Here is a 57,671-nt window from a genome sequence, read left to right as displayed (position 1 = left end):
CAGAACACTAACTGGTGTACATTTCATTTTTGGATTTGGCGGTTCTACAATAAAATGGTCATCATACATCCAGGCGCTCATGCAATCGGGATGTATTCTTGTCTCTGCACATCCGGCGCCGCATTCCAAAATTTTGGAAGCATGCAAAGCAATGCCATGATTTATCCCTTCTTTGATTGGCACAGCAGCAAATATGGAAGTATCACTTGAACGGCCAGCCACAACAACTTGCGCCCCTTGATTTAACGCATTTATATATGGTTCCGGCCCCATTTGCCCTACAACTTTCGATAAGTGTAATATACTTTCCTCTGAAAGATCATGCGCATTATTTAAAGGCTTTATCTTTCCTTTCCGAAAAGCATTGATCAATTTCGGCTGACTTATTTCAGAATAAATGGCAGCCAGTGAAAATGAAAGATTCTCCTCTTTCGCGATTTCTTTCACAATGTCGACTGTCCAATCAACATGAACATTGCTTCCTGCTGTCCCGGCAGAGCCGATCAAGAGAGGGATATTATTTTTCAATGCACCTTTTATCATGATTGTAAGGTCTCGTTTGGTCGCTTCCCTTGATACCATCGGGGTTCCATGCCCTAAATAATGTGGTCCGGGATCGGTAGAACCTGCGTCGCACCCTATAACACTGGGATTATTTTTTAATGCCCTATCAAAGCTCGCTTCTGAAAAGCCTGTTCCCAGCATCCCCGTAGCAGCTAAAACATGAATATTTTTCACAATTGCCCTCCTTGAACCGCTTATTATATACCGATCATCCCACTAGGCCATTCCAAACTCATTATACGGCCCAGAAGTAAAATCACTGCAATAGTAAGCGCTGTAATAGGCACTGCCTTTATTAGCTTTAGTTTGGTTTCCAATAGTAAAAACAGCAGCAAAAAGACAGATGTCCCAATAAGAAAACCTATTAAAAGCATCATTAACAGATAGCCGACAAACCAAAGAATATACTTAATTACAGCACCAGTCTCTTTTTTACTTATCTCGTCTTTATCATCAACTTCTTTCTTTCTTACTTTCCTCAGTTGAGTAATCAAGTCAACAACAATTAGAACGATGGCAATCAGGGAGATATAAAAGGGGAAATAACTCGCTAATTCCTGAAAGTTTGCTGCTTCCCACGCCATCCAAATCAATACCAAAAACAATCCTGCTGAAAAAGCAATGGATAATGCGGATTTAGTCATCAGGACTTTTCCCCCTTTTGCATTTCGCGATTACTTATCCTTCTCATATAAACCCCTGCGGCTAACAAGAGAATAATAACGGCTCCTATAGCTAAAACCGATGGATGAAAAAGCCATTCGAAACCGTACCTCGACATAGAAAGGTGCAGATATCTTTCAGAGGGCAACGCTAGGACAAAACCAACAAGCAAAGGTGCCCGCGGCCAGTCAAGATGCTTCATTGCCCAGCCAAACAGTCCTAAAACAATAAAGAAGATTAAGTCCCCCCAGTGGCGGGTGCTTTGGTATGCTCCCATCATCATGATAATAATAAGAAAAGGAACAAGTTTATCAGCTTGAATCATACTAATTTTAGATATTTGCTTAGCAAGCAGGATACAAACAATACCGCCAAATATGTTAGCTAATGCCAGCGTCCAAACGATGGATACTGTGACAGGAAGGTCCCCCTCCAACATATTCGGTCCGGCTTGTACACCCAGAAGTATCAAACCGCCTAACAAAATTGCTGTGGTACCGCTTCCGGGAATTCCAAATAGCAATGTAGGGATCAAAGCTCCACCTTCTTTGGCGTTGTTTGCACCTTCCGGGGCGATAACACCGCGAATATCTCCTTTCCCGAAGTTTTCCGTGTTCTTTAGTGTCTGTTTAGCAGTACCATAACTGATCCAGTCAACGACACTTCCTCCCAGCCCGGGAATAAAACCTATTACTGCCCCCATAACACCGCTTCGGAAGATCAGCCATTTGTTTTTTATAGCATCCTTCACACCCTGTAATTGACTTCCTCCTAATTTCCCTGTACTTGAGATGCTTTGTTTTTTCACTAAAAGATCAATCATTTCAGGAAGGGCAAATAAGCCGAGCGCAAAAACAGCAAGGGGAAGACCATTCGTTAGATAAAGCCAGTCAAATGTATATCGATATTCGGCAACTCCAGGAGCCCCTCCTATCGTCCCAAGAAGCATACCGATAGCGCCAGCCAAAATACCGCGTACAGGTGAATTTCCAGCAAGTGTCCCTACCATACTCAAACCTAAAATAGATAACATAAACAATTCAGGGGAGCCAAAAGCCTGCATGAGCGGGCGGCCAATCGGAATTGCAAGAAAAAGTACGATCGCTCCAATAACTCCACCGATTATAGAAGAGAAAAAGGCAGCACCTAAAGCTCTGGCCGCTTCTCCTTTTTTAGCAAGCGGGTACCCATCCATAATGGTAGCCTGTGAACCTGAAGACCCTGGAACTCCCAACAACACAGATGGGAATGTATCTCCTGTATGGACAATAGCCGTCATCCCAATTAACAAAGCCATCCCAGTATAGGGATCCATTCCAAATATAAATGGTAGCAAGATCGACATCCCTACAGGTCCACCAAGGCCAGGAAGAAAACCGATGATAATACCAACTGAAATCCCGAAAAACATATACATGATTCTAAGGGGATCCAGCACAGTTACTAATGCTTCGATTGCGGTCGCTGCCACGTTTGATCAACTCCCTCAAAACGGTTTAGTTTCTATAAGTTTCCCTATAGAAACTAAACCCGTCTGAACTTCTATTATTCTCTTAAACCCTCGACATTATATTCTTCTCGCAAAAAGTCACTAACCCACTGCAGTGTTTCATCTTCAATACTAGCTAAAGCATCTACACTTGCTTCAAGGTCTTCACCAACCAATGGATCGTAATTACCTAATACTTCATCAGCGCCTTTCTTAAAGTCTTCGTCTGCTACTGCACTTTCTACCCCTTCTCTCAATGCCTGTACTGCTGATTCTGGGGCATCACCGTGAAGCCAGAGGGTTTTGTGCATCCCATTCGCCACTCCAACAAATGCTTTATAAGCTTCCCATGCTTCCCCGGAAGGTTCTTCACCATATACTTCCACATACACATCTTTCACGGTTGGAATATCAGGAAAAGCAGGGTCTGCAACAATTTCTCCCTCTGCATTTATAAATCCGTATGTGAATAGTGGCACAGCTTCTCCATCATCTACCAATGGCTGAACATTACTTTGGTAGGAAGTGCCACTTTGATAGTCCAAATTCGTTTCTCCTTGTTCAAAAGCTTGTCTGGATGCTCCTGCTCCCTCATATCCAAAAATAATTTCGACTTGGTCGTCGATACCTAACACTTCAAATGCCAATAACGTCATGACATCTATCCCAGTAGGACTTGTGGCTCCAAGTACCATTTCTTGAGGTGGATCAAGCAGTTCTGCACCATTAGTTACCCCACTATCGGGAGATGTGTATAACACAACCCCATTTGGCATCCCAACTATAGGCTGAAGCTCTCTCAAATCATAAGTTACCTCTGTCTGCCCAATCAAAAAGGGAATTTTAGTGGAAGCACTGGTTGCCAGGGCTGTCAGTCCATCCGGTTCTCTTAAATCAACATATTCGTTTGCTCCAATGACACTTCCGCCTCCTGGAACATTCTCCACCTGAATGCTGGGGTTCCCGTCAACATATTCATTTAAATAATCCTGGAAGTATCTGAATAGACTATCCGTTCCGCCGCCAGCACTGAATGGAATTAGAATTTCCAGCGTTTCACCTTCATAAAATGTATCCGCTCCTCCTCCCGCAGCCTCATCCGAATTCCCGCATGCTGCCAAAATACTCGCAAATATGATACCAATCAGCAACAGCAACGTTTTTCTCTTCATTTTCTAAACCCCTCCATTTAATAATTTTCCTCTTTAAAAAGGTAATTTCGTAAATCCCTACTCTTGGTCTTGGCAATAATTCTGTCCATTGCTCGCTCCCTTTATCTGATTTTGTTATGCGCTTTCATTTTCAGGCTAACTTACAAGCAGCAATTCTTATAACAAACATTAAAATTTTTCCAAGTATTTTCTAATAGCTTCAATGTCACCGGAAACAGTTTTCTCCCTTTCTTGGTCGTTGGTGAGCTTTTCTAAAGCTGATTTCATAATTGAAGCTTTATTATTTTTCGGGATTACGACTACTCCATCTGTATCCCCTGCAACCCAATCACCTGGATGAATGGAAACCCCTCCACAGGAGATAGGTGTATTCATTTCTCCCCAGCCGGATTTCCCACTGGCGGCTACCGTCGTTCCTTTACAAAAAACCGGATAATCCAATTCTTTAGTGCCTCTAATATCCCTAATCACGCCATCGGTCACAATCCCGGCTATTCCCAGTGTTTTGGCCATACCTATAATAAAATCACCTGCAATCGCTCTATACTCATCTCCTTTGGCATCTATTACAAGCACATCTCCTGGGTTAGCTTCTTTAATAGCTTTTAATACAACACGATTGTCACCAACAGGCATTTTTACTGTAAAGGCGGGGCCAAATAACAAATGATCCTCTTTTAATGGCTTAATAGCTGAATCCAAGTTATTTAAACCGTTCATGCTATCTGAAATACAGGTTGTTGGTATAAAATTTAAAGTATCCATTTACTCTCTCCCCTGATCATATGTTTGGATTGCTTATTTCCGTTTTGATAGTTGGCATGTTAACTGTATATTGAATAGATAATTCCTTCATCACTGCATATATCTCTTCACTAATTTTAACGGTGCCTTTTTCTAATCGGGATTTTCGGTTCCACTCGATTTCCCCCGGAAGAAATATTTCTTTATCCTCATCGATTTTCGGCAAAGACTTTATCATATCAAGTAAAACATCTACTCTACCTTTAAACTCCGCAACCTCCATAAACTTTTCAATTTTTAATGAGATAAACAAGTGACCGTTTCTTCTTTTGCCATCTGCTTCAACCGCAGCGTTTTGGTAACCAAATCCGGAACCAGTGAGAACTCCCGTCAACATCTCTATCATTAAGGTTATCCCATATCCTTTGTAACCGCCAATCGGTAATATAGCCCCTCCATCTAATGCTTCTTTTGGATCCGTTGTCTGCTGGCCGAATTTATTTAATGCCCACTCGATAGGAATACTTTCACCTCTTGCATTGGCAACTCGAATTTTCCCCCTGGCAACAACACTGTTTGCAATATCCATTGTAATTGGGTAAGCGTTATGAGTGGGAACAGATATAGACCAGGGATTATTACCGAGTAATGGTTTCACACTTCCAGTGGGAGCAATTCCTGGAGAAGCATTTGTAAAACTTATCCCAATTTGATTAGCGTTTGATGCCATCTCCGTGTAATAGGCCGCAGCTCCAAAGTGGGAACTATTCCTTACGCCCACAACACCAATCCCATATTCCTCACTTGTTTCTATTGCTTTTTGCATTGCATAATAACTTACCACAGCCCCTAAGCCATGTTCCCCATCCAGTAAATTTACGATTGGATCATTGGTTAAAAAGTTAATTTCCGGCCGGGGGTTTATATTTCCTCTTTCCATTTGTTTTAGATACGTTGGTAATCTAATAAACCCGTGAGTAAAAATTCCTTTTTCATCACAATCCAAAAAATTATTCATCAAGATAAAAGCGTGTTTATTAGGCACCCCGGCTTTTTCAAGTATTGATGTTCCCATCTCAATGTAATCCGTGTGGCTAATGATATATTCATTATTCAATTAAATCTCTCCTATTTCATGTATAATAATAATATAGACTTTTAAATGCACTATCAAATTAACAAAAATTGATTACGCTTACTTTATTGATTTCCAGATTAAATGATGTAATTCATTAAGTAAATTTCATATTTTTTTAAGTTAATAAAAATTTATTTATAACATACACGCACTAAATGATGGGGGCGTCCAAAAAATGAACGAAAAAGATTGGGATATATTATTAGCCGTTTACGAAGAGAGCAGTATTAGCCGTGCAGCTCAGAAACTATTTATTACACAGCCAGCCCTAACCTACCGTTTAAAACTCATAGAAAAGCAGCTAGGTATAAAGATGTACGTAAAAGGAAAAAAGCACATAAGCTTTACAAAAGAAAGCAGGCTTTTAGTGGAGTACGCACAAAAAATGAAAATTGAATACCAAAAATTAGTAGATGTATTGAAGGATACCAAAGATAAAATCAGTGGGGAATTAAGAATTGGTGTTTCAAGTAATTTTGCGGATTTTGAACTTCCTGACCTTTTGAAAGATTTCCATGATCTATATCCAAATGTTCAATTAAAAGTGCATACGGCGTGGAGTACAAATGTATATAAGAGCTTTCGGGAGGAAGAAGATCATATCGGTATTGTTAGAGGAAACTATCCCTGGGAAGGATCAAAAATCTTAATGAGCGAGGACGAAGTATGTATTGTTTCGGCAAACCCAATCGTTATAGATGAATTACCTGAACTTCCAAGCATCAGACATTTATCTGGGCCTGATACCAAATTAATAGTAGAAAAGTGGTGGAATGATCGTTTTAAAGAACCTCCGAATATTAGTATGGAAGTCGGCAATTTAGAAACATGTAAGAAATTGGTTATAAAAGGTTTAGGATATGGGATTTTACCGATGTATTGCCTAGAAGAATATGACCTCAAAGATGACTTATATATATACCCTTTAACCATGTCTAATGGAGAGCCTATATTGAGGAAGCTTTGGACTTTTTATAGAGAAGAAGATACAAAATTATCTGTGGTCAAAACCTTTATTGATTTTATTGAGGAGAGATATTCAGTGGATAAAGAGGCATGACTAAAATTGACGCCCCACATTTATTGCCTAAGCGATTTAAAATCCAGAATTGATGAAGTTGGAACAGAAAGAACAAAATCGCTAACTCGACTAAATCACGTCCCAAGTAAGAATTAATCACTTGGGATATTTCTCGCTCTAATCATAGTGCCATTGCAGTGGGGGCAATGAAGTTCCACTTCTCCCCCTTTACTTTTATCCACACTAAATTCACCGATGATATACTCCGGGACTTCATCGGTTCCATTACAGTCTAAACATTTGAATAAGACGATTTCCATATCTTCATCCAATCCAAATGGATCCTCCTCTTCCAACCGCTTATCTATTTCTATTGAGGATTTATCCTGCTTTCTTTGGTTTGCCAATTCCATATCTCCTCCTTCTTTCCCTTTCGATTTCTTCCATGTAATGATAGATCCATCCATAGTCAGCATGCCATATGCCTACAAGTTCCATCTCTATATGGCAACAGGGACATTCAAATGGATCTTTTTCAAATGCTTCTATCATCCGTTGACGGTACGTTTTCTTTTTTCGCTTCTTCTCAAGAAGCAATGAAATTTATTTGGTTCTCATTCTCATGAATGAATGTAAACTTAAGATTTGTTGGGCTTTACGATGGAATCTTCTACTGTACAATCCAAAGCTGCCCACCATACGAAAGTCTAAAAAAAGAGTACCGATATATTGGCTAATTCAAATAATCCAATTTTGCCACTTTCTTTGAATCAGTAAAAGTTCCTTCCTCGAAGCCTAAGAGTTATTTGTACTCCGTTTAAGCGATAGTATAAATCCTCTCTAAATTTTTTCTTTTTCACCATGTTTCCCAGGTCTTTATTTGTTGCTGTAATTACTTGAACATCTAATTCCTGTTCGGCTAAACTGCCGACTTTGTTTCAAGTAATGAAATTGGAATAGCGGCGCAATTAACAGGAACAAACGGATAGTCAGATCGGGGACTTTCATGATGGATAGCATAAGCAAATAACTCTTTTCCTGTCCCGCTCTCTCCTTGAATAAGGATGTTTAAATTTGAATGTGCTGCTTTCTTACTAAGTTTAACAGACTCTTTTAAACCGTTATCGCCCCCGATAATGTCATCAAATGTATAACTGGTTTTATAAATTTGTCCCACGGTTTTTTCTAATTTCCCGAGCTTTTCCGTCTTGTCTTGGTGCAGCGCTGGTGTTCTGGCTCATTCCCGGATCGACCATCACGTGATAAGGCTCATCAGGCAGCAGGGTCATCATCGGCCGTTCGATTCGATTGTGCAATTCATGGGGAGTCAACCCGTTATTCTCCCACAATCGGACGTTATTGGACAGATCCATCACAAGTTCCATCACTTCCTGTACCTGGTTCTCACTTTCAAATACAATGCCCTGCCTTTCAAATGGCTGGAAGATATCATCCAAGGAAAACCAAGTTCACATTCATCATGAATATCGTCACACAACATCTCCGCTTTGGACATATTCCCATTAAAAAAATGCCGTTGTACATATTTTTTCAATGCCCGATATTCCTTCGTCCGTTCAAAATACATCTCATCTTTGTATTTCAACAGCTCTTTTTGGTTCGGGATGTAGAATGGCTTGCCCTGGCGTTTTCCAATTCCTGTTCGAATTCATCAAATTCCATAATCGCTTCTTGTACAAAATAATCTCCATGTAATTCAACAAAGTTCAGCCACATGATTGTTTGCTTTGTCGTCTACATCCGCTGCTTCAACCTTTTCATCGTTTTGCATATTGTATATCTCAACAACTTTATCCTTGTGGACCAATCCATATAAGTTCGTAAGGGCAATTATAATCCATCGCCGTCGCCATAAAGCCGACCCTTTCGTTTGCTTCGTGTTACCACCATATTAACATGTTGATGGGGGTATAGGAATGAAGTTGAGCTGGGAATGTCATCGGAATGTATCTTTTAATAACTAACTTGCCCTTCACCACTCTATTTTCGGCAAAATCTTAGAGTTTTTGCGTAGTGAATCATCTAACGCAGGCATTTCCGAGTTTTGTTCAAATATTAAGAATCAAACGATAAAACAACGCCAAAAAAGACTACCCACTTAAATGGTGTAGGTAGTCTTTTTGACAACTCATTTAGTTGGTAAATCTTCGATGCTATCAATATCCATATATTCTGGTACAACAAAACCTTGTTGAGCGCCTTCCAAATTCGGACCGAGGTCGACGATCTCGTCTTTATATTCTTCATAATAGGAAGCTGCACCCACAGGGAGCCAGGCAATTAACATACCATCAACTTCACCATCGGAAAGTGCTTGAAATGCGATACCCATATCAACCATCGCCAATTCGACGTCGTAGCCCAATTCTTCAAGAACAAGCGCAACGACATTCGTTGATGCGGTTTCTGTTTCCCAATTAACATAAGCCAGCTCGATTGTCTCATCTTCAACTGGTTCGATATCTTCAATCCAAGAGTCAACATCATCCCGATTGTTTTCAATCCATTCCGCAGCTGCTTCGCGGGGATCCACATCGTCTTCTCTAGCTTTTGACATAACCTCATTCATGTCTTCTATTTCCCAGTGAAAGTTATCCAATAATTGGTAAGCAGAAGCATGTTCATCCTTAAGACCTTTTCTGACCATCGTATGTATGTTTTCAGATTCACCCAGTGTTTCTTTTGGATCATTTAAAAATTTCAAGTCATATTCTTTAAACGCCCAGTGTGGCTGCCAAAGGGTAACGACGATCGGTTCTTTATCTTCAATCGCACGTTTTAAGTCCGATAACATTGCTGCTTCTGAACTTGACGTTAGATCAACACCCAAGTCGTAGCCCTCAACTGCTTTTTGGGCGATATCCATTGTTCCCGATCCCGGCTCAATTCCCACAATTTCTTCAATTTCGGTTGCGTCATTACTTTCTTCTACGCTGGCTTCTTCTTGACAACCCACCAACATTAATACAATACCAATACTTATGAGCGTAACCCATTTCTTTGATAATGATATCATGGTGTTTGTTATCATCCTTTCCATAACTTATATTTTCTAAATTTCTTTGTATTAAATTTTTTGCCAGGATCGGTGCTCCAGGTTGCGTTTATTTAGATTAGGGCCTGAATAAATGGCTTGTATGCCCATTTCACGTATGTGGCGCTGTACCCTATTGCGATTCATGTTTAATCTTTTGGCAATCCTGCGTGAACCCCAAAATGGAAATTTGGTATAGATCTCATCAATCCGATGTTTAATGGCAACCTCTTCCGGTGACGGCTGAACAGGCTTGGAAGCAAAGAATAGATTTAGCCTGGATGTAATCAGCTCACATTGGAAATAAGGGCAACCATAAAGCTTTTTACAATAACCACTTGTTTATTCATTCCAACATACGTGGCATTTTTTTCAATGCTACACTTTCATTTGCCAAAGCCTCTGGATCTATGGCTTTTTGCTGCTGAATCATTCGTCTTACGGACAGAGCATTTTTCGGTTGATTGGAAATAAACGCGGCTTGGACGATATTCTGATCATCCAGAAAAAAATACGTAAACGCATTCGAGTGTATCGATCCCCGTATAACAGTGTTGGACCATACTTTGGCATGCCCGAAATATTGGAAACGGTTGCCGTATTGATTCGACCAAAAGTACGGTGTGTACTTATAGGGGGCCTATTTGGGATGAATCATGTTTTGGGCAACCGTCTTGGCATGGCTGACAGCATGATCCCAATGTTCTATATGAATGGGCATTCCGTTGTATGGCCATGACGTACAGTCCCCTGCCGCATAAATGTCAGGGACCGATGTCTCGCCGTATTCATTAACGACATAGCCCCTTTCTATCTGTAATTGGGGGTGCGAAACCTCCGTATTTGGCGTCACCCCCACGCCTATCATGACCGCTTGGCATGGAATTCGTCGTCCCTCGACGGTCACCGCTTCTTCCACGCTTGTCTCCCCGTTAAACTGACCGATAGAATCGTCTGTAATCACGTCGACACCGTGACGGCGATGCAAATCCAGAAAGTATTCCGATATTTGCCGGCCGAAGATATTTTCCATTGGGTAGGAGGACCTTTCCACAATCGTCACGTTGATTCCTAAATGTTTCAAAGAAGAAGCCAGTTCAGCCCCGATGAAACCGGCACCGATGATCACGGCATCCTCCACATTGTTCATATGTTGTTTCATGGCTATGGCATCTGCCATTCGTCGTAAGTAAAAAATGCCTTTAAGATCATCTCCGTTTATTGACAAGGTGCGTAATTTGGAACCGGTCGTGAGCATGAGTTTATCCCATTCATAGGAAGAACCATCTTTCGTATCGATGGTCTTATGGACGGGATCGATGCCTGTCACCTCAACACCGAGATTCAAGTCTATATCCAATTGTTCATAGATACTAGGATCTCGTAATAAAATACGTTCATCATCTTTCTCCCCGGTCATCCAATCTTTTGACAGAGGCGGGCGATCATAAGGTATTTGCTGATCGCGATCCATCAGCACAATCCGGCCTTGATAGCCTTCTTTTCGCAGGCTTTCAGCAGCATGAACGCCTGCAATCCCTGCTCCAGTAATGACTGTGGTCTCTACATCAGACACCTCATCCCCCCCTTTCATACCTAACCCATACGGCCCCGTCAGCTTCGATAGCCTCATAGACTTGCAACGGGGTATCTGCCGGTCCTTCCAGCACAGAACCGTCACGAATATCGAAACAGGCAAAATGCAGCGGACACGTTAAACAATTTCCATCCAGTTCTCCACCAACTAACTCAGAATGCTCATGCGTGCAAATTCCGTCAATCGCATAAACTTTCCCTTCTCCCCGGCCAACAACGATTATGTCTTTCCCTGCTTCACATTCAATGAGGTCACCTTCTTCAAGCTCTGAACTTGAACACGCATAAATATAAGCGTTGTCCGAAACGGGGTTCGATCCCTCTGTATGTTGCATGGTCATCACCCTTGTGTTTTATTCTTTATTAAATGAACATCTCTAAAACCAATGAATGGGAATTGGTTTTAGATTACGATAAACGTGCTTGGTTTCCTGATATTCCTCCAACCCTGTTTTGCCGAGCTCACGCCCGATTCCGGATTGCTTATAGCCGCCCCATGGTGCTTGCGGAAAGTACAGGTTCACGTCGTTGATCCAGACAGTGCCCATCCGCATTTTCGCAACACAGCGCTCAGCTTTAGCAATATCATTGGTAAAGACGCCGCCGGAAAGCCCGTAAATGGAATCGTTAGCCAGACGGACCGCTTCCTCTTCGGTCGAGAATTTTTCCACGGTAATAACCGGGCCGAAGCCTTCTTCCTGCACAACATTCATATCAGTCGTGCAATCAGTCAATACAGTCGGCAGGTAGAAAAATCCGTTTTGCAGTTCCGGATTGCCGGGCTTTTCACCGCCGACAGCGACAGTTGCACCTTCCTGCTTGCCGTTTTCGACATAGTTGACCACTTTATTTAAATGTTCTTTTGAAATGAGCGGTCCCATTTGGGTAGATTCGTCAAAACCGCTGCCAAGTTCGATGTTCTTTACGCGGTCGACAAGCGCAATGACAAAATCATCGTGGATGCTTTCTTCCACGATCAGGCGGGCTCCTGCAGAACAGATTTGTCCGGCATGGAAGAATACCGCGTTCATCGCCTGGTCAACAGCTGTTTCGAATTCAGCATCGGCAAAAACAATATTCGGATTTTTACCGCCAAGTTCGAGTGCCAGATTTTTCACATTGGAACTGGCTGCCTGCATGATTTTCTTGCCGGTTTCTATCCCACCAGTAAATGAAATCAGATCGACATCGTCATTAGTCGAAAGCTCTGCACCAACGGAATCGCCGGGTCCGAGCACCAGATTAACAACTCCTGCTGGAACACCGGCTTCTTCCATAAGTTCAAACACTTTAATCGACGTAAGCGGTGTGATCTCGCTTGGTTTCATCACAAGTGTGTTGCCTGCTGCCAGTGCCGGCGCCAATTTCCATGAAGCCTGCAGCAATGGATAGTTCCACGGCGTGATCTGGCCGCAGACGCCCACAGGTTCATGAACCACCTTGCTGGTTGAATTTGGAATAGGGGATTCGATAATCTCGCCGCCGTCTTTGTCAGCCATTTCAGCGAAGTAACGGAAAACGCCTGCGATATCATCCATATCCCCGCGGCTTTCTTCAACTGTTTTACCGGTGTCGAGTGATTCGAGCTCAGCCAATTCTTCACGGTCACGCTCAATCAATATCGCAATATCATGAACCTTTTTACCACGTTCATGAGCCGGCCAATGAGACCATTCGTCATGGTCAAAAGCCTTTCGAGCGGCTGCAATTGCAAATTTCGCATCCTTCTCGTTGCCTTCCGCAGCCGTTGCAATGACTTCTTGATTATAAGGATTTAGAATTTCTCGTGTTTCTCCTGAACAGGCTTCAACCCATTCGCCGTTAATAAACATCTTTTTCATACGTTCACCTCATACATCCTCAGGCAGATTCATTTGTATACAACCACATGGTCATCCTCAATCGTGACTTTGAAACTGCGTAATTGTTGTTGCGGATCGGCAAGCATGCAACCGTCATTTTTGATGTCATACTCAATTCCATGCCACGGACAACGAAGGATTTCGCCGTCTTTAATATATTCATATTTCCCGTGAACATCCGTACGTTTTGTATCACCGCATAAGGCACCTTCTGAAAGTGGTGCACCCTGGTGCAGACATCTATTAGCAAATGCGTAAAATTCACCGTCTTTTGTGCGACAAACAACAATCGGGATCATCCCCAGTGAATCACTCTTCATTTTGCCGGGATGGATATCTTCCTTTTCACACACAACTTTCCTCATGTTACAACACTCCCTTTCATTTGTGGCAATTTAGGGTAGGAAGCCCTCGCATTTTCTGAATAAATTTTTTCCTCCAGCGTTTCATCAAGTTTAGGAAGTGCCTGAAGTGGTGAATCATAATCCCAATGTGGATAATCCGTTGCAAAACAGACCATATCCTCCGATCCCATTTGATCCACATACTGCATAAATTCTTTTCGGCTTAATTCTTCAACGGGTTGTGTTGTAAAACGGACATGTTCCTGCATGATGCGACTAGGCATTCGTTTTACCCAAGGAATTTCGTGACGAAGTTCCTTATACTGCTGATCCATCTTTTTCATCAAATGTGGGGCATGCGTAAACCCACCCTCAATCATGACAAGGTGCAAGCCAGGGAATTTATCAAACACACCGTTAAACACCATGTTGGAGACTTCAATCATATGCGCCGTTGGCAACATCGTATGCCACTCGATGAAATAACGCGGCCAGCCCCCGAAATGTGTAGGCGGCTCATTGTGGTGCATACCAATTGATAAATTATGACGCTCGGCTGCTTCAAAAATAGGATGATAATACGGATCTCCCCACGTTTTTGTATCAATCGGAAGTAGTATTTGCACCATTTTAGGATGAGACCCAACCCGTTCAATCTCACGAACAGCTTTCTGTGGATCCTGTGCCGCAATATGTACGGAACCATATAAACGGTCATCCTTTTCAAGCCAATTTTCAATTTGCCAATTGTTATAAGCGGTTGCTAAAGCAGCTCCCATTTCATACCAACCGTGCATTGAGGAAGGAGATGGATCCAATGCTCCAGTTAAAATACCGTATTCATGCCCCTCCGCATCGAGTAATTGTTGTTGCATAAAACCCAGATCCGTTCCTGCAGCCCCACCGTCCGGGGTTACAGCATCTGCCCGATCGACACCAGCAACAGTTGGCTGCGTGTATGGCATATGTTTTTCCTGTATCCAGTAGTTATCTGTTATATATCGCCTCCACGGATTATCTAAATAAGGGACAAGTTGCGCATAAGTCGCCCTTTCGTGTATATCGGTGTCGATGATACGACGTTGTTTCTGTCCTTTTTTAGCAGATTTTCGAGACATTTAAAATCACTCCTTTATTGTTCTTAAGAATAATTAAACGAATTGTTATATCCATGCGCATGAACTAAATATAGTCTATAAAAGCTTCTGATTACTGACAAATCCGATTTCATGAACTGAGTGACCTCAGTGAAGCTCAGTGCGCTTCAGTGACGTTCAGTGAGCAAATAACTCCAAAATTGCATGTAAAAATAATGAAAATTGCTTTTCCTATTAAATTTGGACAGTTAAGATTAAAAGATTTACAGATGTACATCATTTCCCCGGAACCGGAGATCTGGATCTATTTACTTTCTTTTTCCATATGATAAGCTAAATACTGTGCAAATTATAAAAAACTATTTAATTGAATTGACTAAACGTTTACAATGGGGGACTTCACGTGAATATAGAGACCTTTAAAATGTTTTGCTTAGTTGTTGATATGGGCAGTGTCAGTCAAGCAGCAAAGTTGTCATTTGTTTCGCAGCCGGCTGTTACCAAACAAATTCAGCATTTGGAAACCGCATATGGCGCTCTGTTATTTGAGCGACAGGACGGCAGGTTGTCACTTACTGAAAACGGAGAAATTCTTTATCCTTACGCAAAATCGATTGTTAGTGAGTACAACAGATCGCAGGAGTCTATTCAAGAAAAACTTGACCATGCCAATACAACACTTACTGTAGGAGCTAGTTATACGATTGGAGAATATTTGCTGCCAAGTCTATTGGGAAAATTTAAAAAGAAAAACCCCGAGCTTAAATTATCTTTAAGCATTAACAACACCCCCAAAATATTAGATGAATTAGCAAATCATCTTTTGGACCTTGCATTAGTTGAGGGCGTTATTCAGAACGAAGATTTATTGGCAGAAAGTTTTGCAGACGATGAATTAGTTTTAATTCATCCACCTGATCATCCCTGGCGTAACCTTGAGGAGATTGCCATTGAAGAGATTACTTACGAAAGAATGCTCTGGAGAGAAACAACTTCCGGCACAAGATCAATGATCGAAAAAATTCTAAAAGACCATAACGTACTTGATAAAATTGACAACTACATGGAGCTGGGAACCACACAAGCAATTAAAAGTGCTGTTGAGGCGGGCCTTGGGGTAAGTATTGTTTCAAGATTAACGGTAGCTCAGGAACTTAAACAAGGAATACTTAAAGAAGTTTCTATACGTCATACAAACTTAAAACGCGATTTATGGCTAGTGCGTAAAAATCAGCGGTTTTACAAAAATAATGTGGTTTCATTTGTTAACTTTATCCGTCATTAGATATTCCTATTCGTTATAACCTATGACTTTATTTAAATATACACTTTTCATCTGTTTTGTTAAATTAAGATAGAAAAACAAAACATGGAGAGAGATAAATGACCGTAACGACATCAATTGCTTTACTGATTACAGGTATTTTGGCGGGATCTTATGGAACAGTGGTTGGAGCAGGCGGAGGGTTTATATTTGTCCCCGCCCTTTTAATATTTTTTAACATGAAACCTGCCATTGCCGCAGGATCAGGGTTGGTTATTGTACTTATTAACGCTTTATCAGCGGTAATAGGATATGCCAAACAAAACAGAATAAATTATAAAGCAGGAATACAAATTGGAATGGGGGCTATCCCCGGATCTTTAGCCGGGGTATGGGTACTCAAATTTCAATCATCTGAATCCACAGCATTCTTTTGGGTTTTTGCTACTGCACTTGTATCATTAGGAATATTTTTGTTCATAAAAAATTTTATATCTGAGAATAAAAACGAAATGGCGGCAACTTATGAACAAAATGTTGACCTTTCACTTTTAAATACCAAGTGGTTCCTGCCAATTGGATTCTTCTTAGGAATACTTTCAAGCTATTTAGGAATCGGCGGCGGCTGGTTGCTTGTGCCAATTTTAATTTACATTTTCCGCTTTCCGGCACATAGCGCTACCGCCACATCGATTTTTTCATTATGTCTTTATACATCAACAGGGGTTTTAATGCAAATCTTCTATGGTCATGTAAATTGGCTGACAGTGTTATGGGGTGGATTGGGTATTATAATAGGTGCTTATTTAGGTGTAAGTATATCCAAAAAAATCTCAGGTAAAGTTATCATCCAAATGCTTTCCATTTTATTAATTGTTATGGGAGTGCGTTTGTATTTTGGTTAATCTATAAATGCTGCCCGTTTGTTATTGGAATCAGAAATCTGACATCTAAAGACTACTATATCAGATATGGCAGATCCGCTTCACGGAACAACGAATAAATGATACGTTGAATTTATATGGCTTCAAAAATTTCAAAATTGCAACTGTAGATACAGAAGAACAATCATCAAGCTTCTTTTCACATTCCAATTTTCTTTTATGTAATTCAGTACTTTCTTCTCCCAAAGTGAAAATACCATTTAATTCGTCAGTATAGGAAAAGTTTTCCTCAACAAAATTTCGATTATAAACTAATACGCCCTGAGATGCTGCCTTCCAAGTAACTCTACAGTCTCCTGGATCATCTGAATTTCTCAAAAACTCTGAAATAGTAGTTTTACCAGAACCATTACTACCATAAATATAATTTATTTCTTTTAATTCGTTTAAATGCTCTGGTTTATCGCCAAACGTTGCAACATGCTGCATCGTGATGGTTTTTAACATAAAATTTCTCCTTTCATCAAATATCGGGGAAAAATTCGAACACCTTAATTATAGCCTACACAAAATATAACAGAAATTTATATCAATTATTAATATTATGATTATTTTGGTGAATTTTTGATACCTACAATCCTAAGTTTAGAGCGGTTTATAATAAATACGCTTACATTTCAAGGTATAATATATATTGCTTAATTTCTACTTGAAAATTTAATGCAACGCTAGTAAATCAATCCCGACTAAATAAATCGTATCTAAACGTTCTCCTCAACATCTTTCAAATCATCCGTCATGCAGTTGGCCACGATGACATCTGACAAGTTCTTAAACTCATCAAAGTCATTCACCACACGAGAGTTATAAAATGTTTCCTCTTTTTTTAGTGCTGGTTCGTATACAACCACCTCAATGCCCTTCACCTTAATTCCACTGTTGATGTGTCAAGTAGTTTTAATCCGGATCACTGTTGGTCGGTATGGAAATGATGACATAAACCGAATCGGCAAAGGCTTCCTTATGATCTGAAGTAGCGATCTGATTCAAGTTCCTATTGGCGAGGAAGTCTTCTATTTCATTGTCGACAATTGGTGACTTCTCATGATTGATCATATCGACTTTTTTCTGCATAATGTAGAATGCGACAATTTCGTTATGATGAGTCTCTACGTAAGTATAGACGCATTACTCTAACCGCTTCACCAAAAACCACCCATTCTTCAAATCCTCACGGTTATAATAAAACCGCTCATTATCCTCATACCTCAGCACTTTTCCACCCGCTGCTTCAACAATCGCCTGTCCGGCTCCGGTATCCCATTCCATGGTCGGGGCAAAGCGCGGGTAATAGTCGGCCTTTCCTTCTGCCACCAGACAAAATTTCAGTGAACTGCCGGCAGATACAACATCAACCTCTTGGTTCTTACGTATATCGTTAATAAATGCCTCAGTCTCTTCTGACATGTGGGAGCGACTCGCAACCACATGGACAACATCCCCCGATTCAACAATCGGTAACCGAACGCTTTGCTTGATCAACGCACCTTCTTCAGTCACCTTTATTCGTGATGCGTTTTCCAGTTTAAACGCTCCAAGCCCGTCGCGACCAAAATAAAACGTATCCAATGCCGGGGAATAAATGACACCCATGACCGGATAGCCGTCCTCGATCAACGCAATATTGACCGTGAATTCACCATTTTTCTTAATAAACTCTTTCGTACCGTCCAATGGATCTACCAGGAAAAATACCGTCCAATCTTTTCGATTCGCATATGGGATGTCACGCCCTTCTTCACTCAAAACAGGAATCGACTCATAAGCATCCTGAAGCCCACGCATAATTGTCTGATGTGAACGCTGATCAGCTTCCGTCAGCGGTGAATCATCCGACTTTGTCTCAACTGAAATATCCTGCTGATAAACATCCAAAATCTCACGACCGGCTTCCATTGAAATATCGAGCAGCGTCTTCAAACTCACGTCAGCCATTATTCCAAATATCCTTTCTTTTTCAAATATGTCACAATGGCTTCAACCGACTCCTCGAGACTCAGGTTATCCGTATCCACAGTGATCTCCGGATTGACAGGTGCTTCATACGGGGCATCAATTCCCGTAAAGCCTTTGATCTCACCGGCACGTGCTTTCTTATAAAGCCCTTTTGGATCGCGTGACTCACACGTTTCCACACTGGCATCGACAAATACCTCAATGAATTCGCCGTCTTCCACTAATTTACGCACTTCATCACGGTCTTCGCGATACGGTGAAATAAAAGCGGATAATGTAAATAATCCCGCATCCACCATCAGTTTGGACACTTCCCCGATACGGCGAATATTTTCTTGGCGGTCTTCCGGACTGAATCCCAAATTTTTATTCAACCCATGTCGGATATTGTCACCATCCAGACGATACGTGCACACGCCCATGCTATGCAGCTCTTTTTCCAATTCAACCGATATCGTGGATTTACCAGATCCCGACAAGCCGGTGAACCAAATAACAGCACTCTTATGGTTATTTAATTGCTGCCTGTGTTTTTTCGTTACTTTCGATTCATGCCATACGATGTTTTCTGATTTAGCCATCAACGATTCCTCCTAAAACCATACATAATAAATAATCAAAACAGATGTGATCATCACGAATAGACTAAGCGGAAGCCCTACTTTGACGTAATCGGTAAACTGGTACCCGCCGGGGCCATAAACAATCAAATTGGTCTGATAACCAATTGGCGTCATGAAGCTTGCCGAGGCGGCCATCGCAATCAACACCGCAAACCCTGTTGGATTAAGCGAAAGTGTCTGTGCCATTTCAATGCCAATCGGCAGCATGATAACAGCTGCTGCACTGTTGGTAATCAATTCGGTGAACACATTGGTCAGGATATACATGATAAACAGCATGGCCATTAATCCCAAAGGCTCGCCAACATCCAGCAAGCCTCCTGCAACCCATTCCGCAAGACCTGTCTTTCGCATGGCGACACCTATCCCCAGCGCACTGGCAATCAGCAATAATACATTAAAGTGAACATATTTCTTGGCTTCTTCCGGGGTCATCATTTTTGTAATCAGGAAAATCAATACAGCCACCGCCATGGCCTTGAACATGCTCAGCCATCCTAGTGTAACCATCATAATCATCACCAGCAGGACGGCAATGGAAAACCATCCTTTCGCGGGACTCTGATTCAGTGATGCTGGTGTGTCCAACGATGAGACGACAAAAAAGTCATTCGACTGCTGATATTTTTCAACAAAATCCGTCCCCGCCAACAGTAATAACGAATCCCCGGGTTTCAAAACAATATCCCCAACTTTACTATTAATACGTTCATTGTTCCGGTGCACCGCAATGACACCTGCATCGTACCGAGAGCGGAACTGAGATTGTTTTATTGACTTTGACAGTAGTAAGGATTGATCCGAGACGACGGCTTCCACCAAGTTGGTCGTCCCGTTTTTCAAATCATCCAGGTCGATGTTCGTGCCTGTTTCCAGCTGCAATCCCTTTATTTTTTGCAAATCCGCAATGGTGGAAATCAGACCGGTAAAGATCAAGCGGTCGCCCGCATGAATGAGCGTTGTTGATTTGACGGGTGAAATACGCTCATCACCACGCATGATCTCAATTAAATAAAGACCTTTTAAATCACGTAATCCGGCACGTTTAACACTTTCATCAATATGCGGGAAATGGGGCATTACCTGCATTTCAGCGATATATTCTTTGGAGTCTTCTTTAATGCGCTGGCTGAAGCCTTTGTTGTCCGGCAAAAGTTTCGTCCCGATCGTAAATAAATAAATCAATCCGATCAGGACAGCCGGTATACCAACAACAGCCGGTGTAAATAAGGAGAAGCCCTCTAAACCAAAGTCCAGCATCATGCCGTGAACGACAAGATTTGTAGACGTTCCCATTAACGTGATGGTTCCGCCCAAAATCGTGACATAGGACAATGGGATTAAAAATTTGGAAGGGGCAATTCCCCGTTCTTCACACCAATTTTTAATGATCGGCGTAAACGTCACGACGATGGGCGTATTATTTAAAAAAGCGGAAAACATCGACGTCGGTACAAAAAAGCGAAGCATCGAATCAGTTTGTGTTTTACTGTTCTGAAGCCATGTTTGCATCATCCGATCAATCAGACCGCTTTTCTGAACGGCCCCTGCCACGATGAACAATAAAGCAACCGTAAGCATTCCCTCATTGGAAAAACCGCTTAATGCCTCGTCAACCGTCAGGATACCGGACAGCAGCAATAGAACCAATGCTGAAAAAATAACCATGTCAGGCCGGGCCACTTCCAAAATCAGCCCGGCAAGCATGGCCACAATTAGTATCAGGACAAACAACATCTCAAACGTCATGGGATATCAGATCCCCTTTTAGTGCGTGTTCAAAAAGCGGTTAAATCGATCTTTTTGAACATCCTCTGTTAGTTTTGTTTCATTCCCTTGATGAGCACATCAGCAACTTCCGGACGTGAAAATTCTTTTGGCGGACGCTCACCATTGCGGAGCAGTTCACGTACCTTTGTACCGCTCAGGTGCACATGATTTTCTTGATCATGCGGACATGTTTTGGCGGAAGCCATATTTTCACAAACCGTGCAGTAGAAGGCATGTTCAAATTTGAAAATTTGGATGCCCAATTCCTCTTCATACTGTGCAATCAGCTTCTGTGCATCATACGTTCCATAGTAATCACCAACACCGGCATGGTCACGCCCTACAATGAAATGTGTGCAGCCATAGTTTTTACGGACAATCGCATGCAGAATGGCTTCTTTCGGTCCCGCATAACGCATCGCAGCCGGATAAATAACCAGACGGACACGATCATGCACATAGTAGTTTTTTAGAATCGTTTCATAGCTTTCCATTCGGACATCCGCCGGAATATCATCAGATTTCGTTTGGCCGACAAGCGGGTTCAGCAGCAAACCATCAACCGCCTCCAGCGCCGTCTTTTGGATATGTTCATGCGCACGATGGACCGGGTTGCGGGTCTGAAAGCCAACAATTGTATTCCAGCCCAGATCATCGAACATTTGACGTGTTTCAGCCGGATCCATGTAATACGCTTCAAACTGACTGTGATCCGGACGATTGAGCAGCGCAATCGATCCACCCAGATAGACATTCCCTTTTTCATAAATTTTCTTCACGCCGGGATGGGCCTCTTCTGTCGTGCCATAAACATTTTGCGCTTCCTTCTCTTTGTCATATGTATACTTTTCTTCTAATGTGATTGTTCCATAAATGATGCCATCTTCCCCTTTAAGGGCAATTTGTTCACCAATATTAAAGGTTTTAGCCTGTTCTTCGGTTACCGGCAGTGTAATCGGAATGCTCCAGATTGTGCCGTCAGCAAGCCGGGTATTGGTGACAACACTGTCATAATCAGCCTGCCCCATAAACCCTGTCAGCGGACTGAAACCGCCAATACCAATCAATTCTATATCAGAAACCACCCAGGAATTCACCGTTAATGATTGCAGCTTCTCGGCATTCCTGATGGCCTGTTCACGTTCCTGTCCAGTTAACTCTCGGCTGATTAATCTTCGGCCGTGTGGTTGATTTACCATACCTATAACCTCCTAAATACTATTCTGATAGCCTATTATATCACAAGGTTCGACCTCTTCTAACACTTTTCATCAGAATAAAAATAATTGTCAAAATCCTATCAGCACATTTGGTAGTGTGATTTGTAATATCGATATTAATCATTACTTCACCTTTAAAAAACAATAACCAAAAGTGAATGGAGTTTCAAAATGGACTTACTTCGGGTACTAACGTTTAACAATTATTGCAAAATTCGGATAAAACCATACAAAAACGAGACTCTAAGTTTTTCAGTTTAAAATGTGCTTAAGACAGATCTGAGAATCCACAGATTTTTGGTAACGAATTTAGTATCGACTAGTTTGCAATTTTATCATCTCCGACTCATTAACATGTGACCTGCTCACAGCTTGCCTTCCGATCGAATAATATTCCACACCTACTTCTTTCATATCATCTACACTATAAATATTTCTTCCATCATATATTAATGGTGTTCGCATTAGGTTTTTGTACATTTCAGGAGTTACAGCCTTCACTTCACCCCATTCAGTAAAAACGAAGCAAACATTTCCATCTTTTAGTGCCTGTTCTACATTAGATACATACGTAATACTTCCGTTGCCGTTTCTTCCTTCTGGATAGAATTTAGCAAAGTGCTCTGCCCCTACTGGATCGTAAGCATAGATGTCTGCACCTTGTTCCAGTAATAGAGGTACATTATCAAGTGATGGTGCTTCCCGTAAATCATCTGTTCCGGGTTTGAATGTCAGGCCTAATACGGCCACCTTCAGACCGCTAAATGTAATAAGCCGTTTGCTTGCCTTTTTATATAGGGCTGTTTTTTGATCTTTATTCACATCAATAGCTGCTTTGATCGTTTTTAGTTCGTATCCGTTTTGCCGGGCAATGTAATCCAGAGCTTTAGTATCCTTAGGGAAACATGAACCACCAAATCCGATACCGGCGTTCAGGAATTTACTGCCAATGCGTTCATCAAAACTCATACCTCGGGCGACATCCTGCACGTCTGCTCCAACTAATTCGCACAAATTGGCGATATCATTCATATAAGAAATTTTCAGTGCCAGGAAGTCATTTGATGCGTACTTAATCATTTCGGCTGATCGTCTATTAACTGATACAATAGGCAATTGGAAAGGTTCATAGATTTCCATTAAACGATCTTCTGCCCATTTACTTTCGGTACCGATAATAATTCTTGCTGCATGCATGGTGTCATGAACTGCGGATCCTTGTGAAAGGAATTCAGGGTTGGAAGCTACTTCAACCTTCACATCATGAATTAAAAAGTCTTGAATAAACTGCTGTACTTTATCATTTGTGCCCACTGGTACAGTTGACTTCACGACAACTAAGCAGTCCTTTTCAATCGTTTCTGCAACCTGTCTTGCAACGGTGGCAATATAGGAAAGATTGGCGGATCCATCAGCTTGTTCGGGAGTGCCTACTCCAAGAAAAATGGCATCTGCATCTTTATAGGCTGATTCGTAATCGGTAGTATAATCTAATCTTCCCGCAGCATAATTTTTCTGCATCAACTCGTCCAATCCCACTTCATAGATTGGTGATACACCGGACTTCATCAGCTTTACTTTTTCTTCGTCTATATCAACACACGTAACATGATGCCCCACTTCAGCAAATGTAACACCAGCAACCAAGCCGACATATCCTGTTCCAGCTACTGCAATTTTGTACATTCAAAATCCTCCTTTACAAGCTTTTAATTCCATAAACAAGCAACTCTGTAGATAAGAAACTAATTTACATTTTTAACACTATTGTCCAAAAATCGGTTATTTCACTTGATAATAATCAACATACCAATCGGCGAATTTCTGGAGTCCGTCTTCAATGGAAGTCTCCGGTTTAAATCCGACGGCCTGATAGAGTAAATCGGTTGATGCATAGGTTGCCGGGACATCACCAGGTTTGATTGGTTCATAGATTTTATTGAATTCCACGCCACGACCCAATGCATTACTTAACGCTCTTTCCAGCGCTCCGATGAAGCTCATCAGTTTCTCGGGCCTGTTGTTGCCAATGTTAAAGATACGATGCGGTGCGCCGTCTGCTGCCTCAGGTGGATTTCTCAGAAGTCGTTCCAGACCGATGGCAATGTCATCTATGTAGGTGAAATCACGATACAAATCATTCTCAAAATCGCCGTCATTGAAGATCTTGATCGGCTCGCCGGCGAAATATTTATCCGTGAAACCAAAATACGCCATATCCGGACGTCCCATTGGCCCATAAACGGTAAAGAAACGCAGGCCGGTTGCCGGAATGTTGTACAAATGACTGTAGGTATGCGCCATCAGTTCATTCGACTTCTTGGTTGATGCATACAGGGATACGGGATTATCGACAAAATCCTTCTCCTCAAAAGGCACTTTCTTGTTCGCGCCATACACCGAACTGGACGACGCATAGATTAAATGTTCAACTGGATAGTGGCGGCACGCTTCCAGGATATTGTAGAAACCAATAAGATTGCTTTGGATATAGACATCCGGGTTATCAATTGAATATCGGACACCGGCCTGTGCGGCCATATTCACAACAATATCCGGCTTATACTCAGCAAACAGCTCATTGACAATCATTTTGTCTGAGATATCGCCTTTTATAAAGGTGAATGAATCATATAACTGCAGCTGATCCAGGCGTGTTTGTTTCAGATAGACGTCATAATAATCATTGAGATTGTCCATCCCGATTACTGTGTAGCCTTGGTCTAGTAGTTTTTTGGATAGGTAGTAGCCTATGAAACCGGCAGTGCCAGTAACAAGGAGGTTGTTATTTGTGTTTAATATATTTTTGCTCATGCAACTTTCTCCTCTAATTTATTTTAGATTTAACTTATTTTAATAACTTACGCAAGTATAACCAACCTTTAAGTAAGTTACGATAGATATCCTAACGATCCACAAAATAACTAGATCGGATTATCATAAAAGCTATTATTTTAAAAAAATGTAATTATTCAATCACAATAAAACTATATAATTTTTAATTGATTTTTGGATATCGAATTATAAATATGTAATTGCGGAATTGTTAAAACCACAATATAAATGGAATTAATGTAAAGAACTTCAAGAATAGCTATGCTAATAAAGAATAGATAGTTGTAAAAAATTTTATTAAGCATTTTTTCCTCCCAACAGGATATTTACTTCCTAAAGTTCTCTTACTGGTCGACTAAGATATATATTATTTGGACACTTGCATAATAAACATTGTACATTATTCTCACCATCTAACCTTAGATCCATTTTTACTACTTTTTATGTTCCTCAATTTTCAGATAAAAGTTCTCCTTAGTTATTGTTTTCACTATGTGATTCAGCTCCCTTTAAAGAATTATTAATTCTTTTCTTTCTTCTATATCGATTAAGAAAAGATCTTGAAACTTTTTTACAGTATGAGAATAACCGATCTTTTCTTGAAGGTATGTAATAATATTTTTTTTGTCTATAACCCAAGTAGGATAAAAGGTCTTTTGATATATTTTCAAACATTGCAATTTCATCTTTCGAAAGATTTTGCTCCCATGAGTTAATCCGTTTTGTAGAAGGCTTACTTCCTATTAATCTGTGTTGAGTATTAGTGTAAGAAGGTAATTTAAACCCATTTCCGGACAGCATATTGTATTGAAAATCTATATTCAAAAAATTACATATTTTCTTTAACACTTTTTCAGGATTTGCCACTATATTTTCATAGTGAACTGTTAAAAGCTTGTCAGACCCAAAAAATTTTTCAGCAGCTAAACCAAATGAGACTTTTTCATTCCAAAAATGAGCCGCTTCTTCAATTGTATTTGGTCCCCAATCTAAAGGAATTACAGAGGCTGCAACAGCCCTTCCATCCCGAATAATATGAATAAATTTAGAATTTGGGAATTTTTGGTTCAACAGACATAAGTTCTGTATGTTATTCGGCGTGTGATCGACCCATATATTGAAATTCTTCTTATCAACTAAACTTGCATACTCACTTACAATATCATTTATAACCTCATCATAATTAAGCGCTTGACTATTTTTGAGTTTTACCCCCCAAATTTTGAATCTCCAGTGTTTAATAATATACTCTAGTTGTTTATCTCCATCTTCTAAGCCTCTTCTGAGAACATCAGTTTTAAATTGAGACTCAGGAGTGCACAAGCAACTTGAATGTCCGCCTAATAATGACCCTGAAAATGTTGTGCCACTTCTATCACAACCACCTATAAATACCTGCTGTTGCATATTAACATGCTCCTTATAAAGTTAATATTAAAAATTTATGGTTATCTATCTTTATTTAAAAACACTTGTCTTATATTTAATTCTATTTAATAATTTTGTTGAATTACTGTCTAATAATAACTGAGGAGTAAATGCAACTAACAATAAATAAAATAAAAATATTATTATTCCTGCTATGACTAATTCTAAAGATGTATTATTAGTTAACAAAACATTGCTCTCTTTTATGAATTTGAATAAACATAGTACAACTATAAATAATATAAACGGTTTATAATATTGCTTGAGAAGCCAAAACCATTTAGAATTCAGCAATTTCATAGCTAGATATGTCATTAGAAAATAATTAATACTTAATGCGATAGTTACAGTAACAGCGACTCCAGTTACTCCCCAAAAATGACCTAAGTATGCTCCAAAAATAACTAAAAAGGCATAAACAAACTGAATATTAGCCCTTTTATAAACTGCTCCTTTAGCTCTTACTAATGAGTCACTAATTTTGTAACTTATACGAAATAATAAGCCTATAGAAAGAATTTTCAATGGTAAAATAATTTCTAGCCATTGAACTCCTAATAAAGTTACAACAATGTTTTCCGTATAGATCAAAAATAGTATCATTATAGGAGAGATGAACACAGTTAATAATGATAATGCAGACAAAAACCACTTTGTTAACCTTTCGTTATCATCCTGAAATTTAGACATCACAGGGAATAATACTTTATCCATTACTTGACCAAATAAATTTGCAGGCATTACCATCAGTTGGTAAGCTCTTGAATAAAATCCTAATGCTTCTGAACCTAAAGTTCTACCAATCACCAAATTATCACCTTGTAAAGCCAGTTGATTAAACCCCTTTGCTAATATCATCCCTCCACCAAAGTACAATAGTTCCTTAGCTTCCTTTATATATATCTTGAAATGTTTATTATGTGGTTGACAAAAAATAAATAAGACAGTACTGGTAAGTTTTTGCGACAATTGTGCAAAAACCAATGACCAAACACCAAAACCAAAACTTGCAAGAATAATACCAATAAAACTATATGTAAAATAAGATCCCATATTTATTAGAGCTAAGGTCTTAAAGTTGAGATTTCTTTGTAATAAAAATTCTGCAACTACACCAAAACCTCTAATTATGAAAATTACTGAAATAACTTTCATTACTTGGTTCAAATCAACCATATTAAAGAAAGAAGCAATTATTGGCGAACAAAAGTATATAATTATTGAAAATACAAAATTGAATAATACAGCAATGGTAAAGCCTGTTCCGAGATGTTCAGTTTTAATCTGACTTCTCTGAACTATCGCTGGACCTACCCCTGCCATTGATAAAACTTCAACGAGTGTAATTACAATTATTGCAGCCCCTATTATTCCAAAATCAGTAGGTGTTAGAAGTCTAGCTAATACAACAGTAACAATAAATTGCATAATAAATTGTATTATCTTACCCAAAAACATCCAATTAAAACCTTGGACACTTATTTTCAAAAAACTTTTACTATTCACAACAATTACTGCCCTTCACATTAATCTTAAGTATTATTGCTTACACTTATTATAATTTTCTATCATCCATTTCAGTTATATAAAACAATATTTCGATTAGTTTTCAGAATTATGTTTATTTTAATTTCAGGGGTCTAACTTAGATATCAAACTAAATATTTGGTTTTTTGGATTTAACAACCAACTCATAAAAAACAATAGACACTAAGAGACAGAATAAAAAAAGCAAAATAACACGCTTTGATACTGTAGTAAACCACATTAAATCTGTTCTATGGATATAAAATGATAAATAAGCCATGAAAAGAGTGAGGCCAGCTTTTAATGTTGGATCAGCAATATAAATAAAATACGACCCAATAGATATAATTAGAATAAAAATTAATAATGAAGTAATTAGTAGTAACCATCCGCCACTACTCCACATTTGTGCCCAAAAGTTATGAGCCATACCGGCACGAGCATCTGGAAATAAAGCTGGCTGAAATAAATCATTAAAGGTTGTTGTTTCAGCACCTAATTGTGAGCTAAAAATGATAAATTGGTATATTACATCAGCCAGATGACTCATCTCAACTGTGAAATCTTGTCTTACTACTTCATTCAAAATATGTTGTGTTGTAAAAGGCTCAGATTCTGATATTGTTCTCACATAAAAATCCCAACTTGTCAAACTATCCATCACATATTCCAAATCAAAACGTTTTATTGCTTTATACAAATATTTATATACAAACACAAAAGTTCCACAAAACAAACCAATTAAACTGACTTTCCAATGTTTTAATAATAATCTAACTTTACCTTTACTAAATAAAGTAATAGTAATTATACTAATCATAACTGTTGCTAAAGATTCTCTTTGTCCGATAAATACGTCAAAACCAATCAAGAAAATACATATCACAAAAAGCTTCCACTTTTTTTGTGTGAATGATAAGACTGATCCTACAGATGCGCCAACATACCACACTTTATAAAATCTATTAATCTCTTCCATCATTGCATGTTTGTCTGGCGAAAATAGTGCACCACCTGTTGTTGACAGCGTAAGAAAAAAACCCAATACAGCAATAACTGTAGCTATAACTGCAGAATATTGGCTTCCTTCAATTTTATAAATCCTATTTCTGGCTTTATTCCTTAAACTTCTATCAAAAAAAAATGCACCAATCCATATAGTTGAAAGTAAGATTATCATAATTAAGTATACTTCATTATGTATATCAACTTGGTACCTTAAACTTGTATTATAAGTTCTAGGTGTTAAAGTATAATCGAAAAATCCAGGTAAAAAATATATACATGCACTTATATAGGCTACTGAAAAAAAATCAAAAGATCGTTTAGCAAGTAACATGTATAATAATCCACAGACTGCTATAATAACAAACAAAATATGCACAACTAATTACACCTCAGATTTTTTATAACATTTACAATATTTGATTTACATTGTCATGGCATTGTTAAATAATTCTTTATCATATCTTCACTTCCTCTGTCTTTGTATATTATATCTAAATTCTTAATAATAAACTCCACCGCAATATATAGTATAAAAAGCAGATCAAAAATTGACTATTATGATTATGTAATATAGACGTACATTCAAGATACATATTTATATCGGATAATTATATTAAAGGTCAAAAACCTTTTCAAATTCTTGGGCCCAATCAAACACAAACATTTCTTTTCTTTCTTCACACAATCCTTTACATATAATATAATTCTCCTTATCTAATAACCACTTTAACTTATTATATATTGATTCTTCACTTGCTGGACGAAATAATAATTCTTTATATTCAAGTTGTACTTTTATCCCACCTATATCACTTCCTATAACAGGAGTACCAATATTCAAAGATTCTAGTATCACGTTAGGAAAGGAATCAAAAATTGATGGTACTACGAGTAAATCAGAATTTCTTATATAAAAAGCTGGATCATTAACATGGCCATACATTTTTACGAAGCTTTTTAATTTATGCTTTTCAATATAGGTTTCAATCTCTTTTTGTTGTGGCCCATCTCCCAATACAATCAATTCCAGTTTTTTTCCTTCCATTATTAATTTATTAATAGCTTCAACTAAAAATAGAATTCCTTTTCGTTCGTTTAAACTACCTACAAATATTATTTTTTTTAATTCAGTACTATCGTTTGAATTAGCATAACTGTTATCAATCCAGCTCACATTTAAATTGTTTGGTATAATATTAATGTTATCATGTTTGACTAAATCATATATATGATTATAATCATCCATATTTTGAACAATTATTCCGTTCGCTCTGTTATAAAGGAATCGTTCATATTTTAAAACTAAGCTCATATATACTTTTAATAAAAAACTATTTTTACTTTTAATTTTTCCAATGCCTAGCCCTGATTTATATACTTTAATTTTTTTTGAAATATAAATATTTGATCTAATACCAATATATAGGGGTATTTTCAAAAGCTTTTTTAATATTATCGATGCTAAGATGTTAGTTTCACCAAATACCATAATAAAATCTGAATTTTTAGTATCAGTTTTTATTCTTTTGATATTAAATAATACCTGTTTTATCAATTCAAACCTTTTTGGAAGAATCCCCTTCGGCGTCCTAATTTTTATGTGATCAATATTTTTTAATCCCATATCAGATTCAGCTATAAATGTAATCTGATGTCCTTTATCAGAAAGCTGTCTTAATAATTCTATATACCTTTTAGAAGCACCATTAGTTATTTTATTCGAGCTAAAAATTGCTATTATATTCATTCTTGTTTAATCCAATCCCTTTTGTAATATTTTGAATCTCTTTTCTTTTTTTATCAAAAAACCAATATGGCAACTTCCTTCGAAACAATTTCATGTGAAGTGTATTTAATTTTTTGAAGATAACATATGGTATCGCACTAAAAACTTTGTTTAAAAGGTATATCGTCGCTATATCGAATTTGGTAAAGAGCTTATTAGATTCTAAGTTATTTTTAAAACTACTATTTTTTTTGAATTTAATGTTTTTCATATTAACTTCATAGGGTAAACAAACAAAATCGCATATTTCTTTTAATGTTTTATCTTGTTTATTTAACAAATCATTATAAGTAATACAGTAAATATTCTTTTTGTGTTTAACAAATTTGTTTATATGTTTGTAATAGCCGGTAATACGAAAGAGTTCTTTTAATATAAAAAAAAATTTATTTTTGCCATTGCCTTTTAATTTATAATATGAACTTAGAACATCACATGTATCACGTGTCACTGCTATAAATTTACAGTTTGTAAAATAAGAGGATATTTCTTGTAAATGTAATGAATGTGCAGGGGTTTTTTCTAACCAAAAATCTTTTTTTTCCTTCTCACAATAATTACTCATTAGCATATTAAAAATTTCTTCGTAACTTTGAAAATGTCTGCTGTATAACAATGAATCATCTAACCCCAGCAACTTGAAGTAATCACTATTTTTAAATGATTCTACAAACTCTACATAGTTATTAAAATCGTTCAGATCACCAAAATGGTATTTTACATGGGAAAAAAAAGCACTTTCATGAATACCTTCATAAGTTTCTTTATGGTTTATAACCGCAGCTACTTGACTATGGTTTGAAATAGTATTAGCAAGCCAAGATGTTCCAGAGCGTTGTGTTCCAATTATAAAAATAGGTTGCATAACCTCACCATCCAAAATTGATTTAATATTAGTTTACTCCATTTTCCATAGTGCTAAATTTTTGTCTAATAATAGTTCCAATTTCTCTATATCAACCTTATAATGATAATAGAGTTCCTTTTTTTCTTTTACACTTAAAGTCATTTTACTATTTTCTTTCCCAAAAAGTTTTTTTATATTTAAATTCTTCGCTATATTCACTACTAAATCCATATCATTATCCCTTAGTTTGGATCCCAATTTTTTAGCGATAGAATACGGTTTAGAGAACTTTACATTGTATGATTCATTAACTCTTTCTCCGACTTGTGATGTATCAAATTCACGTCCGTCTATTTTCAGAAATTCACCAATTCTGCCTAATGCCTCATCAGGATCGTCCATGACCTCTTCAAATATTAAAATGAGAAACTGTTCTTTATCAAAGTAGGAAAAATATCTTTCAAGTTGCTCAAAATAAAGCCCTCTTTTAAAAACATCTGATCTGTTATTTAAAAACATCTTGAAATCTCTTTTCTCATTCTTATCTCTAACTGCTAATAGATATTGAGAAAATGCTCTATCTACTGGATTTCTCAAAATAACTATAAACTTGCATTCGGGGATAAGATTATAAATTTTAAGTGGTATTTCTGGTTCGTATAAATAATTAGGGGTAATTTCCCCAATGTTTTTATAACCATCATAGAAAAACCCTTCATACCAATTAACACCTTTTTCATAATATCGATCAAAAAAATGTATCTCCTTTCGCTTACATGGCATATAGATATCTGGATGATTAATCAGATGGTTATAAAGCCAGGTACTTCCAGCTCGCTGAGCACCTAACCCTAAAAAATTAGGTAAAACCATATTCAGCCACCTCTTTATTATTCACCAATTTAAATTTCTTTGTAATAATCTTTCTAATTTCTTATTTGATTCTTTATAATACGCTTCTAAACTCTTTCTATCAGCACTATCCATTGTTTCATTTTTTACCTGTTTGGTGTTTAATGTTTTTATTTTGTCGGCTACACCAGTTGATTTAAATACATCAACCATCCATCCCATTTTCAGTTTAGTGCGAAAAAATACTGTAGAAAGTGCTATTAACCTATGTAACACAACACTCTTAGGTTTTTGAGAACTATTTTCTTTGTTAGTAAGGCCTTCAGGAACATAACTGCTTCTAACACCTAAAAAGTTATACAAATTACTAAGCACTTCTTGATTATTTTCATGGATATCCTCAAACAAAATTACTTTAATGTTCTCTTTTGGAAATAGGCTATAAAAAATACGTAACTGGTCATAATATAAACCTCTTTGTACAAACCTAGGGTCGTTTGTTTCTATTGCTTCTTTGAAAGTAAGTTGTGTGTGTGTTTTATGTTTCGCCATCCAATAATGTGAATATGCTCTATCAATTGGGTTTCTTAATATAGCTATAATTTTAACATCAGGAAGTAATTTTTTAATTCTGTATGGAGCCTTTGGATCACATAAGTACATCGGTGTTACTTCACCAATTGCCTTTTCACCTTTATAATGATGAAAAAAGTTTTTATACCAATTCAAACCTAACTTTTCATAATTATTAACTTCTTTTAGGTTTGAATCAAATTGGTTAAAAAAATGTATCTCTTTTGTTGCAGGTAAATATACGTTTGGGTGTTCACTTAAACGATTATATATCCAGGTAGTAGCTGATTTTTCAGCTCCTATTACTAAAAAATTTGGGGACACAATTATCACTTCTTTCTAAATCACTTGCTGTTTGATTAGACGCATCGATAAAACATAGAATTATAAACTTACTAACTTACAAAATTAAACCTCTTTAATAAAAGAATAAAATTAATAAAGTAAGCATTCCTATCATCCCCCATATTTTGAATAAAGCTTTAATTGTTGGATAAAATAGTATTTCAACACATATCTATTTGTATAAAAAATAAGTAAGTTGATAAGTTGCCCAAGACTATCTTTGTATAGAAGTTTAAACAACAAAATATAAAACAAATAACGCCCATAGTTAAATAACTGATTTAATAATTCCCCTTGGGTAATACCTACGTTTTTACATTTGAATGTGAATATACTCTTTTTTCAATTGACTCACCATTGATTCAATTGAAAACTTTCTAGAACGTCGCAAACCATAATTAATATGTTCATTGTATTTATCATCGTCCAATAGAATAGTTTTTATTTTCTTAGCTAACTTTTCTGAATCACCTGGTGGAAAAGTCATATCTTGTCGTCCTACTACATCACGTAATCCTGTTAAATCACTTACTAAAACCGGTAAACTAGAAGCCATTGCCTCCGCTGCAACTAATCCAAATCCTTCCCAATGTGATGAAAGCACGAAAATATCTGCGGTTTTTAAAATTTGAGGAATATCTTCTCTAAAACCCAAAAATACTACACTTTTGTTCACGCCCTCTAGACTTGCTAAAGTTCTAGCATCCTCAATTTTTTCCCCATCACCAACTAACAAAACTTTATAAGAACTGTCTAAATAATTTAAGCTCTTAATCAACGTTTCATGATCTTTCTGGTGGCTAAATCTTGCTACCATAACGATAAATTTATCGTTTTCTTTTACATCAGAGAACAAATCTGATTTACTATATGGCTTAGCATCGGTGTAATCCTGTAAATTAATACCATTAGGAACTACTACCGTTTTCCTGGATGAAACCGAAACCCATTGGTGAAGGTTCTGCTCAGTAGCTTCACTGATACAAAATATACGTTTATATTGTCTGTAAATAAAAGTTTCAATAAATTTAAGATAAAATTTATTACGACGGCGATTATGAGTACTGTGCTCAGTATACACTAGCTTTAAATTACTTTTAATAAATAAGCTTGCAAAGGCTACCCAATATAAAGCAGGAAATAAATGGACATGAACAATATCATAGCCACCAGACATGATTTCTCTTAATTCTTTGATGTGACCGGGAAAATAGAGGGATTTATATGTTGAAATATATACTTGAACCCCTGCAGATTTCACATTATCTAGGTAATGGTTATTTTGTTGACTTAAAAGAAATACATCTACGTCTATTCCTTGAGCTTTTTGATTAATGAGCGTATCATGTAACATTTTTTCCGCTCCACCACCAGTAAATGCATTTATTACATGCAAGACTTTCATGACAATCTCTATCCTTTACTTGTAAATTACTTTTATATCGATTTTTCACACTTTTTTCTGTATTTCCTTCATATAAGCATCAACAACCATTTGACGATCAAATTCTTTTTCTACCTTTTTGCGTCCAACCCGACCCATTTGTTCTTTTTTTTCATGAGAAAGGTTTAAAAACATTTCAATTTTGTCTATAAGATCTTGAGTGTTTTCCTGTTCAACAATATATCCATTGACACCATCATCAACTATTTCCCTACACCCGCTGCGGTTAGTTGTAATAATCGGACGACCGCTTGCGGCGCTTTCCAATAAGACATTGGACATCCCCTCTGGATAATATGTGGGGTGAATTGTGCAATGAGAAATTTTGTGAAACTCCCCCACATCATTTTGCATACCGTGATACTGAATAATTCCCTCATCCTGTAATCTATTAAGTGCATCTTCATAATCATCTTCACAGAATCCTAACACATGGAATCTTGTGTTTGGATATTTTTCCCTTATGTATTTTGCTGCTTCAAGGTATTGGTCTATCCCTTTTTCCTTCATAATTCTGGATATAAAAACAAATTCAATTAAATCATTTGAAGGATAATCCAATAATTGGTAGAAATTTGTATTCACACCAGAACCTGGTATAATACGATGATTTCCTATTTTTATATTTTTTGTTTTAAAGAATTTATAGTTCTCTTCATTTTGAAAGAAAATACACCCGGCTTTTTTATAAGCTACTCGATAAAGCTTAATCAACATCTTTTGGAGCATACTTTCCTTTTCTACAGCTTTACCCAGTCCTGTAATGTTTGGAAAAAAGGGTACTTTGAGTATTCGGCTAATTATTCCACCATAAACGTTTGGTTTTATAGTATAGGATAAAACGACATCAGGTTGAATCCTTTTTATAATCCTATAATAATTAAAAATTAATTTAGAATCTGTAACAGGGTTCATACCACGTCTATCAAGAGGTAAATCTATAAATTCACAGCCCATCTCTTTTAAAAATTCTACTTTCTCACCATAGGGCAGAACTACATATACTTTATAGTTTTCATTTATCAACCTCTGGATTATCTCTTTACGAAAGTTATAAGTATACGCATGATGATTTGATAGTATAATAACTCGTTTCATATTATTCCTCCGTCAATTTTATTGATCTTTGGAAATCAATAAAATTCAAAGCTTCTATCTCTTTATAGTCCTGAAGTGGTTCTGCGTATACCAAATCTCCGAAAACCTTCTGTACTGTACCAATATTCATTGCGTTAATTTTACGATTAAATAAACTTGTTAACTTCAGACGTTTACCGTGCTCTTTAGAAATCAGTTTTACCATTTCACTCGTTCTGACGTATTCCTGATTTTGGGGGCAAAATATGTTACTTTTAGTCTTATCAATTAAATTTCTTATAAACTCACATAAATTATCAATATATATCATACTACGCTTATTATTTATATCCGGAAAAACAGGCGTTTTTAGAGCTAAACTTCTTAATCTTTGATAATTACCTTTGCACCCTTTTCCGTAAATCATCGGAGGACGGACAATAGCTACTTTAAAGCTATCAGTTGTTAATGCCTCAATATCTTTTTCAGCCTGGAGTTTTGATTTCCCATAATGACTCGTTGGAGTTAAAGGCGTATTTTCGTCAATAACTCCCTCATTTAACCCATATACACTCATTGAGCTTAGGAATATAAACTGACCAACGTTTTCACCCCTGGCCTTGTGAGCAATTTGAAACGTCAAATCCCGGTTTATTTTGTAATAAAGGTGCTCGTTCTGCTTGGTTTCTTTTTTATGAGCAATCCCCGCAACATGCACCACCACATCATATCTCGAAAAATCCTTATCTCGCCAGGAGCCATCTTTCAAACTAATCTTATCAACTGTATAGTGATCAGGTTTTTTATTAAGCCACTCCGCTAAACTGTTACCGACATAACTATTAACGCCTGTTATCAATATACGCTTCACTTTGATACAGTCTCCTTCTCACTTGCCGCTTCTTTTTCGTCTCCTGTCCCGCCTTCTACAACTCCATCACCTTTAATAACGCTGATGAAAGTTCCGAAGAAGCATTTCGCATCAAAGCCGAAACTGATGTTTTGCACGTATTCACCATCGAGACGAGCTTTGACATCAATCGGAAGCTCATCGCGGCCCTTAATTTGCGCCCATCCAGTCAAGCCAGGAAAAACATCATTAGCACCGTACTTTTCTCTTTCAGCAATTAAATCGTATTGATTCCATAATGCTGGTCTGGGACCGATAATACTCATGCTGCCACCAAGGATATTCAGAATCTGTGGCAGTTCATCAAGTGACGTCTTTCTCAAGAATTTGCCCATTCTAGTTATGTATTGCTCAGGATCTTTTAATAGATGAGTCGGTGTATCTTTTGGTGTATCGATTCGCATCGTACGAAATTTTAGTAGATTAAAGTACATTTTGTTGATGCCAACCCGTTTTTGTTTAAATAAGACCGGACCCCTGGAATCGAGCTTAATGCCAATCACAAGTATCAGGAACACAGGCGATAAGATTATCAACCCGATTAATGACAGTAAAACATCGACAAGGCGTTTCACTTTTAAATACATATCATAACGCTCCCAGATGCTTAGTTGTTTAGAATTTAATTGGATTACAAATGTTCATCCAATCAACTGCTAAATCACTAACAGATTAGTATCGGAAGGCAAGGTGCCAAAACTCAAAAAGCCGACACCGTCATATATTCATAGTTGCTCATTCTCTTTAATTTTTCACACCTTGCTTAGCAGCCAGCACATCAACCAGCTTTGCCACATCTTCCCCAATATCCTGATCTTTCAGCGCGTACTCCAACGTTGTTTTGATAAAACCGTACTTCTCACCAACGTCAAACCGTGTCCCTTCAAAGTCATACGCATAGACGTCCTGTTCCTGATTCAGCATTTGAATGGCGTCAGTCAACTGGATTTCACCGCCTGCACCGATTTCATGTTTATCAAGATGTTTGAAGATTTCTGGTGTCAGCACATAGCGGCCCATGATTGCCAAGTTTGACGGTGCCTCGCCTTGTGCAGGCTTTTCGACAAAGTGATCGACTTTATAACGTCTGCCTTCAATAGTACTTGGATCAACGATGCCGTAACGATGCGTTTCGTCATGTGGCACTTGCTGTACGCCGACAACCGAACGCTCCGTTTGTTCATACTGCTCGACCAATTGTTTTAAGCCGGGTGTTTCGGACTCAACAATATCATCCCCGAGCAACACGGCAAATGGATCGTTTCCGATGAATTTTCGTGCACACCAGACGGCATGACCAAGTCCCTGTGGATCTTTTTGACGGATATAGTGAATATCGACATTTGATGTTTGATTCACCTTTTCCAGAAGATCTAACTTTTCTTTTTTTATCAAGTTGTCTTCCAGTTCAAAGTTGTTATCGAAATGGTCTTCAATGGCACGCTTATGTTTACCTGTGACAATAATAATATCTTCAATGCCCGATTGAATCGCTTCCTCGACGATGTACTGAATTGTCGGTTTATCAACGATCGGAAGCATTTCTTTCGGCATGGCTTTAGTGGCTGGCAGGAAGCGAGTGCCCAGACCCGCAGCTGGAATGATTGCTTTTTTGACTTTAGCCATTCTCATCCTCCTCCATTAATTAGTTCTATGAACCCTTAGCAGTTAATAATGTTTGTTCAGTATAAACGATATGCATCATGTTATCTTTCAAACGTTCAGCATCAACGTTATGTAAATCATCTATCAAACGATTGATAAGTGATACATCTACTTCAACCGTCCGTCCGACATAAATCTTCTCATAAACTTCACCTGGATGAACCTCATCATCACTGAGTAATTCCTCATACATCTTCTCACCTGGGCGAATACCGCTGAATTCGATACCAATCTCTTCTTCGGTGTGGCCTGATAGTTTAATAAGATTTCGGGCGAGATCGACAATTTTGACCGGCTCTCCCATATCGAGAACGAATATTTCCCCGCCTTTGGCAAGTGTACCGGCCTGAATCACCAATCGTGAAGCTTCCGGTATCGTCATGAAGTAGCGTGTCATTTCAGGATCAGTTACGGTAACTGGGCCGCCACGCTCGATCTGTTTTTTGAACAACGGAATGACACTGCCGCGGCTGCCGAGCACATTACCAAACCGGACAGCGACAAATTTTGTCCGGCTTTGCTGATTCAAGTCCTGGATGACCATTTCTGCCAGTCGCTTGGTAGTACCCATAATGTTTGTCGGTTTCACGGCTTTATCAGATGATACGAGTACGAATTTATCAACCCCATACGTATCGGCTGCTTCGGCGACATTTTTCGTACCAATCACATTGTTTTTGACCGCCTCGTGCGGGTTGTATTCCATAAGCGGCACGTGTTTGTGCGCGGCAGCATGATAGATGATGTTCGGCTGATAAGCATCCACGATTTCAAACATACGGTAACGATCCTGCACGTCGCCGATAATCGGCATGATTTCGATATCGGTATCATCGTATTTTTCCTTCAGTTCCATATCAATTTGATAAACGCTGAATTCACCGTGACCGACAAGCAGAATTTTGCCGGGTGTGAATGTCATTAGCTGGCGACACAATTCCGATCCGATCGATCCACCGGCACCGGTGACCATGACCGTATGGCCTGTGACGTACTCTGAAATTGAATCAATATCCAATTCAACCGCATCGCGTCCGAGCAAGTCCTCAACTTCGACATTTTTCAGATGGCTGACGGAGACTTTACCGGTCATCAGATCCTCGATTTTCGGGATCATCTGAACTTTGGCCGCAGTCTGATTGCACTCGTCGATAATCTTGTTCAGTTCGCCATTGGCCAGTGATGGGATCGCAATCACAATATGGTCGATGTTTTTTCGTTCGGCAATTTTCGGAATATCCCTCACTTTGCCCAGCACCGGTATGTCATAAATCTGCATTTTTTGCTTGGTTAAATCATCATCGACAAAAGCGACCGGCTGCAGTTCTGTCTGATTCTGTTCGTTTTTCAGCTGGCGGGCAATCATCGCACCGGCTGCACCCGCGCCGACAATCATTGTGCGTTTTTTCTTGCCTGAAGCAGATATATAGCGATCTCGGTAGATACGCCATACGAAGCGTGATCCGCCGATCAGGATAATATGTAATAACCACGTGACAACCAGCGCTCGGCTGTATAACAAGAAGTCATTTGTTAAATATTGCACGATTCCTGCCGATATAATCGATAATGTGATAGCTTTGACAATCGCGAGCAATTCGCCGACACTCGCATATGCCCAGACTTTGTTGTACAGCTTGTAGACCGCCGCAAATAGATGATGAAAAACGAGCAGTGCAATCGCGCTAATAATGATGGCATCAAGCTGCAAGACTTCCGTAAACGGGTACACAACCCACGAGGCAATAAAAATGGCCGTGCTGACGATGATCGAGTCGAGCAGGACAAGCAATGTGAATCTTGTTCGGTAGGTCAACGGTGTCACTCCCTTCTGCAGCATCTTTTATAAAATGTAACATAAAACTATTAGCTGAATATTACTATAATATTAAAATTGTTGTAATATTCGACATCACAAGAAAAATGATACAAAAGTTCCAGTCACTTTTTTAGTGATAATGTAAGAAAAAAGTCACATTTTCCTATATCTTGTAAACTTTTTGGAGAGATCTGTTGCTTCCGGTTGTGAATGCTTAGTTTTTGATAATTTTGGCTGATGTAATTTTTGATGGTTCCTTCACTGAGGTAGAGATTGTCGGCGATTTGTTTATTCGTATAGCGTTCCATGAACAGATAGGCAATGTCCTCTTCTCGTTTCGTCAAGTGAATTCCCCGGTCCTCAAGCCGTATGCCGAGAATGGCGCTTTTATCCATTGACAGTTCACGGATGCGCCTTGCCAGAATCGAAGCAACGTCCCCTGAAAGTACAACCAGACCGCGATAAGCATCCCGCACTGCCTGATACAATGTATCCGGATAAAGCTCTTTGATCAGGAACCCGTCTGCCCCAACACTGATCCCTCTGATAGCCAGTTCTTCATCGATATTGGTTGTGAGCATGATGACTTTGACCGAGGGATGCGTTTCCTTAATCCGGGCTGTTGCGCTGATCCCATCCAATTCAAGCATATGAATGTCCATCAGCACAATGTCAGGCTGGCGTTCACTGACCAGTTGCAGTGCCTGCTCGCCATTTGAGGCGGTGCCAATAATCTCCATATCGTCCTGTGTTTCCATCAATTTCTTAATACCTTCCAGGAATAAGCGCTGATCCTCCACCAGTAAAAGCTTCATCAACTCGCAAAACCCCTTTTGCATTTTGACGTACATCCATTTGACGGAAATGAAAAACCGGATACAGCTCACTGTCTACATCCGGTACTTCGAGCTAAAATAACCCGAGGAACTTTTTCTTTTTGATCAATTGCGGTTCGTCTTTGTTTACATTTTGACCATTGATCAATAACTGTGCATTTTCCATAAACAGGTAGGTCATCTCGTTTCCGTGCTCTCCGCTGAGTTCCTGAAATGCCTCATCCATTACAAATCCGCGTGTTTTCGTATTGTGCGCATCAGAGGCAAGGAAATGGGTCAGGTTGGCCTCAACGAGCTGGTGGGAAAATTTCTGAATTTTACTCCCGAATTTACCAGCAAGGCTTGCGGCTGTCACCTGAGTGAGCGCACCCTTCTGCACAAGTTCATGAAGGATGGATGGGTGCTGGATAATCGCTGAATTCCGTTCAGGGTGCACAATGACGGGCATGTATCCGGCAACTTGGATATCAAACAGCATTTGCTTGGCATACCGTGGCACATGATTAGACGCAAACTCGACAAACAGGTATTTGGTGTCATTCAATGATGCCAGTTCGCCGTTTTCGATGTCATCAATCATGTCTCCGTTGATCCGTGTTTCCTGCCCGGACAGGATGGTCACGGGTATATCTTCTTCCTTCAGGCGCCCGTTCAGATCATCGGTATAGCGAATGATGTCGTTTTTTACGTTATGATATTTTTCATTGCGGTGATGCGGTGTGGCTATAATGGTGTGGATTCCCTGCTCTGCGGCGGCTTGTGCCATCGCAAGACTATCTGTGATGGTTTGTGCGCCATCATCGATTCCGGGCAAAATATGACAATGTATATCGATCAAGTTCGTCACATCCTGTATGAAGCTATTTGTCAATTGACAATAGTATAACAGATTTCAAGATTTCATGACAATTAATTCAAAAACTTCCGAAAACGTTTTTTCGCTAATCGTGATGGTACATGTTTGGCAATCGGCCGGTTATTGATCAGAAGTTCACTATTTTCTTGGAGAAGATCTGCTGTTCCGGAATCCAGTGATCGATAAGCCCGGCCCAACTGATCGTTTTTCGCTTGATGTGCATTCGACGCAATGAAGTGCACCAGATTCGCATCAAGCATTTCCCGAGTAAGCTTTCTCGCTTTTTTTCCATTGCCACCAACGATACTGGATGCATCAGCTTGTACAAGCGCACCATTTTTCACCATGTCATACAAGATATCCGGATTGCTTATAACCCCATTATTCCTTTCCGGATGTGCAATAACCGGAATATATCCGGCAATCTGCAGATCAAATAAAAGCCGGAGTGTGAACGGTGGCAAAAAACGATCCTGCAGATCAATCAATACATATTTGGTTGATTGATTCAGCGGCAGCAATATTCCGTGCTCCAGATCATTCACCATCTCTTCATACATATGGATTTCCTGTCCAGGGAGAATCTCAACCGGAATCCTTAGCTGCTCCAGTTCTGCATTCATGAAATCTGTCGCACCGACTAAATGCACCTTTTCATTGATATAGCGGCCATTGTTATGGTGCGGCGTGGCGATAATGGTTACGATCCCTTGACTTGCTGCCGTTTTGGCCATTGCAATCGTTTCTTTCAGTAATTTAGGGCCATCATCCAACCCAGGCAAAATGTGACAGTGCATATCAATCAATTACATCACTCCTTACGCGATAGTTACTGATATCTTCCAGGAGTGTATGATCACGGTGTGGATCTGATGTCCTGATTATTTGAAAAACTTGGCTTTCACAGCATTCAATAGTGAAAGCCTATATTCTTATAAGGTCGACCACTTCTATCAATTTCTGAGATTGTAAAAGAACTCCTCACCCTTTGGCAAGAAGTCCTGGAGTTTATGTTACACGCCATAATAGTAATAATAGTTCATTTTCTTTTTCTCGACATCGTTCAGCACGGTCCCGAGGAATTTAGCTGTTGATGATTGTAAAACGTCAATTGCTTTTCCCGCTGTTTCATATTCTGTCTGCTTGCTTCGAATAACAAGCATTGATCCGTCAACCATATTGGACAGTATCTGTGCATCGGTCACAGCGAGGACCGGTGGCGTGTCAAACAGAATAACATCATATGACATTTTGGCTTCCTGAATGAATTGTTCCATCTTTTTGGAGCCTAATAATTCGGATGGATTGGGCGGAATGGGCCCGCAAGCAACCACATCCAGATTTTCAACATCTGTGTTAGCAGCTGTATCCTGAAGCGACGTGTCCCCGACAAGAATATTGCTCAGCCCGGACAGATTATCCAAGCGGAATGTGTAATGTACCGTTGGTTTCCGCATATCGGCATCGACGAGCAGTACTTTTTTCCCCTGCTGTCCATAGGTAACGGCAAGGTTGGCAATACTGGACGACTTCCCTTCCGCTGGTCCGGATGACGTCAGCAGCAGACTTTTAAGCTCACTGTCAGCCGATGAGAACTCCAGATTGGTACGGACAGTCCGATATTGTTCAGCAATGGGGGATTTCGGATTCACTTTCGCGACCAGATGTCTGATCTTACTGTTTTTAGATTGATTTTTTTTGCGTCTGCGTGCCACTGTATCCACCTCGATTCACTCTGTTTATGGATGGCTGAAATTCGTTTGATTTGATGTCGGAATCATCAATATGGCTGATCACGCCCAGTACTGGTATACCAAGTTTATCTTCAATGTCTGATTCCGTTTTGATCGTATTGTCCAGATATTCAAGCAGAAATGCCAGACCGACACCAATCATGCCGCCAAGCACAACCGCTATCGCGATGTTCAAAAGCGGTTTCGGACTAACGGGAGTAGGTTCGGCTTTCACTTCAGCTTCGGACAGCACACTGACATTATCAACATTCATGATATCCGGAATTTTTGACTGGAATGTTGTCACGGTCGTGTTCGCAATATCCCGTGCCAGGCTCGGATCAGGATCTGTCGCCGTTACCGTTACGACCTGTGAATTCTCTGCATTTTCTACGTTGATTTTTTCCGACAGCTGCGTTGTGCTTAGGTCCAGGTTTAGTTCACCGGCCACGTCTTCCAAAATGGCAGGACTTTTGATAATGATATTATATGTACTGATCAGCTCCACATTTGTACGTATATCGTTCACATCATTGTATGCCATCTCTGATTCCTGCTGGCTCTGGTTGACAATGAATTCTGAACTTGATTCATATTCTGGTGTTAACATAAAAAATGTAACGATTGCACTGATTAAGGCTGCCCCCACAACGAATGATATAATGAGCAGTATACGCTTTTTCAGTACCCCAAATATCTCTTTGAGGGATATTGTTTCTTCCATTCTAGTACCTCCAAAATAAAGTGTTTCTGCAGTTGATAGCCTTTAGAATTCGACACTATAATCGGAATTATAACATAAATTAGATATTGTTGAGGATTTTTTTGTGAATTTATTTTGAGATTGGAAGGTGTCACGGAGATTGTTTTTTAGTATTATTGCGATGAGGCCGGGCTGCGGTTGGGGCACCTAGGATGCACAGAATGGTTGATTGCATGCGGGCTGAACTCGTTCCCTTCATGTAATGTTGGAGAGGATGGACCAGGTGGGTTGAGCAATTAGCCTGGTTAACCTGTCCTGTCGTGTCATATTGGGATGGCTATGAACGGCGAATTTCAACATTACAAATATATTACAAATACATTACAAACCCGAAAAATCTATTAATCTTGACATTTTTCATGGTATAATGGTAAATATTTCATCACGGATATGGAGGGGATTTATCATTGGCCAATAAGAAAATTTTCATGTCGGTAACTGCAAGTGCTGTCATTGCTTCGGCATTGGTCGCCGCCGAGGACGCAGAAGCCGCTTCATACAAGGTGCAAAGCGGTGACTCATTGTGGACGATCGCACAACAGTTTGATACCAGTGTCGGGCAATTGAAAAGTTTGAACGACTTATCAAGTGATCTTATTTTCCCAAATCAATTATTGGAAACATCGGAATCAAATCGTTCATCTGATTCAAGTGGGAGTTCAGGCGGATCCGGTAATTCCGGCGGACAGGCATCTACATACACCGTGAAGAGCGGCGATACGTTAAGTGGAATCGCTGCAAAACATAATATTTCACTGTCTGATTTAATGGAATGGAACAACCTTGATTCAACACTGATTTATCCCGGAAATGAATTTGTTGTATCGAAAAGCGGCTCTGATAGCTCAGGCAGCGGTTCTGGATCTGGTAGCGGCAGTTCAAGCAACGGATCAGATGTTGGATCATCAAAGGTCTATACTGTCAAATCCGGTGATACACTATCAGGAATTGCCAGCCGCCAAGGCGTGTCCGTCAACCAGCTGAAAAGCTGGAACGACTTATCATCCGATTTAATTTTAATTGGGCAAAAGCTTAATATAGGTTCGAAGGCATCATCGGGATCTGACAACTCAGATGCTGATTCTGGAAGCAGTACCCCATCTGCTGACGTTGATTATGATGTCAACAAGCTGATCAGCGTGGCCAAGGACCAGCAAGGTACCGGTTATCAATGGGGAGGATCCTCACCAAGCGGATTCGACTGCAGCGGCTTCATTTATTATACGTACAATAAAGCCGGCAAGGACATAAACCGCCTGTCAAGCGCAAGCTACTATAATCGTGCTCAATATGTGAACAAGCCTAAAGTCGGTGATCTCGTATTCTTTGAAAACACATATGCGGGTGCAAATGGCATTTCACATATGGGAATCTATCTCGGCGGCGGTGAATTCATCCACGCTAGCTCAAGTGGTGTGAAAATATCGAATGTGAACAGCTCTTACTGGAGCAAGTATTTTGATGGATACAAGCGGTTTTATTAATATGGTTAGCTCCCGGCTCGTGCCGGGGGTTTTCTTTTTGGTCTAAGGATGGAGGGGGGTGATGGCATGCTATACCTGCCACGGCTTCCGGTTGTTACCGGGAGCTTTTTTAAGTGGGAGATTTTTCGGCAGCTGCCGAAAAATCAACAGCATAAAAGGATTTATGCAAATGTCGAAATAAAACGGGCGACCTTGCCATATACTCGATCGTTTTTCCCTCCTTCTCAATCGACTTTTGGGCAAACTCGATCGCTTTTCTCTCCTGCTCAATCGGCTTCCCAATCCGCTCGATCGCACTCTTGCGGTTTTTGATATCATGTGCCATATAACATTAATAGGATTTTGGCATGCCGCGGATTTAAGCCTAAAAATTGCATGCATTCAGTATTTGTAATCATTTCATTAACCAAAAGCAAATAATCAGTAAGTGCATTCAAGTGCACATCTTTTGAATAACAGTGACATTTCCTGCAAGGCCACCTGCCATACTCTCGTTTTCATCCCGCGCATCCCGCACGCAGGGCAGATAACACCCAGCAAAACTTCTTTTGGGGTGCATACCGTAATGCTTAAACATATCGATATGAAACTCGCCGTACTCACGCAATATGACGCTGCCAATTTGGTAATTCTGAAGCTTTTTGTGCCTTTTTGCCACGCTGCCAATCCTTGTCCATGATCATTTTAGGTATAGCTACCGTGTGCGACAATCTTGGCAATTTCCTGCTCATCGCCCTCCACCTTGATGATCGTTGAAGGGTCAGCTATTGCGACATAACAGTCAACTGGATATATGCTAAATTATGCTGGGCGAGCATCTTTGCAGGTGGAATTTTGAATTTCGACTTGGGTGATCGGGTATTCGAATCCAGATTCAATTTGGCCATTGCTGCGGGTGAGCTGTTTGAGGTTGTGTTAAAGGTGATCGTGTCTTTATATTTTTTGGCATCAACAATCGAAATGGAATGATTGCAATAATGAGTGAATCAATTTGAAATTTTTTGCCGTTAATACGAAGGTAAACATCGTGCAGAATGGTGTACATGCTGGCGAGGTTATCGAGATGATATCACCCTTTATTTCTCCGGTGTAACCTTGCTGGCGGATCGCAGCATCATTTTTCAATTTAGAGAAGCCCGGAAACATCGGAGACAGACGCGGGATGGCAGCATCAAGCTCCTGCAATGGAAGGGGATTAGGACGGTGTCTAAGTTTCATCGCATAAATCCTTTATTTAATTTTTGAGAGGATGTCCTAACTATAGCATATTGGCGGTGGCGTGTCTTTAATTTTAGCATCATGAAACTACAGCGTACAGCGTGTTGCCGTCCAATACTTCATTTTCTCAAAACACTTATAATGGAGATCTTCGGCTGCCGCCAAAAATCCCCAATCCTTTCATTAAATCAGCCAAGCACTATTCCAACTCCTGCATAATTATATCAATCAACGGATCATCTGCTTCAAGATCCGCAACAATTTGAAGTGTTCTAATATAGCCTTGTTCCGCAATCATTGCCTGCAGTTTGACTGCTTCTTCATCACCGTTCGTGTGATAGTTCAGTGCAGCAGCTATTGTTTTGGCAAGATATTTGGGTGCTTCGCCAGTCAGATCCATGTAAAGGGTTGCCGGACGAATCAGACGGTCATTCGGTCCCAGTTTGCGAATCGGTCCCCGGCCGACGCGTGTCACCTCATCCGAAATATACGGATTCATAAACCGCTCGATGATTTTGTCGATGTATTGCTGATGTTCTTCCCGATCAAAGCCATACGTCTGGATCAACACTTCACCGGATTCCTGCAGTGCGCCTTGCATGATGGCCTGCACGTTGTCATCCCGCACAGCTTCATGAATGGCCGTATACCCCATATCACGGCCAACATACGCTGCAGCAGCATGACCTGTGTTAACAGTAAACAGTTTTCGCTCGATATAAGGTTTTAAGTCATTGACATACGTTATCCCACTGATTGGCGGCCTGTCGCCTTTAATGGCTGTCTGCTCGACGACCCATTCATAGTAAGGTTCAACTGACACTTGCAGTATGTCCTCGTCCGTTTGGTTCGGGACAATCCGGTCGACTGCCGCATCAGGGAATCCAAACATATCAGCACAGGCAGCCTGTTCATCGTCAGCTAGATACTTATAGACATTCTCCTTCAACGTTGTACTGCTGCCAACCATGTTTTCACAGGCGATGAGATTAAGAGACTGTTTATTGGATTTCAAGCGTTCACGTAAGCCTTTGGCAATCAGCTCTGAAATGACTGGTAAAATATTCGGACCCACTGCTGTTGTAACGATATCAGCCTGGACGATGGCTTGCATAACGGCATCCGGATTGCTGATACTGTTGATGCCTGACACATTTTTGACGGTTAATGTTTCACTCTCTTCAGCGGCTAACACCACATCATATTGCTCTTCCGAATTCAAGGCACGAATAATGCTATCATTTACATCGACAAACGTTGTGTGATAACCCGCCTGGTATAACAAGGCCCCGATGAAACCCCGGCCAATATTGCCCGCACCAAAATGTACAGCATGCATGTTAGTTCACCTCTTCAAACAGATTGATGATCTCGTCTTCTGATGAAGCATTGACGATCTTTTGGATGTTTTCTTCCTCAGCACATACAATCGCAATTTTTGAGAGCACGTCTAAATGCTCATCCCCTTTTCCCGCAATGCCAATCAGTACTTTAACGGTATTGCCGTCAAAATCAACGCCTTCTGGTACGGTCACAACTGAAATCCCTGTTTCCAGTACAGATGTTTTCGCATCCTCTGTTCCATGCGGGATGGCAACATAGTTTCCCATAAATGTAGACGTGACATCCTCCCGTTCCAGCATTTTATCGATATAAACATCCTGTACGTAGCCGTTTTGAGCGAGGATTCCGCCCGTATAGCGAATTGCTTCCTCCTTGCTGTTTAACGATTGATTCAAATGAATATTCGCTTTTGTTAAAACTTCTTTTGCCATCGTCTTGATGCACTCCTTATTGTTTATTACATTTTGCCATGCAGCCATTTATAAAATTGTTTTGACAGATACTGGTCAATCTGGTCTGCATCACCGGATTCAAGCACCTGTATGCTTTTGTCTTCAATCATCAAACTGCTGAGAAAACTGAGCGTTTCTAGCACATGCTGTTCCGCATCTTTTGGTGCAAGCATCAGCAGCAATGTACGCATGCTCATATCCGTGCCATCCATACTTGTTATCGTCAAAGGCTGGTCTAACGAATAAACAGTGAAACTGGGCTGCGCCACAATATGTGATCGTGTATGGTAAAGTGCAAGATGGGTCCCGGGAATGCCGAGCCCACTTTTGGCTTGTCTGTCAACCAACGCTTGCTTTACATTTTCCGGATCGCGGATAATACCTCTTGTTGCCAGTTGATCACACGCTTTTTGCATAACAGCGGACAATGATGCTCCCCCCGACAATTGCCTGACATCAAGTGACTTCAGTACATCGAGGATGGCAGCTGTATAGGTTTGCGTTTTTTCCAGCTGCTGTCTGAAGCTGGAATGTTCGGCATCTGGTTCCGGCTCATGCTGTTCGGCAGTTTTAGCGAACACAGTCTTCTTACTGCGTACAGCCTGCTTAATGTCATTAGCTTCGGCTTTTGTCAGCATCGGTGACGTGAGAAAATAATCATATTCCTCATTATTCAAGGGAATGGTTGAGATAACCACATCATAATCATTTACCTGGGTTTGTTCCAGATCAAACATGGATTTGTTTTCGACTTGCTTAATCTCTGGAATCTGTTGCTTTAGTTTTGTGGCAAGCATTTTGGCTGTTCCGATACCGCTCGAGCAAATAACAAGTGCTCGCATGCCCGGGTGGTTCTCATCTTGTAAAAGAATAGAAGCAAAATGCAGCACAAGATAAGCAATTTCATCTTCAGGGAAATCAATTGCCGGAAAAACGGCATTTGCAGCATCTTGAACAATCTCAAACAGGTTATAATAATCCTGTCTGATCTCATCGAGCATTGGATTGCTAATGGTCAGCCCTTGTTTAAGCCTGTAAATGGAAGGCTTTAAGTGGGCTACAAGATCATTTAATAACGGAATGTTGTGGGTCAAGTCCTTGCCCAGGCTACGGCTGACATGCCGAATAATGGCTTTCGCCTGATATGCCACATCAAGACTGGAATCTTCTATAAGATAATGCTGATCAGCTCTAATTTTGGCACCCATCAAATGCATTGTAATATAGCCAATTTCGTCATTCGGAATGATCATGTCAAAGGCCTCTTCCAAATCCTGTATTAGCCTTTTCGCGATGTTGTACTCAATTGTTTGATTGATTTGCTCCATATAGTTCTTGTCAAATTCAATTGTATCCCCGTTTTGCAGCCGTTCGATCGCCAAAGCAAGATGAACGACCAGTCCGATATAAGCACTGTCGGCCAGTTCATAGCGCAGCTCATCCTGGGCCTGTGCCACCTTTTGTTCAATGATGCTTAACTTTTCAGGGTTCACTAAACCTAACAGTCGGCCAGAAATCGCATCTGTCTGGCGCGAGATTTGCGGCTCCTTATTATTCCTTAAAAATGATACAAGTTCAAATGGATTGACATGCTTGGCAATTAAATAACGCATTGCCGCTCGTTTATTTTTTTCGTCTCCCTTAATCCGAACACCATAGCCTCTTTTTCTAATCAATTCGAGCTGATATGTTGTGAGATCATCCTCTAATTGATCCAAATCATGACTAACCGTTGCGGTGGTCACGTCCAAATTGGCTGCAAGGGTGAACAGTTTGATCGGTTCATCCGCTTCAAGAAGTGTTGACAAAATCATTGTCTGCCGTTCTTCAGGTGTCAGTTCGGATGAAAATGACCCAGCAATCGCCGAGGAAAGCTGCTCCTTATCGGATTCCGCCCCTATAATGCGCAGACCGACACCCGTTTGCTTTTGCAGCTCTAAGTTGTAATCAAACAAAATGGGTTCAATATGATTCATGTCCCTGTGAATCGTTCGCTCACTCACATCAAGTTTCTCAGCAATTGTTTTGATCGTGATCGCTTGCCGGGCATGCAATAAATAGTCAAGCACTTGACGCTCACGGCTGGACATATACAAACCGCTCACCTCCTTTACAGCAGCATACGGATATTATTGTTTAAGACGATCGGTCAGTTCATCATATTTCGGGCTATTCAGGAAGTTCTCCACCGAAATATGCTCAGCATTTGGAAGTTTCTCTTTTGCCTGATCCGTTAGATCTTTATGCGTGATAACAATATCCGCATCATCTGGTATTTCCTTGATCGCTGTATTGCTGACATCAACAGCAATTTCCGCTTTTTTGAATTTATTTTTCAAAAGCGATGCACCCATCGCACTGGAACCCATGCCGGCGTCGCAAGCGAAAATGATTTTGCTGACATCTCCTGCAGATTTCACAGTTCCGCCGTTTTCAACAGTCTCTTCCTCTGATTCATTCTGCTGCAAAGCATCTGATACGGAGCTTTTCTTGCCTTTCATTGCTTCCATTTTGTCAGTAGCATCGGACAGGTCGTTATCATCCGACTTGCTTGTTTTCAAAATAAGTCCGGCAATCAGGAATGAAACAAGTGCCGCAGCGATGACCCCGGCCAGTACACCAAAATAGCTGCCCTGCGGTGTCATGGCGACTACAGCAAAAATACTGCCCGGAGATGCTGGTGCAACCAGTCCTGCATTAAAGATTGACAGGGTGAACACACCACTTACGCCACCGCCAATCACGGCCAACAGCAGTGCAGGCTTCATGAGAATGTACGGGAAGTAAATTTCGTGAATACCACCCAAAAACTGGATGATCGCTGCACCCGGCGCAGAACTTTTGGACGTCCCTTTGCCAAATATAGCAAAAGCCAGCAGGACACCTAATCCTGGTCCAGGGTTTGCTTCCAATAAGAATAAAATGGATTTTCCGGCCTCTGTTGATTGTTCCACACCGATTGGGCTTAAAATACCATGATTAATGGCATTGTTCAGGAATAAAATTTTCCCTGGCTCAATGATAATATTGGCGAGTGGCAGCAATCCAGCATTAATGATTGTTTCAACGCCGGCTGCCAATATGTTGTTGAGGGTTTCAACAATTGGTCCGATCAATGTAACAGCAATACCGGCTATAATGGCACCAAGTATACCTGCTGAAAAATTATTATAAAGCATCTCAAACCCGGAACGAACCTTATCCTGGAATAGGTTATCCACTTTTTTCATAAGATAACCGGCTAATGGCCCCATGACCATGGCACCAAGGAACATCGGTATATCAGCACCTGCAATTACACCGATCGTGGCAATTGCACCAACAACACCTCCTCGCTTATCATATACGAGCTGTCCGCCAGTATAACCAATTAAAAGCGGCAGAAGGTAGTTAATCATCGGATCGATCAATGTTGCCAGCTGCTCATTCGGCAGCCAGCCATCAGCCATAAATAAAGCGGTAATAATTCCCCAAGCAATAAATGCGCCTATATTCGGCATGATCATACCGCCTAAAAAACCGCCAAAGCGCTGTACCTTTGTGCGTAAGCCTTTTTCAGCCATGAAGTTCTCCTCCCCCTGTTTCGATAAGATATAAATCCTGTTTCCATCTACAGCCTACAGCGCACTAGCGCGATTATCAATTTAATCTTAATATTAATTTGTCATCGGAGTTGTTGACATAAATTAATAATAATGGAAAAGAAATGAGATTATGAGCTCTTTCATAATTATGGTCACACGATGATCGTTGTGGCTTTACAGTTGCACCTATACGAGTTCATGGTCGCGCACACGTTCCATTTTGTTAAATAAGAGATAAAATGTCTCTTAAAGTAACCTTATGACCAAAGGAACTTTGCCATAGATGTATTTAAGCGAAATGGTCTGCTCTCAGCTCATGCTAAAAACATTTATTGATAGATAAAAGGTTTCTTATTCCAGGCCAGATAACCACATAGATTCGGCTGTATGGTACAATAAAGTTAATTCGAATGCGTTCCAGGAGCTGATAGCGTGAATATAAAAACAGAACAGATTCACAACGGTTGGAAATGCTTCCATATTACCAATGATCATGGCATGAGGGTGAGCATTTTAAATTATGGCGGAATCATTAAGGAAATGCTCGTCCCTGATAAATGGGGAAAATTAGAAAATGTTGTACTAGGGTATCAAAACATAGAAGATTATCAAAGAAATTCTCATTTTTTAGGAGCTATCATAGGCAGGGTGGCTGGCCGAATTCAAGATGCATCGTTCAAACTGAATGGCAATACTTATTTTCTGGATACAAATGATGGTGAAAACTGTTTACATAGCGGATCTGGTGGACTCCACAGCGTCATTTGGAATGCCGATCCTTTTAAAGCGGCAGACAAAGCTGGGGTTAAGCTGACATACACAAGCCCGGATAATAAAGGTGGTTTTCCTGGCAATGTTGATATAGCCGTTACCTATTCACTGAATAACGACAATAAACTGATGATAAACTACGAGGCAATCAGTGACAAAACGACTGCTTTTACACTAACCAATCATTCATATTTCAACTTAAGCGGTAATTTAAAAGACACGATCAAACAGCACCTCGTGAAAATCAACAGCAGCTATTTTGCTGAGCTTCATCAAAATCTGATCCCAACTGGTAATATACTGGACGTCAGTAATACACCATTTGATTTTCGATATGGACAAGAACTTAGTACTGGAATAGAATCCGGCTTAGAACAAAACACCATCGCCGGGAATGGATATGATCATTATTTTCTTTTTGATCAGAATCAAGGAAATATTATTGTAAAAGAAAGTTCCAGTGGACGGGTAATGGAAATTGAAACGAACCAGCCGGGAATGATCATGTATACAGCTAGTAATCTCGAAAAGGGATTGACATTAAAGGAAGGACTGTCCCAAAAATACGCGGGTGTATGCTTTGAAACGCAGGGTTCTCCTGCATCATTGCATCATGAAAATTTTCCATCCATCGTATTGAAAGCCAATACATTGTATTCCAAACAAACATCATTCACGTTTGGAGCAGAATAATATGAAAGCCCGGGCTGCAAACATCATAAGCCGGGCTTCCAACTGTTAATCCAAAGCTGTTGTTGAAGTAATGTTTTAGTCAAAAATCGAAAGAGGAAAGCGGTGACTCCTCCCCCCTCGTCAGCTAAAACGTTCACGTCCTGTGAGCAACGCCGACACTAGAACGTCCTGTTCCTCGAAGCAACAGCTGAAGGCCACCTCCACAGAGAACACGGAATACTCGTGAGGAGGCTGAAGTGTGCCCGTGGTAAGCGTCTGCCTGCAGCAGATTCGATAGCCTAATTCAAAAATACTTGTTCACCTTTATCAATTGATTTCAAGCATGCTTCAATGACTTTAAGATTGCTGGCACTGTTTTGCATTGTGTGCGCTACCTTTGTTCCATTCAGAATGACATCCGAAAAGTGTTCGACTTCAGCTTTATATTGATCCTCATTTATCGTTTCTTCGCGCCGTATACCATCTGTTTCAACGATTATTAAACCGTCCCCACCGTTCCAATCAGGTCTGTATGCACGTGGTAAAAAAATACGGCCTTTTGTCCCAACAACTTCATATTCATTTCGTGATGCCATTCTAAAACTGTTATCAAATACGGTCATTATGCCATCAGGGAATTGCATATAAGTGACTGCATCTGTATCAACACCATCGTTTGCGTCACACTTTGCATGTACATGAACCGAAACTGGTTCGCTGTTTAGTATATGTCGAATTGCGTGTACACTATAGCATCCAATATCATAAAAGCTTCCGCCACCCTTTTCTGAGTCCATTCGAATATTATTTTCTGTGTTCGTCAATAAAAAGGAAAAACTGGATCTCACAAAGTTTACGTCACCTATTTCACCGCTGGCAATAATGTCCTTCACCCTGTCATGCTGTGGATGAAAATAGTACATAAATCCTTCCATAAAGAGGACACGGTTTTCTTCACATACGCTCTTAATGTCTGCCATATCATCAGATGTTAATACTGCGGGCTTTTCACAGAGAATATGCTTACCATTTTTCGCCGCTTTAATCACCCACTCCTTGTGCAAGTGATTCGGGAGCGGTATATACACCACCTCTATTTCCGGATCATCAAGAAGTTCTTCATAACGATTGAATGACTTGGGGATTTTGAATGTATTGGCAGCCTTTGAAGCTTTGCCACTGGCACTTGCAATCGCCGTTACTTGGGCATTTTTGGACCGCTTAATGGCTGGAATTAGTTCTGTCTGTGCAATATTAGCTGTACTTAAAATTCCCCATTTCACAAACCCCATTACGCTCATCCCTTCTAGTTATTCGTTACGCCATGCTTCCAGTCCTCATTGAATTCGGCTAACATTTCATGATGAAACTGATGACTGTTTTTTGCTTGAGATATCAATCCACACGGCAACAATTAAAATTAATCCTTTTACAATCGACTGCCAAAACGTCTCGATGTTCATCATACTCATACCGTTATCAATACTAGCCATTATAAGTGCACCAATAATTGCACCTACAATATTGCCCCGGCCACCCATCAAACTGGTTCCGCCGATCACACACGCGGCAATGGCGTCGAGTTCATACATTTCACCTGCACTCACACTTGCTGCGTTAAGCCTACTCGTTAAAATAACACCCGCTACTCCAGCAAGCGCTCCCATCAGGACGAAAACAGATAATGTATTTCGCTTAATATTGATTCCTGATAAGGCAGCAGCTTCTTCGTTGCCGCCAATCGCATAGATGTATCGGCCAAAGGAAGTTTTATTTGAAATGAAAATGAATAGACCGCCAAAGAAAATCACGATAAGCAAAGGAACAGGGATACCATTGTAACGATTCAGCATATATGTCAGCAGAAGGATTAATATAGTATATACGATTAATGTTCCATAGATTTTAATCGGCTTTTCTATTATTAAACCTAATTGCTGTCGTTTATGCTGATTTCTCCAAGCCGAAAAGAATAATAGAACAACCCCCACAAGTGCTAATAGGTAACCAACGCTGTATGGTAAATAGCTATTCGAAATAATTTTGAAGCCTTCATTGAGCGGTGCTACTGTTTGTCCATTACTAATTCCAATCAATATACCTCTAAAAATTAACATGCCGCCCAGCGTGACGATAAAAGCAGGAACAGCACGATAAGCTACCCACCACCCTTGCCATAAACCAAGCAAGGCACCTGCAGATATTGCAGCTAATACGACCCAGACAGTATCCCATCCAAACCAAACTTGTAGAATAGCCGCAATACCGCCGGTTAATCCGGCCAGTGATCCAACTGAAAGGTCAATATGGCCGGCGACAATCACAAGTGTCATACCAATTGCCAAGACAGCTATGACCGTCATCTGTGCAAACAGGTTTGATAAATTTCGTGATGACAGAAATTCACCACCTGTCAAAATACCAAAGATTAAAACGATCATCATTAATGCAATGATCAAGGCGTAGGACTGCGCATTAAATTTAAAGCTTAATTTCTTTTCAGCCGGTTTTTCAGTTGATGACTGGGTCATGATTATCCCTCCTTGTTGTCGCCAATTTCATGACACTTTCCTGCGTTGCTTCTTCCCTTGAGAGTTCTCCTGAAATGGTACCATCTGCCATCACAAGGATGCGGTCCGACATCCCCAGAATTTCTGGCAGTTCAGAAGATATCATGACAATCCCTACCCCTTGCTGCGATAATTCATTGATAATTTTATAGATTTCACTTTTTGCACCGACATCTATACCTCTAGTCGGTTCGTCCAAAATAAGGACTTTTGGGTTGGTAAACAGCCACTTGCTCAAAACGACTTTTTGCTGATTTCCGCCACTTAATTGGTCAACTTTCGCTTCCAAACTATGGGTTTTGACATTCAACTTATTTGTCATTTCCTCTGAGCTTTTTAACTCTAACGAGGCGTCAATCAACCCTTTGGGCATCACATTTCGTAAAGCGGCAAGCGTCGCGTTTTTGGTAATTTCCATCCCCAATACCAGACCATACCGTTTACGGTCTTCAGATACATAAGCTAATCCAGCCTTGATTGCATCAGACGGTTTTTGAATATTTGCTGATTGTCCATCGATTGTCACTGATCCATATGACTTGCCAGGATATCCACCGAAGAGACTTATAAAAAGCTCTGATCTGCCTGCCCCCATTAAACCTGATACACCCAAAATTTCTCCTTTTCTCAGCTTGAACGAAACATTATCTGCAATCTTTTCGTCAGTTGATTTATGATAGAATGAATAGTTTTGAACACGTAATATTTCTTCTCCGATCTCGTGTTCTTCATAAGGAAAATAGTCGGTTA

Annotated in this window: 58 protein-coding genes and 2 pseudogenes (2 of these 60 running past the window's edge); 6 read left to right on the top strand and 54 right to left on the bottom strand. The window is 39.8% G+C overall.

Annotated features, from left to right (window positions below):
* From BM195_RS07735 to BM195_RS07710, 6 genes are all read right to left on the bottom strand, one after another.
* Window positions 1-738: the 5' portion of an acyclic terpene utilization AtuA family protein gene (locus BM195_RS07735; protein WP_090236124.1), read on the bottom strand. The gene continues 630 nt to the left of window position 1, outside the view; only the first 738 of its 1,368 coding nucleotides appear in the window; it begins with the start codon at window positions 736-738; the stop codon falls past the left edge of the window.
* Window positions 739-761: 23 nt separating this feature from the next.
* Entirely contained in the window at window positions 762-1,208 is a 447-nt protein-coding gene (locus tag BM195_RS07730; RefSeq protein WP_090236122.1) for a tripartite tricarboxylate transporter TctB family protein, read from the bottom strand.
* Window positions 1,208-2,698, bottom strand: a complete 1,491-nt coding sequence (locus BM195_RS07725) for a tripartite tricarboxylate transporter permease (RefSeq protein ID WP_090236120.1) — start codon at window positions 2,696-2,698, stop codon at window positions 1,208-1,210. The genes BM195_RS07730 and BM195_RS07725 overlap by 1 nt, the downstream gene beginning before the upstream one ends.
* 74 nt (window positions 2,699-2,772) lie before the next feature.
* Window positions 2,773-3,888, bottom strand: a complete 1,116-nt coding sequence (locus BM195_RS07720) for a Bug family tripartite tricarboxylate transporter substrate binding protein (RefSeq protein ID WP_090236115.1) — start codon at window positions 3,886-3,888, stop codon at window positions 2,773-2,775.
* A 168-nt stretch (window positions 3,889-4,056) separates the two neighbouring features.
* Window positions 4,057-4,653, bottom strand: coding sequence for an RraA family protein (locus tag BM195_RS07715; protein ID WP_090236113.1), 597 nt, complete (start codon window positions 4,651-4,653; stop codon window positions 4,057-4,059).
* 16 nt (window positions 4,654-4,669) lie between these two features.
* Window positions 4,670-5,749, bottom strand: coding sequence for an Ldh family oxidoreductase (locus tag BM195_RS07710; protein WP_090236109.1), 1,080 nt, complete (start codon window positions 5,747-5,749; stop codon window positions 4,670-4,672).
* 196 nt (window positions 5,750-5,945) lie between these two features.
* Between BM195_RS07710 and BM195_RS07705 the strand changes: the two genes are divergently transcribed.
* Complete coding sequence (locus BM195_RS07705; RefSeq protein WP_090236106.1) at window positions 5,946-6,830, top strand: LysR family transcriptional regulator; 885 nt, start codon at window positions 5,946-5,948, stop codon at window positions 6,828-6,830.
* Window positions 6,831-6,943: 113 nt separating this feature from the next.
* On the opposite strand, the gene BM195_RS07700 is transcribed toward BM195_RS07705, so the two are convergent.
* The 12 genes and pseudogenes from BM195_RS07700 to BM195_RS07655 all read right to left on the bottom strand — a co-directional run bounded on the left by BM195_RS07700 (window position 6,944) and on the right by BM195_RS07655 (window position 14,766).
* Entirely contained in the window at window positions 6,944-7,267 is a 324-nt protein-coding gene (locus BM195_RS07700) for a hypothetical protein (protein WP_244535700.1), read from the bottom strand.
* Between the two features lie 294 nt (window positions 7,268-7,561).
* Window positions 7,562-7,684 carry a sigma 54-interacting transcriptional regulator gene (locus BM195_RS19130; RefSeq protein ID WP_211772917.1) on the bottom strand — a complete coding sequence of 41 codons (123 nt, stop codon included), beginning with the start codon at window positions 7,682-7,684 and terminating at the stop codon, window positions 7,562-7,564.
* Window positions 7,685-7,710: 26 nt separating this feature from the next.
* Window positions 7,711-7,968 carry a sigma 54-interacting transcriptional regulator gene (locus BM195_RS18830; protein WP_211772915.1) on the bottom strand — a complete coding sequence of 86 codons (258 nt, stop codon included), beginning with the start codon at window positions 7,966-7,968 and terminating at the stop codon, window positions 7,711-7,713.
* Window positions 7,952-8,248, bottom strand: a complete 297-nt coding sequence (locus BM195_RS18420; RefSeq protein ID WP_211772914.1) for a hypothetical protein — start codon at window positions 8,246-8,248, stop codon at window positions 7,952-7,954. The genes BM195_RS18830 and BM195_RS18420 overlap by 17 nt, the downstream gene beginning before the upstream one ends.
* 692 nt (window positions 8,249-8,940) lie before the next feature.
* Entirely contained in the window at window positions 8,941-9,828 is an 888-nt protein-coding gene (locus BM195_RS07685) for a glycine betaine ABC transporter substrate-binding protein (protein WP_090236099.1), read from the bottom strand.
* Window positions 9,829-9,879: 51 nt separating this feature from the next.
* Window positions 9,880-10,068 carry an IS3 family transposase gene (locus BM195_RS19125; protein WP_425283901.1) on the bottom strand — a complete coding sequence of 63 codons (189 nt, stop codon included), beginning with the start codon at window positions 10,066-10,068 and terminating at the stop codon, window positions 9,880-9,882.
* Between the two features lie 124 nt (window positions 10,069-10,192).
* A pseudogene (locus tag BM195_RS18520) lies at window positions 10,193-10,453 on the bottom strand (oxidoreductase C-terminal domain-containing protein); the annotation flags it as partial.
* Window positions 10,454-10,486: 33 nt separating this feature from the next.
* A complete protein-coding gene (locus tag BM195_RS07675; protein WP_244535699.1) occupies window positions 10,487-11,422 on the bottom strand; it encodes an NAD(P)/FAD-dependent oxidoreductase in 936 nt (311 codons plus the stop codon).
* 1 nt (window position 11,423) lies between these two features.
* The gene (locus tag BM195_RS07670; RefSeq protein WP_090236094.1) at window positions 11,424-11,777 is read right to left on the bottom strand and encodes a Rieske (2Fe-2S) protein; all 354 of its coding nucleotides are present in this window, start codon (window positions 11,775-11,777) and stop codon (window positions 11,424-11,426) included.
* Between the two features lie 42 nt (window positions 11,778-11,819).
* Complete coding sequence (betB, locus tag BM195_RS07665; RefSeq protein WP_090236091.1) at window positions 11,820-13,283, bottom strand: betaine-aldehyde dehydrogenase; 1,464 nt, start codon at window positions 13,281-13,283, stop codon at window positions 11,820-11,822.
* A 29-nt stretch (window positions 13,284-13,312) separates the two neighbouring features.
* A complete protein-coding gene (locus tag BM195_RS07660; RefSeq protein WP_090236088.1) occupies window positions 13,313-13,669 on the bottom strand; it encodes a Rieske (2Fe-2S) protein in 357 nt (118 codons plus the stop codon).
* On the bottom strand, window positions 13,666-14,766 hold the full coding sequence (locus tag BM195_RS07655; protein ID WP_090236086.1) for an amidohydrolase family protein: 1,101 nt from the start codon (window positions 14,764-14,766) through the stop codon (window positions 13,666-13,668). The genes BM195_RS07660 and BM195_RS07655 overlap by 4 nt, the downstream gene beginning before the upstream one ends.
* 382 nt (window positions 14,767-15,148) lie before the next feature.
* Between BM195_RS07655 and BM195_RS07650 the strand changes: the two genes are divergently transcribed.
* Both BM195_RS07650 and BM195_RS07645 read left to right on the top strand, forming a co-directional pair.
* A complete protein-coding gene (locus BM195_RS07650; RefSeq protein WP_090236082.1) occupies window positions 15,149-16,030 on the top strand; it encodes a LysR family transcriptional regulator in 882 nt (293 codons plus the stop codon).
* 98 nt (window positions 16,031-16,128) lie between these two features.
* A complete protein-coding gene (locus BM195_RS07645) occupies window positions 16,129-16,914 on the top strand; it encodes a sulfite exporter TauE/SafE family protein (RefSeq protein WP_090236079.1) in 786 nt (261 codons plus the stop codon).
* Window positions 16,915-16,974: 60 nt separating this feature from the next.
* Here BM195_RS07645 and BM195_RS07640 read toward each other — a convergent pair whose 3' ends face one another.
* The 27 genes and pseudogenes from BM195_RS07640 to BM195_RS07515 all read right to left on the bottom strand — a co-directional run bounded on the left by BM195_RS07640 (window position 16,975) and on the right by BM195_RS07515 (window position 44,787).
* The gene (locus BM195_RS07640; RefSeq protein ID WP_090236077.1) at window positions 16,975-17,400 is read right to left on the bottom strand and encodes an AAA family ATPase; all 426 of its coding nucleotides are present in this window, start codon (window positions 17,398-17,400) and stop codon (window positions 16,975-16,977) included.
* A 229-nt stretch (window positions 17,401-17,629) separates the two neighbouring features.
* A pseudogene (locus BM195_RS07635) lies at window positions 17,630-17,825 on the bottom strand (UDP-glucose 6-dehydrogenase); the annotation flags it as partial.
* 25 nt (window positions 17,826-17,850) lie between these two features.
* A complete protein-coding gene (locus BM195_RS18060; RefSeq protein WP_139223985.1) occupies window positions 17,851-18,027 on the bottom strand; it encodes a hypothetical protein in 177 nt (58 codons plus the stop codon).
* Between the two features lie 54 nt (window positions 18,028-18,081).
* Window positions 18,082-18,888 carry a 3'(2'),5'-bisphosphate nucleotidase CysQ gene (gene cysQ, locus BM195_RS07630; RefSeq protein WP_090236075.1) on the bottom strand — a complete coding sequence of 269 codons (807 nt, stop codon included), beginning with the start codon at window positions 18,886-18,888 and terminating at the stop codon, window positions 18,082-18,084.
* Window positions 18,888-19,490, bottom strand: coding sequence for an adenylyl-sulfate kinase (gene cysC / locus BM195_RS07625; RefSeq protein WP_090236072.1), 603 nt, complete (start codon window positions 19,488-19,490; stop codon window positions 18,888-18,890). Before cysC ends, cysQ begins: the two co-directional genes overlap by 1 nt.
* A gap of 12 nt (window positions 19,491-19,502) precedes the next feature.
* Complete coding sequence (locus BM195_RS07620; protein WP_090236070.1) at window positions 19,503-21,281, bottom strand: SLC13 family permease; 1,779 nt, start codon at window positions 21,279-21,281, stop codon at window positions 19,503-19,505.
* 68 nt (window positions 21,282-21,349) lie between these two features.
* Window positions 21,350-22,501, bottom strand: a complete 1,152-nt coding sequence (gene sat / locus BM195_RS07615) for a sulfate adenylyltransferase (protein ID WP_090236068.1) — start codon at window positions 22,499-22,501, stop codon at window positions 21,350-21,352.
* A 330-nt stretch (window positions 22,502-22,831) separates the two neighbouring features.
* Window positions 22,832-24,208 carry a UDP-glucose dehydrogenase family protein gene (locus BM195_RS07610; RefSeq protein WP_090236064.1) on the bottom strand — a complete coding sequence of 459 codons (1,377 nt, stop codon included), beginning with the start codon at window positions 24,206-24,208 and terminating at the stop codon, window positions 22,832-22,834.
* A gap of 96 nt (window positions 24,209-24,304) precedes the next feature.
* Window positions 24,305-25,336 carry an NAD-dependent epimerase/dehydratase family protein gene (locus BM195_RS07605; protein WP_090236061.1) on the bottom strand — a complete coding sequence of 344 codons (1,032 nt, stop codon included), beginning with the start codon at window positions 25,334-25,336 and terminating at the stop codon, window positions 24,305-24,307.
* Window positions 25,337-25,831: 495 nt separating this feature from the next.
* Window positions 25,832-26,764 (bottom strand): sulfotransferase family protein, encoded by a 933-nt coding sequence (locus tag BM195_RS07600; protein ID WP_090236059.1) that lies wholly within the window; start codon window positions 26,762-26,764, stop codon window positions 25,832-25,834.
* A gap of 51 nt (window positions 26,765-26,815) precedes the next feature.
* Window positions 26,816-28,291 carry a lipopolysaccharide biosynthesis protein gene (locus BM195_RS07595; protein WP_090236056.1) on the bottom strand — a complete coding sequence of 492 codons (1,476 nt, stop codon included), beginning with the start codon at window positions 28,289-28,291 and terminating at the stop codon, window positions 26,816-26,818.
* Window positions 28,292-28,442: 151 nt separating this feature from the next.
* Window positions 28,443-29,651 (bottom strand): hypothetical protein, encoded by a 1,209-nt coding sequence (locus BM195_RS07590; protein ID WP_139223984.1) that lies wholly within the window; start codon window positions 29,649-29,651, stop codon window positions 28,443-28,445.
* Between the two features lie 282 nt (window positions 29,652-29,933).
* Complete coding sequence (locus BM195_RS07585) at window positions 29,934-31,067, bottom strand: glycosyltransferase family 4 protein (protein ID WP_090236051.1); 1,134 nt, start codon at window positions 31,065-31,067, stop codon at window positions 29,934-29,936.
* Window positions 31,045-31,971 carry a sulfotransferase family protein gene (locus tag BM195_RS07580; protein WP_090236048.1) on the bottom strand — a complete coding sequence of 309 codons (927 nt, stop codon included), beginning with the start codon at window positions 31,969-31,971 and terminating at the stop codon, window positions 31,045-31,047. The genes BM195_RS07585 and BM195_RS07580 overlap by 23 nt, the downstream gene beginning before the upstream one ends.
* 33 nt (window positions 31,972-32,004) lie before the next feature.
* On the bottom strand, window positions 32,005-32,826 hold the full coding sequence (locus tag BM195_RS07575) for a sulfotransferase family protein (protein ID WP_090236045.1): 822 nt from the start codon (window positions 32,824-32,826) through the stop codon (window positions 32,005-32,007).
* Between the two features lie 21 nt (window positions 32,827-32,847).
* Window positions 32,848-33,702 (bottom strand): sulfotransferase family protein, encoded by an 855-nt coding sequence (locus BM195_RS07570; RefSeq protein WP_170848189.1) that lies wholly within the window; start codon window positions 33,700-33,702, stop codon window positions 32,848-32,850.
* Window positions 33,703-34,036: 334 nt separating this feature from the next.
* Window positions 34,037-35,128, bottom strand: coding sequence for a glycosyltransferase (locus BM195_RS07565; protein ID WP_090236038.1), 1,092 nt, complete (start codon window positions 35,126-35,128; stop codon window positions 34,037-34,039).
* A 45-nt stretch (window positions 35,129-35,173) separates the two neighbouring features.
* Complete coding sequence (locus tag BM195_RS07560) at window positions 35,174-36,265, bottom strand: glycosyltransferase family 4 protein (RefSeq protein WP_090236035.1); 1,092 nt, start codon at window positions 36,263-36,265, stop codon at window positions 35,174-35,176.
* A 1-nt stretch (window position 36,266) separates the two neighbouring features.
* Window positions 36,267-37,115, bottom strand: a complete 849-nt coding sequence (locus tag BM195_RS07555) for an NAD-dependent epimerase/dehydratase family protein (RefSeq protein WP_090236033.1) — start codon at window positions 37,113-37,115, stop codon at window positions 36,267-36,269.
* A complete protein-coding gene (locus BM195_RS07550; RefSeq protein ID WP_090236031.1) occupies window positions 37,112-37,741 on the bottom strand; it encodes a sugar transferase in 630 nt (209 codons plus the stop codon). The genes BM195_RS07555 and BM195_RS07550 overlap by 4 nt, the downstream gene beginning before the upstream one ends.
* A 157-nt stretch (window positions 37,742-37,898) precedes the next feature.
* Window positions 37,899-38,780, bottom strand: coding sequence for a UTP--glucose-1-phosphate uridylyltransferase GalU (galU, locus tag BM195_RS07545; protein ID WP_090236028.1), 882 nt, complete (start codon window positions 38,778-38,780; stop codon window positions 37,899-37,901).
* A 25-nt stretch (window positions 38,781-38,805) separates the two neighbouring features.
* The gene (locus BM195_RS07540) at window positions 38,806-40,635 is read right to left on the bottom strand and encodes a polysaccharide biosynthesis protein (RefSeq protein WP_090236026.1); all 1,830 of its coding nucleotides are present in this window, start codon (window positions 40,633-40,635) and stop codon (window positions 38,806-38,808) included.
* 125 nt (window positions 40,636-40,760) lie between these two features.
* Window positions 40,761-41,453, bottom strand: coding sequence for a response regulator transcription factor (locus tag BM195_RS07535; RefSeq protein ID WP_244535707.1), 693 nt, complete (start codon window positions 41,451-41,453; stop codon window positions 40,761-40,763).
* Window positions 41,454-41,547: 94 nt separating this feature from the next.
* Window positions 41,548-42,312, bottom strand: a complete 765-nt coding sequence (locus tag BM195_RS07530) for a tyrosine-protein phosphatase (protein WP_090236020.1) — start codon at window positions 42,310-42,312, stop codon at window positions 41,548-41,550.
* A gap of 71 nt (window positions 42,313-42,383) precedes the next feature.
* Window positions 42,384-43,127: a tyrosine-protein phosphatase gene (locus tag BM195_RS07525; protein ID WP_244535706.1), complete on the bottom strand. Its 744-nt coding sequence runs from the start codon at window positions 43,125-43,127 to the stop codon at window positions 42,384-42,386.
* Between the two features lie 216 nt (window positions 43,128-43,343).
* The gene (locus BM195_RS07520) at window positions 43,344-44,045 is read right to left on the bottom strand and encodes a CpsD/CapB family tyrosine-protein kinase (RefSeq protein ID WP_090236010.1); all 702 of its coding nucleotides are present in this window, start codon (window positions 44,043-44,045) and stop codon (window positions 43,344-43,346) included.
* Window positions 44,014-44,787 (bottom strand): YveK family protein, encoded by a 774-nt coding sequence (locus BM195_RS07515; protein WP_090236003.1) that lies wholly within the window; start codon window positions 44,785-44,787, stop codon window positions 44,014-44,016. The genes BM195_RS07520 and BM195_RS07515 overlap by 32 nt, the downstream gene beginning before the upstream one ends.
* Before the next feature lie 446 nt (window positions 44,788-45,233).
* Between BM195_RS07515 and BM195_RS07510 the strand changes: the two genes are divergently transcribed.
* On the top strand, window positions 45,234-46,310 hold the full coding sequence (locus BM195_RS07510) for a C40 family peptidase (RefSeq protein ID WP_090235999.1): 1,077 nt from the start codon (window positions 45,234-45,236) through the stop codon (window positions 46,308-46,310).
* Window positions 46,311-46,909: 599 nt separating this feature from the next.
* Here BM195_RS07510 and BM195_RS18825 read toward each other — a convergent pair.
* Window positions 46,910-47,041 (bottom strand): hypothetical protein, encoded by a 132-nt coding sequence (locus tag BM195_RS18825; RefSeq protein ID WP_280141246.1) that lies wholly within the window; start codon window positions 47,039-47,041, stop codon window positions 46,910-46,912.
* A gap of 103 nt (window positions 47,042-47,144) precedes the next feature.
* Here BM195_RS18825 and BM195_RS18820 point away from each other — a divergent pair, with 103 nt between their 5' ends.
* Window positions 47,145-47,279 carry a hypothetical protein gene (locus tag BM195_RS18820; RefSeq protein ID WP_280141245.1) on the top strand — a complete coding sequence of 45 codons (135 nt, stop codon included), beginning with the start codon at window positions 47,145-47,147 and terminating at the stop codon, window positions 47,277-47,279.
* Here the strand turns inward: BM195_RS18820 and BM195_RS18295 are convergent.
* The 5 genes from BM195_RS18295 to BM195_RS07480 form a co-directional block, all read right to left on the bottom strand.
* Window positions 47,259-47,528 (bottom strand): hypothetical protein, encoded by a 270-nt coding sequence (locus BM195_RS18295; RefSeq protein WP_170848188.1) that lies wholly within the window; start codon window positions 47,526-47,528, stop codon window positions 47,259-47,261. The genes BM195_RS18820 and BM195_RS18295 overlap by 21 nt on opposite strands.
* Window positions 47,529-47,727: 199 nt before the next feature.
* Complete coding sequence (locus BM195_RS07495) at window positions 47,728-48,867, bottom strand: mannitol-1-phosphate 5-dehydrogenase (protein WP_090235988.1); 1,140 nt, start codon at window positions 48,865-48,867, stop codon at window positions 47,728-47,730.
* Window position 48,868: 1 nt separating this feature from the next.
* A complete protein-coding gene (locus BM195_RS07490; protein ID WP_090235985.1) occupies window positions 48,869-49,303 on the bottom strand; it encodes a PTS mannitol transporter subunit IIA in 435 nt (144 codons plus the stop codon).
* 26 nt (window positions 49,304-49,329) lie between these two features.
* The gene (locus BM195_RS07485; RefSeq protein ID WP_244535698.1) at window positions 49,330-51,414 is read right to left on the bottom strand and encodes a BglG family transcription antiterminator; all 2,085 of its coding nucleotides are present in this window, start codon (window positions 51,412-51,414) and stop codon (window positions 49,330-49,332) included.
* 39 nt (window positions 51,415-51,453) lie between these two features.
* Complete coding sequence (locus BM195_RS07480) at window positions 51,454-52,887, bottom strand: PTS mannitol transporter subunit IIBC (RefSeq protein WP_090235979.1); 1,434 nt, start codon at window positions 52,885-52,887, stop codon at window positions 51,454-51,456.
* A gap of 453 nt (window positions 52,888-53,340) precedes the next feature.
* Between BM195_RS07480 and BM195_RS07475 the strand changes: the two genes are divergently transcribed.
* Window positions 53,341-54,372, top strand: a complete 1,032-nt coding sequence (locus BM195_RS07475; RefSeq protein WP_090235976.1) for an aldose epimerase family protein — start codon at window positions 53,341-53,343, stop codon at window positions 54,370-54,372.
* Window positions 54,373-54,650: 278 nt separating this feature from the next.
* Here BM195_RS07475 and BM195_RS07470 read toward each other — a convergent pair whose 3' ends face one another.
* The 3 genes from BM195_RS07470 to BM195_RS07460 form a co-directional block, all read right to left on the bottom strand.
* Window positions 54,651-55,643 carry a Gfo/Idh/MocA family protein gene (locus BM195_RS07470; RefSeq protein ID WP_090235974.1) on the bottom strand — a complete coding sequence of 331 codons (993 nt, stop codon included), beginning with the start codon at window positions 55,641-55,643 and terminating at the stop codon, window positions 54,651-54,653.
* Window positions 55,644-55,709: 66 nt separating this feature from the next.
* Window positions 55,710-56,882: a sugar ABC transporter permease gene (locus BM195_RS07465; protein WP_090235972.1), complete on the bottom strand. Its 1,173-nt coding sequence runs from the start codon at window positions 56,880-56,882 to the stop codon at window positions 55,710-55,712.
* Window positions 56,863-57,671, bottom strand: partial view of a xylose ABC transporter ATP-binding protein gene (locus BM195_RS07460; RefSeq protein ID WP_090235969.1) — the 3' portion only. It continues 730 nt past the right edge of the window; only the last 809 of its 1,539 coding nucleotides appear in the window; its start codon lies off the right edge, out of view; the stop codon is at window positions 56,863-56,865. The genes BM195_RS07465 and BM195_RS07460 overlap by 20 nt, the downstream gene beginning before the upstream one ends.

Source organism: Lentibacillus halodurans (genome assembly GCF_900112045.1).
Lineage (GTDB): Bacteria > Bacillota > Bacilli > Bacillales > Amphibacillaceae > Lentibacillus > Lentibacillus halodurans.
The sequence above is the reverse complement of the archived record's forward strand: the minus strand, read 5'-3'. Positions and strand labels throughout refer to the sequence as shown.

Bases quoted from the DNA above. Each gene is read 5' to 3' on its own strand.
- galU (WP_090236028.1), bottom strand. From the start codon at position 38,780: ATGGCTAAAGTCAAAAAAGCAATCATTCCAGCTGCGGGTCTGGGCACT.
- betB (WP_090236091.1), bottom strand. From the start codon at position 13,283: ATGAAAAAGATGTTTATTAACGGCGAATGGGTTGAAGCCTGTTCAGGA.
- BM195_RS07720 (WP_090236115.1), bottom strand. From the start codon at position 3,888: ATGAAGAGAAAAACGTTGCTGTTGCTGATTGGTATCATATTTGCGAGT.
- BM195_RS07610 (WP_090236064.1), bottom strand. From the start codon at position 24,208: ATGTACAAAATTGCAGTAGCTGGAACAGGATATGTCGGCTTGGTTGCT.
- BM195_RS07470 (WP_090235974.1), bottom strand. From the start codon at position 55,643: ATGGGGTTTGTGAAATGGGGAATTTTAAGTACAGCTAATATTGCACAG.
- BM195_RS07550 (WP_090236031.1), bottom strand. From the start codon at position 37,741: ATGTATTTAAAAGTGAAACGCCTTGTCGATGTTTTACTGTCATTAATC.
- BM195_RS07640 (WP_090236077.1), bottom strand. From the start codon at position 17,400: ATGTTAAAAACCATCACGATGCAGCATGTTGCAACGTTTGGCGATAAA.
- BM195_RS07600 (WP_090236059.1), bottom strand. From the start codon at position 26,764: ATGCAACAGCAGGTATTTATAGGTGGTTGTGATAGAAGTGGCACAACA.
- cysQ (WP_090236075.1), bottom strand. From the start codon at position 18,888: ATGGCTGACGTGAGTTTGAAGACGCTGCTCGATATTTCAATGGAAGCC.
- BM195_RS07715 (WP_090236113.1), bottom strand. From the start codon at position 4,653: ATGGATACTTTAAATTTTATACCAACAACCTGTATTTCAGATAGCATG.
- BM195_RS18295 (WP_170848188.1), bottom strand. From the start codon at position 47,528: ATGAAACTTAGACACCGTCCTAATCCCCTTCCATTGCAGGAGCTTGAT.
- BM195_RS18825 (WP_280141246.1), bottom strand. From the start codon at position 47,041: ATGAGCAGGAAATTGCCAAGATTGTCGCACACGGTAGCTATACCTAAA.
- BM195_RS07685 (WP_090236099.1), bottom strand. From the start codon at position 9,828: ATGATATCATTATCAAAGAAATGGGTTACGCTCATAAGTATTGGTATT.
- BM195_RS07525 (WP_244535706.1), bottom strand. From the start codon at position 43,127: ATGCACTGTCACATTTTGCCTGGGTTGGATGATGGCCCTAAATTACTG.
- cysC (WP_090236072.1), bottom strand. From the start codon at position 19,490: ATGGCTAAATCAGAAAACATCGTATGGCATGAATCGAAAGTAACGAAA.
- BM195_RS07580 (WP_090236048.1), bottom strand. From the start codon at position 31,971: ATGCAACCTATTTTTATAATTGGAACACAACGCTCTGGAACATCTTGG.
- BM195_RS07575 (WP_090236045.1), bottom strand. From the start codon at position 32,826: ATGGTTTTACCTAATTTTTTAGGGTTAGGTGCTCAGCGAGCTGGAAGT.
- BM195_RS07495 (WP_090235988.1), bottom strand. From the start codon at position 48,867: ATGCATGCTGTACATTTTGGTGCGGGCAATATTGGCCGGGGTTTCATC.
- sat (WP_090236068.1), bottom strand. From the start codon at position 22,501: ATGGTAAATCAACCACACGGCCGAAGATTAATCAGCCGAGAGTTAACT.
- BM195_RS07485 (WP_244535698.1), bottom strand. From the start codon at position 51,414: ATGTCCAGCCGTGAGCGTCAAGTGCTTGACTATTTATTGCATGCCCGG.
- BM195_RS07655 (WP_090236086.1), bottom strand. From the start codon at position 14,766: ATGTCTCGAAAATCTGCTAAAAAAGGACAGAAACAACGTCGTATCATC.
- BM195_RS07705 (WP_090236106.1), top strand. From the start codon at position 5,946: ATGAACGAAAAAGATTGGGATATATTATTAGCCGTTTACGAAGAGAGC.
- BM195_RS07585 (WP_090236051.1), bottom strand. From the start codon at position 31,067: ATGAATATAATAGCAATTTTTAGCTCGAATAAAATAACTAATGGTGCT.
- BM195_RS07670 (WP_090236094.1), bottom strand. From the start codon at position 11,777: ATGCAACATACAGAGGGATCGAACCCCGTTTCGGACAACGCTTATATT.
- BM195_RS07565 (WP_090236038.1), bottom strand. From the start codon at position 35,128: ATGAAAGTCTTGCATGTAATAAATGCATTTACTGGTGGTGGAGCGGAA.
- BM195_RS07560 (WP_090236035.1), bottom strand. From the start codon at position 36,265: ATGAAACGAGTTATTATACTATCAAATCATCATGCGTATACTTATAAC.
- BM195_RS07660 (WP_090236088.1), bottom strand. From the start codon at position 13,669: ATGAGGAAAGTTGTGTGTGAAAAGGAAGATATCCATCCCGGCAAAATG.
- BM195_RS07620 (WP_090236070.1), bottom strand. From the start codon at position 21,281: ATGACGTTTGAGATGTTGTTTGTCCTGATACTAATTGTGGCCATGCTT.
- BM195_RS07605 (WP_090236061.1), bottom strand. From the start codon at position 25,336: ATGAGCAAAAATATATTAAACACAAATAACAACCTCCTTGTTACTGGC.
- BM195_RS18060 (WP_139223985.1), bottom strand. From the start codon at position 18,027: ATGCAGAAAAAAGTCGATATGATCAATCATGAGAAGTCACCAATTGTC.
- BM195_RS07515 (WP_090236003.1), bottom strand. From the start codon at position 44,787: ATGGAAGAAACAATATCCCTCAAAGAGATATTTGGGGTACTGAAAAAG.
- BM195_RS07535 (WP_244535707.1), bottom strand. From the start codon at position 41,453: ATGAAGCTTTTACTGGTGGAGGATCAGCGCTTATTCCTGGAAGGTATT.
- BM195_RS07700 (WP_244535700.1), bottom strand. From the start codon at position 7,267: ATGCTGACTATGGATGGATCTATCATTACATGGAAGAAATCGAAAGGG.
- BM195_RS07730 (WP_090236122.1), bottom strand. From the start codon at position 1,208: ATGACTAAATCCGCATTATCCATTGCTTTTTCAGCAGGATTGTTTTTG.
- BM195_RS07490 (WP_090235985.1), bottom strand. From the start codon at position 49,303: ATGGCAAAAGAAGTTTTAACAAAAGCGAATATTCATTTGAATCAATCG.
- BM195_RS07645 (WP_090236079.1), top strand. From the start codon at position 16,129: ATGACCGTAACGACATCAATTGCTTTACTGATTACAGGTATTTTGGCG.
- BM195_RS07590 (WP_139223984.1), bottom strand. From the start codon at position 29,651: ATGTTACTTGCTAAACGATCTTTTGATTTTTTTTCAGTAGCCTATATA.
- BM195_RS07465 (WP_090235972.1), bottom strand. From the start codon at position 56,882: ATGACCCAGTCATCAACTGAAAAACCGGCTGAAAAGAAATTAAGCTTT.
- BM195_RS07480 (WP_090235979.1), bottom strand. From the start codon at position 52,887: ATGGCTGAAAAAGGCTTACGCACAAAGGTACAGCGCTTTGGCGGTTTT.